Raw genomic sequence first — 57,671 nt, forward strand, 5'->3', positions numbered from 1 at the left:
TCATCGATTAAATGGTGAGTGGGAAATTCACCATCTCGTGTGATTGGCGTGTGCATAGTGATGACATCAGATTGCTCTAATAGTACATCTAGGTCGGTAAATTCACGGCTGTCGCCTTGTTGCTGCTTAAGAGGGTCGTTGAGCAGAACCTTAATACCAATACCTTGTAAACATTTTTGGAGATAGCTTCCGACTTGACCACAGCCAACAATGCCCACTGTTTTATCAAAAATAGAGAAGCCTTGTTGCTGAGCAATAACCATCAAGCTACTGATCACGTATTCCGCAACGCCAACCTTATTGCAACCTGGCGCAGCAGTGAAAAAGATACCACGCTGTTGCAACAATGCTTGATTAACATGATCCATGCCTGCTGTTGCTGTACCGACAAATTTCAATTTGTTCGCTTTTTCTAACAACGATTCATTCACTTTTGTGATCGAACGTATCATCAGCGCATCAACGTCAATAAGGTCGTCAGCAGTTAGCTCACGTCCTGGTTTCGCTATCACTTCACCTAGCTGCTCGAACAATTCGACAGCATAAGGCATTGCTTCATCAACAATAATCTTCATTGTTTTATCCAAAGGGTGTTGTCCTTACCTAGGCGTGAATTGTGCAAGATCTTCACCACAGTGTCGAGAGAACTCTTTTCAAATTCCCTAGATAGAAAAATGCCCAGCCAATAATGGCTGGGCAATATCCAGAACAAAAGGATTTTAACCCGCTCTCCAGGAGTTAAAACTTGCGTCTGCGACCAATTTTCACTGGTCAGCTCTGGAAATCATAATAACTGATTATCCAGTCTTAGCCTTGATACTTTTTCAATACTAGCGTTGCGTTAGTACCGCCAAAGCCAAAGCTGTTTGACATCACTGTATTCAGTTCTTGTTCACGAGTTTCAGTAACAATATCTAGGCCTTGGGCTGCTTCATCCAGTTCTTCAATGTTGATGCTTGGTGCAATAAAGCTGTGATGTAGCATTAGCGCAGAATAAATTGCTTCATGAACACCAGCTGCTCCCAATGCGTGACCTGTCATTGCTTTTGTCGCTGAGATTGCAGGGCTATTGCCGCCGAATACTTCTTGAATAGCGCCCAGTTCTTTTACGTCGCCAACAGGAGTTGATGTTCCGTGAGTGTTTACATAATCAATCACTTCTACATCTTGCATCGCCATCTTCATACAACGAACCGCACCTTCGCCAGATGGTGCTACCATGTCGTAGCCATCAGAAGTTGCACCGTAACCTACGATTTCACCGTAGATAGTCGCGCCACGAGCTAGAGCATGCTCGAGCTCCTCGACAACAACCATACCGCCACCACCAGAGATAACAAAACCGTCACGGTTTGCATCGTAAGTGCGAGAGGCTTTTTCTGGTGTTTCGTTATATTTAGTAGATAGTGCGCCCATAGCATCAAACATCATAGTTTGAGTCCAATCAAGCTCTTCACCACCACCAGCAAATACGATGTCCTGTTTACCAAGTTGAATCAGTTCCATCGCATGGCCGATACAGTGTGCCGACGTCGCACATGCAGAACTCATCGTGTAGTTCACACCACGGATTTTAAATGGAGTCGCCAAACATGCAGAAACAGTTGAAGACATAGTGCGAGGTACCATGTAAGGACCAACACGCTTCACGCCTTTCTCGCGAATAGTGTCTACCGCTAGTGTTTGGTTTAGTGCTGACGCACCACCAGAGCCAGCAACAATACCCGTGCGGTCATTTGATACTTGGTCTTCTGTTAGACCTGCATCAGCAATTGCCTGTTCCATAGACAGATAAGCGTACGCCGCAGCATCACCCATAAAGCGCATTTTTTTACGATCAATGTGCTCAGCTGGGTTGATTTTCAGGTCGCCCCACACTTGAGAACGAAGGCCCATCTCTTTGAACTGCTCAGAGGCGTTAATACCAGAACGGCCTGCTTTTAGAGACGCTAAAACTTCTTCTACGTTGTTACCGATGCTCGAAACAATACCCATACCGGTAATTACGACTCGTTTCATGTGACTTTCCTATAAATTCAAAAACTGCTAAATGATAACGAAGATACAGGATATAAGTGGTCAGCTTTCCCATAAATTCGTACAATCCGCACCAATAAATGCTATCGATGCCCTAATAACTGTAGTTGTGATAACTTTCTAGTAACGGGTATAACACAAGTTAAGTGTCAATATTATGACTTCCATCACTCACGCTCAACTCGACTGGAATGAGTCGGGTACTCCAGTTTCAGACCAATTTGACGATGTTTACTTCTCTAATGTCAATGGGTTAGAAGAAACACGTTACGTTTTTTTGAAACAAAATCGCCTTCCGGAGCGTTGGCAGGATTTCGAACAACGACGTTTTATCATTGCTGAAACCGGATTTGGTACCGGCCTCAATTTCCTTGCAGTATGGCAATGGTTCGAACAGTTCCGAATGAGCAATCCGGATTCGACACTTCAAGAACTGCATTTTATTAGCTTTGAGAAATACCCTCTCTCAAAAACCGATCTAGAAAAAGCGCATCAAGCATGGCCGGAGTTAGCTCCTTATGCCGAACAGTTGCAAGCACATTACCCTATGGCTGTACCGGAATGTCATCGCATTGTCTTAGCGGATGGCGCGATAACGCTAGATCTCTGGTTTGGCGATATAAAAGACTGCATGCCGCTAGTACCCACACCAAACGAAGGTATAGTAGATTGTTGGTTCTTAGATGGTTTTGCACCAAGTAAGAACCCAGAGATGTGGAATCAAGAGTTGTTTAACGGCATGGTTAAACTCGGTAAACAAGATTGTACTTGTGCAACGTTCACTGCAGCAGGTTTTGTCCGAAGAGGTCTAATCGAAGCGGGTTTTGATATGCGTAAAGCCAAAGGTTTTGGCACAAAGCGTGACATGATTGTCGGTCAAATCGCACAAAAAACGCCATTCACAAACTATCACTCACTGTATTATCGACCACATCTAAATACACCAGTACAAGTAGCCATCATTGGTGGCGGCATTGCCAGTGCTTGCCTGACAAAAGCGTTAGCAAATCGAGGAATTCACAGTCAACTATTTTGCAAAGACAGTGAACCTGCTCAAGGTGCATCCGGAAACAGGCAAGGTGCGGTTTACCCACTTCTTAACGGTGAGCACAAAGGCGTATCCAGAGTGTTTGCTCCAGCATTTATTTATGCCCGCCAGTTTGCGGAGCAAGCAGCAACCACAATCCCTTACGACCACGATTGGTGCGGTGTCACGCAACTTATGTGGGACGAGAAATCTACTACTAAGCTCGAACGTATGTTGTCAGGAGGCTTTCCGACAGCGCTTATCCATAAGTTGGATGCAGAACAAACCTCAGAGACCATCGGCCTCCCTTCGCCGCATGCGAGCATTCACTACCCTCTCGGAGGTTGGTTATGTCCATTCCAGCTCACTCAAGGTCTAATCCAAAGTAGTGTAAACGATGGAAAAAGTAGTGCTTACTTTAATTTAGAAGTAGCTGAGCTAAAACAAGCGCAGGACGGAAAGTGGCAAGTCATCCTCGTTGACGGCACTATCCATCAAACTCACTTCGACACAGTTATCGTTGCTAATGGCCATAAATTCAGTGCTATAAAACAAACAGAGAAACTGCATCTTACGGCGGTAAAAGGACAAGTCAGCCATATTCAGACGACAGATAAGCTCAAATCGCTAAAGTCGGTGCTATGTTATGACGGTTACATGACGCCAAACAATCCACAAACAGGCACCCATTGCATCGGCGCAAGCTACGATCGAAAACACATCGATAACCAATTTGATCAACAAGCTCAGTTCGAAAATGCAGAAAAACTCAGACACTGTATTCAAGACGTCGAATGGGTAAATGAGGTAGACACCTCAGATAACCAGTCACGACAGGGGATTCGCACCGTAAGTCGAGATCACTTACCCTTCGTTGGTCAAGTGTGTGATTTTGATAAGCTAGATGCCTCCTATTCGGAGGACGACAACACGTTAAGTGAACTTCCGAATTATGGCGGCTTATATTGTATGCTCGGTTTAGGCTCTAGAGGACTGAGTTCTGCGCCACTTTTGGCTGAGCTATTAGCCTCTGAGATTTGCGGTGATCCTCTTCCGCTACCCGTGGATGTTTTATCACAACTGCATCCCGCCAGGGCTTGGGCAAAACGAATCATAAAATCAAAACCTTTATCCCTATAAGCAAACCCACATCAGCCACGCCCTACCTCGTGGCTGATGTCTTTCATTTCTGCTATCTCAAAACCAAAAAAGCGTTCAAGAAATGAGAAACCCGAATAATCTGCAACAAATTCAAACCAATCCATTCGACTTAACGTGATCTAAATCCCATAATTTTCTCTAACACAGGGAGTGTTAGTATGATTTGGAGATCCATTTGGTTGATATGCTGCTTGCTTATCATTCATAGTCCGTTCGCGTTGAGAGCGAACCAGAACATGACGACAAGAGTTCTATTCGTGAACCCAGGCTTTGCCGATGAGAGCTTCTGGGGAGACGTTGACGGCTACGCTCAAGCAGCGGCATCCTCGCTAGGCTTAACCTTGGAGATACTTCACGGCAACAGAGACCACATTCTGACACAACAGTTGCTTGCAGAACGGATGCAAGTTTTACCCAAGCCCGACTATGTCGTTCTCGTTAACGAAAAAAGCAACGGCCTTGCATTATTGAACATGCTATCTGAATCAAATTGCTTTGTTTCCTTCGTACTTAACGACCTCTCCCCTTCAAACAAACAAACGCTGCGAACCGATCCAATATGGAATACGCGACTTATGCCTGGCGTATTTCCCAATAACTTTAATATCGGATATCTCACTGCCAAAGAACTGTATCAAAAAGGAAAAGATAAACAAGGCGCCTTCTTAATCCTGTCAGGAGATAAAAACACTCCAGCCTCAAACAATCGCGAAGCAGGTGCTATGGCGTTTGTGATGCAGCAAGAACACACTACGGTTGCGCAGCGAGTTTACGGAGACTGGCGAGAGGATCTGGCTTATGAACAAACCAAAGTCCTGCTTAAACGCCATTCAAAAGTCCGTTACATCTGGACCGCCAACGATCACATGGCATTTGGTGCTCAAAAAGCAATTAGCGAAGCGGGACGCAGTATCGGCAACGACATCTTTATTAGCACGATCAACACCTCACAGTCGGTATTATCGGAACTGAAAGACGGACACATTACTTCTTTGGGCGGTGGACACTTCACAGCAGTCGGCTTGCAAATGGTTAAGATTCATCATCACCAGAAAGACCAGCGTTGGCCACAAAGAACCAAATTCAATCTATTTCAAATCATTCGTTACCCCTCTGAGCTTTTCTCTACGCTTGAGGACAAAGCATGGAGCAACATAGACTTCGAAAATATCGACATTTTTGCCAACCCAATCGACCCTTTTGTTGTCAAAAGTGAGTGAACGATAGATGCAGCGCTTCAATGCTATGTCCATCCGCAACAAAATTATCACTATTTTGATTATCGTCACTGGTACGTTGACACTCTTCAACATCGCTATTCAAGCCTACATTGATTATCGACAAGAAATACACAAAGTGAACAAACATGCTCGAGCGCATGTACATTCGCTCACCTATCCAATTGCAGAATCATTGTGGGATCTAGACCTTTCTCAACTTCAGCAACTTATGCTGAGCATTAGTGAAGATGATTACATTCGTAATATTCGATTAACTGGTGTCGATGGCACCTATTTAGACGCCAATTTATCACCAAACATCAAAACCAGCCCCTCGATATTGGAACTGCGATATAACGGCCGCTACCTAGGCAACATCTCCTACATGATTGACGACAGCATTATCCAAGAAGAGGTGATATCTAAGCTTGCATTGGGGTTGCTACTTAATATTATCGAAGCTGTTATTATTCTTGTCGTTATTCTCTTTATTGTTCGTAAGCTGATCACGACGCCACTCTTAGAACTCTATCGTCTTTCGAAAGATATTAGTCCAAGAACTTCAAGCAAAGTTAAACTGCCCCACAGCTTAACTGAGCGTAAAGATGAGTTAACTTACGTTGCTCACGCCTTGCAAAACCTAAACAACACTTCTCGAAATGCGATTGCGGCACAGAAAAAAACTGAACGCCAGCTATTGCAGCATCAGAGTCAACTTAAACATTCTATTGAACAGCAAACGGAAGCGTACAAAACGCAAAGTAAGTTACATCGCATTTTGGCAGATATGTCATTAAACATTCTCACATGTAACGAAGATAATGTTACCGAAGTGATGTATAGCGCGTTTGAACCGATAGGACGAGTTTTAGAAATTGATCGTATTAGCATACTCTCAATCCAAGAACAGATGGCCACGTTCAGCTACTCATGGCGGGCTGATGGTTCAAAAAATCCTTTAGGTGAAGGTTTTAATATCGAAGCCATGACATTACTGCAAAGGCGTTTACTGTCTCTCGACCCCATCATTATTGATGACATCGAATCGATTAAAGACAGTGCACAAACTGAATACGCACTACTCAGAGCCCAGAATGTCAGCTCTATTGCTCTATTTCCTCTTATTGATGGTCAGTCTGTCTTCGGCATATTGAGTGCGTCTAACTTGCATCATCACCAGCAATGGACAGAAACACAGAAAACCATTTTAAGTCGATTATCAACCACCGTTAGTGAACTGCATATTCGCTTGAAAAATCATAACGAGATGACTGCCTTACAAGATGAGCTTATCGAAACAAATCGCAGGTTACATATCGCTGCCGAAACAGATGAACTAACTGGCCTACCCAACCGCCGTCCCTTTATGTCTGAGCTCGCCCACAACACCGAAAGCCTCTTTGTTAGTACCATTACGACTATGATGATAGATGTCGACCACTTTAAGCAATACAACGACACCTATGGTCATGTCCAAGGAGACTTTGCCCTTCGTTATGTGGCGCAAGCACTCAAGCAGGTGTTGTCGCCCTGTGGTCATATGGTGGCAAGAATTGGGGGAGAAGAGTTTTGTGCACTTCTCGTCAATACCTCACAAGAAGAGAGTGTCGTGCTGGCACAGCAAATGCGACAAGAAGTAGAGAAACTCAACATCACGCATTCCGGTAATGACCCTTATGACATTGTGACCATTTCCATTGGTGTCGCGTTTCAGCACTTAGGTGACCATCCAATTACTCCACAAAACATGCTTGAAAATGCGGATGAAGCCCTCTACGCCGCCAAAAAGCGAGGCAGAAACCACGTAGAAATCGCAGCTGGCACGAAATGGTAAACCTCATCAATTCATTGATTTATTATCGTCACCATAAATTCTTGCATTTTTTTGACAAAGCAAGGCTGTGTAAACTGCACACTTTGCCGTTTTTTTGTTCCACATACTGATTTTTGGTTGATTATGAGAAGAATATTATTACTACTTAGTTTAGCTTTTACGTTTGTTCAGCCTAGTTTTGCGGACGTAAACACTGTACCAGTAGGGATAAGACCATGCTGCGCCTTTGGAACAGGCCTAAAAGCAGAGCTAGGAAGCGTTCCCGTCCCTTTCTACTCCATTAAAAACGTACTTAATGTCGAAGACGTTGATGCTCATGTGTTTAATGATGGTTCTTCGAGTGTCATAGGCAGTCTTATCGGCACGTCAGACGAAGTTAACGGTCTGATATTCTCAAATAAAGGTGGCTTCATCGATACCGCGCATGTGAGAGATACTGCAGACTTCACCTTATACCTATATCACAGCATCAAAAATCGCGACAGTGACGAATTTGAATTGGCTCTGACGCCAGAACTTCGTGCTCGAAGAATCGTGTTCAATAATTTAGACCAGCTTGACTCAGCTAACAACGAACAGGCAAAGCTCGCAGGTTTACTGGCGTTTCGCCTTGCACAGTGGCATGAAATTGCTCAATGGTATGGGTTAGTGTCTGTCGGCGGGTTTAAAGAGTATCCTTCCGCCTTCTCTCCAGAAGATTTGTACTCAAATATGCTAGGTGCGCTAATCGCGATGGAGATCATTAAGATCAACCCTGACATCACTCAAGATGCCTTTGTAGTGTTATTTCCACAATACTTCAGAAAACACCTAAAGATGTTAGATGCCCAAGACGAAGACACCACCATCGCACAGCTTAAAAAGCTGGATGGTATCTGGTGGGATAGTAGCAAACGCTTACCAAATAAATGGGTAGTTAAGACTCGCGATTACCACTACAGCCTAGATTTGGTCCCAAATGGAGTCACTAAAGGTACACCACTTTCCTTGTCATCATTGAACGAGCTTGAACAGTTTGGTCAATTACAGCTCGTTGCTGCTGACAAGGTCGCTTCGTTTGATATACTGCCGTCCGCATTAAATGAGAAAGAGATCTGGACTCATGAAGAGTTCCAAATGATCGCCAATATTTCTAAATCGGTCGATGATCAAGATGCGAACAATCGCAACGATGCCCTAATAATGAAGTTGAATTAACACTATGAGTGAAATACAAAAAAACACCGGAATTAAACGTATTATCTATGCCGCCCGATATTCTTGGTCGGGGCTACTAGCAGCATGGAAGAACGAGGCAGCCTTTCGTCAAGAAGTGGTCGCACTGATTGCCGCTGTTATTATTGCTTTGCTCATCGATGTTTCTCTTTTTCAGAAAGTGGCTCTGGTCGGTAGTGTTGTATTTGTCATGATAGTCGAACTGATGAACTCAGCGGTTGAAGCCGTTGTTGATCGAATCGGTTTAGAACGTCATGAGCTTTCAGGCCGCGCAAAAGACCTCGGCTCTGCCGCTGTGTTTCTGGCAATTGGTTTAGCACTTATGATCTGGGCATCCATATTTTGGTCGCATTTCATCGGCTAATTCCGCCACAGCCGTCTAACTTCTAATTTCAACTCAAGGCTTGAACCTAACCTAGGTTCGAGCCTTTGTTTTATCTAGTCCTCATGTTTTGAGCCGCCTTTTGGCACCTCTGATATTGAATTGAACTTCAACAAATTCTTTGCGAAACAACTTATTACCCGATGAGCGAAACCTTGTTTCCCCGAGGTTGCCGAGGCAGCAGCGCAAGTTGCTCGCTTTAGCACACACTATGAGGTTCAGCCGAAACAAACTCTGTGTATTGGTGGAAAACTAAAAGCCGCCGACAGTGTGTCTGATCACGACCATTTCCACGGAGATTTTGACCAAAACAGGCAATAAGCCAACTTAGGCTTAATAAATAAGGGTTTCATCAGTTTTCTGATAGAGTCCTTATCGCGTCAAAATCGGTCATTCTCTTCAGGCGCAAGATCCATTACAGTTACAGCGAGCCAGTATGGGAATGGAGTCTTTGTGAACTTACGTCAACTAGAAGTGTTTTATGCGATTATGCAAACGGGAACCGTCTCTGGCGCGGCGAAAAACCTCCATGTATCGCAACCTAATGTGACCCGTGTACTCGCTCATACGGAGCTACAGCTTGGCTTTTCTCTGTTCGAGCGCGTCAAAGGTCGCCTGGTTCCCACTCAAGAAGCCAGAACCCTGTTACCAGAAGTAGAGAAAATCTATCTACAACTCGGCCAATTTAAAACCCTCACCAACAAGGTTAAAAAAGGGCATCAACATATTCGAATAGGTGCGCCACCAGTATTAGCTACAAAATTCCTGACACCGGTGATTGCACAGTTTCATCAAGCACATCAATGCTCAATAGAACTGGTCACCGGTAATCGCAGTGAACTGTGCGACGCATTACTCGACAATGCGCTCGATATTGCTGTGGCGTTTGGTGAAGACACTCCTGCCGGTATTTCTCACCAACTTCTGGCCAAGAAATCAATGCAAGTTCTAGTACCAACCTCTGGTTTCACTCGATTTAGCGAAGGCGAGAATAACCCCCCTGTAGTGACGTTAGAAGCTCTGTTGGACGATGAATTAAATATCATCGCCCTAGACAGGCGCGATCCTTTAGGGCAGAAACTCACGCTCGCCCTTGAGCAAATACAGCCTGATTTTGTTCCGTCCCTTACAGTTAGGAATTACAGTTCAGGTGCAGAACTGGCCGCTCTTGGAGCTGGTATTGCGATTGTTGACCCTTGGACTGCCAACCAATATGCGGCAAGTGAGAACTTACATAGCCTCCAGCTATCCGACGTTATTGACTGTTCCGTCTCACTACTTACCAGCGACTTACATCCTTTTTCGATTGCGACGAGATCTTTTCTTTCGATGTTGAAGAATCACGCAAGCGCTTAGTTACAACATATAGCCAACGTATAACCTAATGTTATAGGCGACCAACAAACGAGCATTCGCTATTAGAGTGTTCCCTCCCTATCTTAGATAGCATTAGCCTCGCTGCTAGGAATTTACCTAGCTGTAAAGCGGGCTACTTGTGATTCTCGCTACTTGTGAATAAAGGGACACTATGAACATTTCTCAGCCTTACTTGCTTTTCCTCGGTGACGTCACTGATCCTCTCTCAGCAAAAACCGCGCGCGGTATTGTCAAATGGCGCCCAGATGCCTGTTTAGGGCAACTCAGGCTAACCGAGGATACAGTCTCTTTAGGGCTTACTGAATTAACACTTGAGCAGGCTAAAAAACAAGGCGTAAAAACGCTGGTCATAGGCACCGCCAATGCGGGCGGCTTTATTCCTAGAAACTGGGTAGAGACACTCATTGCTGCAGCAAAGCTAGGGTTAGATATTGCATCGGGAATGCATCAAAGACTGACAGACATACCAGAGTTAGCCCAAATGGCAGATCAAGGCTTAATCCAGTTGTTTGATGTTAGACACTATGACGAACGCCTTGCAGTAGGTAATGGTAAAAAGCGCTCGGGGAAACGACTACTCACAGTTGGAACAGATTGCTCAGTGGGGAAGATGTTCAGTGCCCTTGCCATCGAACAAGCACTCAAGCAGCTCAATGTTGATGCTAGATTCAAAGCAACGGGGCAAACCGGCATATTAATCGACGGTCAAGGTATTTCAGTGGATGCGGTCGTAGCAGACTTCATTTCTGGTGCCGTAGAAGCCTTAAGTCCTGAGTTTAACGATCATGATTGGGATATCATTGAAGGACAAGGCTCTCTTTTCAACCCATCCTTTGCTGGCGTAAGCTTGGGACTATTGCACGGAGCTCAGCCAGATGCGCTTGTTCTTTGTCACGAAGTTGGACGTCAGCATATTCGCCACCTCCCCCACGCGCAATTGCCCACGATTGAGCAAACAATTAACGCTAACCTTTTGGCAGCACGTGTGACTAACCCCAAAGTCCAATTTGCAGGTATCTGTTTAAATACTTCCATATTGGATGAGTCTGATGCCAAAGAACTCTGTCAACAATGGAGTGAACAGTTTGACCTTCCCGTAACGGACCCTGTTCGTTTTGGGGTAGACTCAATCGCTAACAAGCTAAAAACGTTGTGAGAATCTTATGAAGATTGAAGCGCACCATCACTCAATTAAACTCGCGAAGCCCTTCACTATATCCAGAGGCACACGTACTCACTGTGAAGTAGTTCGTGTGTCCATCGAATACCAAGGACAACTTGGACAAGGGGAGTGTACGCCTTATCCGAGATATGGTGAGTCGGTGGAATCAGTCATGGCACAAATCAATGAGTTTAGTGCCGACCTAGTGACCCAAGACCCCTTTGAAGCGCGACTCGCCTTGCAAAACTATCCGGCTGGCGCTGCTCGAAATGCTATTGATTGCGCGTTATGGTCGCTTGAAAGTCAGCTCTCTGATAGCCAGTTCCCATCACCCTATTTTGCGATTGCACCCAGTATCGAAACTGCGATGACGGTGTCTGTTGCTGACCTCAACACCATGACAAGCCAAGCAAAGCAGTATATTGATGAAGGTGCAACGCTGCTGAAGGTCAAACTCGATAACGAGGATATCGTTGAGAAAATAGCCGCTATTCGAGCATTATCGTCTGAAGTGAAGATCGTCATTGACGCTAATGAAGCGTGGGCGTCACTTGATCTTGAGTCCTTGTTCGATCAATTAGCACCGCTAGACATCACCATGATTGAGCAACCCGTTCCTAGTAGCCAAGATGACTTACTCAAGGGTATTCCCCACCCTATCCCACTGTGCGCTGATGAGAGTTGCCATACCAGAGCCGAGCTAGATGAACTCGTCGATTGTTATGAGATGATTAACATTAAGCTTGATAAAACTGGCGGATTAACAGAAGCCTTAGCATTAGAGGGAAGAGCTCGTGAACTGGGACTTAAAATCATGAGCGGTTGTATGCTGGGAACGTCAATGGCAATGAAAGCAGCATTGCCTATAGCTACTAAAGCAGAAGTGGTGGATCTTGATGGTCCAGTGCTACTCGGCAGTGATGTCGAGAATGGCCTTGGCTATAAAAACGGACGATTACTGCTCTAGGAGCTAACGAATAATCAAAAAGCGCGTGACCCTTTCTCAGGTATCACGCGCTTTTACTATTAGCGAGTAGTCATTCCATCAGAAGCTCTATCAGAAGTAATAGGCGGACGCTTTTTAATTACGTGACGTAAACGCAGCAACATCAATATCGCAGCCACAGTCAGTCCCGTAAGAATGCCGATCCAAAAACCTTTTTCACCCATAGCTGGCACAATATGATCTGTCAGCCCTAGCACTATGCCAAGCGGCAATGCCAATCCCCAATAAGAAGCAATCGCCAACAACATCGGCACTTTTGTGTCTTTATACCCACGGAGCGCACCGTTCGAAGAGGTTTGCAGCGCATCACTAAACTGGTACATGGCTGTAAACACAAGTAGCGTTGCCGCTGTCGCACTCACTGCTGGGTCTGTAGTGTAAAGTCGAATAATCCAATCCGGGAACAACAAGAAAATTATCACCGATATTAACGACATCAATCCTGCAACCAAGATTCCGATTTTACTGCGTTCAATCGCGCCTATCTCGTCTTTAGCACCTAATGCGTGGCCCACACGAATAGTGATACCAAACGAAATGCTCATTGGAATCACGTAAGTCATGCTGGAGATATTCAAGGCGATCTGCGCAGCCGCAACATTTTCCGCTCCAATACGACCAATCAACAAGGCGATGACAGCAAAAATGCTGCCGCAAACCGCAATGTTCATACCGATCGGTAGACCTAACCTAAGCAAATGAATCATCTCTTTTGCTCTAGGTTTGATATCAGTAAACCGAATGATCGTTTTGTAGTGATGATGACCTTTAATGTAGGAATACAATAATCCTGACATTAACCAATACACCAAACTGGTTGCCCAACCACAACCTACCGCACCGAATTCAGGAAACCCAAACTTACCGTAAATTAAGATGTAGTTAACCGGAATGTTCACCAACAAGCCAATAACTGAAATGATCATTGGCGCTTTAGTGTTGTTCATCCCTTCGCAGAAACCATTTAAGGTATAGAACAAAGCAATACCCGGCACACCAAACGCCAAGGCAAACGCATAATCACTAGCAATAGGGATAATTTCTGATGCAACCCCTATCCACTCTAAGATAGGTTTCGCGCTGACCAAGTAAGCCACCAGCAGCGCGCTAGAAATCAATGCGAGCCAAACCATTTGAAAGAACTCGACAGAGATGCTCTCAAAGTCACGCGCACCACGGTGATATGCCACTACCGGAGTAAGCGCCATAATCACGCCGCGAAGCAGCAATAAAACTGGAATCCACAGACTAGCACCCAAGGCGATCGCCGCGAGATCGGCAGCACTCACTTGACCAGCCATTGTGGTATCCACAAAACCCATCGCTTGAGTGGCAAGCTGAGTCAGAATAATAGGTATCGACAGATGCATCAATGCACCCGATTCACGAGTAAAACGAGAAAAAGGACGAGTAGTCGTTTGCATGAAAGTTCTAAAACACCAATATAAATGCACCAGTGATGGCGGGATGGCGAATGTGCATTTTAGGGTGTGCCCGTTAGGCGGCGACAATATAAACACCTTACCTACAAATTTCAATAGCGCAAATCGACGAGAATTGTATTGAAGTTCGTCACAAAAGCACGCAGAATAGCGCGCCTTACCCTATCCTTGGGTTTACGGCCTTTTATAACGATAGATTTGCTCTATCCCATGACTGCCACTTTTCTCACTCCACCGACGAGTACCACTATGAGTTTTGAATCTTTAGGTCTTTCGACTCCTATTCTTCGTGCTATCCAAGATCTAGGTTACGAAAAGGCATCACCAATTCAAGAGCAAGCCATTCCTGCAATTATCGAAGGCAAGGATGTTATGGCTGCAGCACAAACCGGCACAGGTAAAACCGCTGGCTTTGCGCTACCGTTACTTGAAAGATTAAACTCAGGTCAGCGAGTGAAAGGCAATCATATTCGCGCGCTTATCCTTACCCCAACGCGTGAGCTTGCTGCACAGGTTCATGAGAGCGTGTTCAAATACAGCACTAACCTTCCACTAACCTCACAGTGCGTGTTCGGTGGCGTGAAGATCAACCCACAAATGCTGAAGCTGCGTAAGGGCTGTGACGTGATGGTTGCTACACCAGGTCGTCTACTTGATCTTTACCAGCAAAACGCCATTAAGTTCTCTCAACTTGAAGTGCTCGTACTTGATGAAGCCGACCGTATGTTAGATATGGGGTTCTTCCGCGATATTAAGAAAATCCTCGATTTATTGCCGAAAAACCGCCAAAACCTACTATTTTCAGCCACTTTCTCCAACGAGATTCGTGATCTGGCTAAAGGGTTGGTGAATAACCCTATTGAAGTATCAGTCACACCGCCAAACTCAACCACAAAACTCGTAGAGCAAAGCTTATACGTGGCAGATAAGAAGCAAAAACCAGCTATGCTGGCCAAGCTAATAGACGATGGTAGCTGGAAGCAAGTCTTAGTCTTTTGTAAGACTAAACACGGCGCAAACCGTCTCGCCCGTTTCCTTGAAGGTAAGAAAATCACAGCACTCGCGATTCATGGTAACAAGAGCCAAGGCGCGCGAACTAAAGCACTTGAGCACTTTAAAACCGGGCAAATTCGCGTACTAGTGGCAACTGACATCGCGGCTCGTGGACTCGATATCCCACAGCTACCTCAAGTGGTCAACTTCGATCTTCCTCATGTCTCTGAAGACTACGTCCACCGAATTGGTCGTACAGGCCGCGCTGGTGAAACTGGTAAAGCGTACTCTTTAGTATGTGCTGATGAAGCAAAAGAGCTATTCGGTATTGAAAGACTGATCGGTAAACTTATTGACCGATTCGAGTTAGAGGGATTCAAACCAGTAAACGCCGTTCCTGAGTCAAAGCTGGACACGCGCCCAATTAAACCGAAGAAGCCGAAGAAACCAAAAAAGCCTAAACAAGAAGGCCAAGAGAAATCGACTGCATCCGGACATGGTCGTGCAGATAAGCCTCGTTCTGAAAAGCCTCGTAAACCAAGAAAGTTCAATACTAAGCGTAAAAGCGACGGTGAGTCAGGTAACGCTAATCATCGTAACAGTACGAATAATGCAAACAACGGTGCGAACAAGAAGCGTAAGCCTAGACCAAGCAAACCTCGTGCTAGTAAACCAAAGCAAAACGCTTAGCTAGACAGCAAAAAGCCCACTATTCATAGTGGGCTTTTTAATTTAAAAATCAGATAATTATTCATTAAGAGCTAGCGTAAATAACACTGCCGCCTTTAATTGTATCAATAATTTCTTTAGACAGCTTTTCCGGCAAGGCTGGGCAACCCCAACTACGACCAAGATAGCCGTTTTTCTTCATGAAAGATTCGTTAGCGTAATCTGCTCCATGAACAACAATATATCGGTCACGAGCATTATCATTAACGCCTTTTGTTAGTCCATCCAATCTTAGTGAATAACCATTAGAGCCGTAATATGTTGTGTCCGTTAAAAATGTCCCCAGTGATGTCTTGCGAGAATTTATAATATTTGAAAACTTAGTCGCCGTCTTTTTGCCACTATTAACACCATGAGCTACATACGTATTAAAAACCAAAGACTTTTTCGCCATATCTATGACATAAAAGCGTTTTTCTGTAGAGGGCTTCGAATAATCAATAATAGTTAATAGTGATTTACTGCGATTGGTAGTACTTTCATATGCATTATAGGCATCTTTAAACAACTGAAAGTCGACGATCCCATACAGCTTAGCGCTGTTGTATATGCCTTTAGCCGATGTTGGACTAATCTCCGCTTCACTGCGAGCGCTGTGGGAAAACAGGAAAGCAACAGAAAGCGCTAACACCCACAACGGTGAAAAAATCTTTTTTACCATTATTACAACAAGTTATTCTAATCAGGTTGATAAATAAAAGACATCTCTGTCTTAATTAGTGGACAATATTATCCTAACCTAACTATTAATAAAATCCAGTTTACTAATTTTTACATGATTATTTGAACATGATCGGAAATTATTCACATTCATTTAAAATATAATTATAGATATCAGACAGTTAATATTTATGCCTTTAAATTTATTAATTGGCACTACTATAGATAATAATAAGACTACTCCTATATTACACTGTAGGCATATTAAAATAGACCATTGAATATTTATTTAAGTAGCATTTTTTAAAATCAAAGATACTAACTTGAACTGAACTAAATAAACCACATCTTTTTCAATAGGTTATAGCTAAACTAACCACATGTAATTCTGAAATTTTCTTTTTCTGAACATCACCTGATAAGGCTCACCGACCTCTCTTCTATCCCACCCTCTATAACCACATAAATTGTGTTGATTTTGTGAACATACGAGCAAAGTTGTCTTTGCAACTGGTGTAGTATTTAACGCATAAGCATCAGATGGTCATCTCGAGAGCGATCACTAGGTTTATGTGGTTCATCACCAAATGCTCTGAATGATAAGGTGCAAGCTGGCAATTAGCCATGAAGTATTTGGTGAGGAGTAAAGAATCGACGCATTAAGGAAGTCGAACTAATAATAAAACCATATACCAAGGAGCAACCTCTTATGTCTACGATGACCCAAGGGAGCAATGCGCACCGCAACACCCCATCCTATCCCGGCCTGACTACTGTAATCCACGGCAATGGCGCTGTCGCACATGTTATGGATTACGTTTGTGGTGGAGTGATAGGATACCCAATCACCCCTTCTACTGAGATTTCCGAACTGTATGAAGCCTTTAGAGCTCAAGGTGGTTGCAATGTTTGGGGGCAACACCCATTCTTCTTCGAACCTGAAGGTGAGCATTCTGCGCAAAGTGGCGCATTAGGCGCCGCGCTGACAGGGGGCAAGTACATTTCCAACGCTTCATCAAGCCAAGGGATTTTATACGGGCTTGAATCGCACTATGTGACCGTAGGTAAGAAGGCTGCAGGTTTTGTGCTTCATGTCGCGGCGCGTTCAGTTTCTCGTCATTCACTGAATGTAATGGCGGGACATGATGACGTCTACGCTCTGTTATCTGCTGGATACACCACTTTATTTGCAAGTAATGCCCAAGAAGCGGCCGACCTTGCTGCCATTTCGTATCGCGTCAGTGCCTTGTCACTAATTCCTGTCGCCAATACCATGGATGGCTTCGCAACGAGCCATATTCAAAGTGAAGTTCAACTACCTGAGCCAGAATTACTTAAACAATATCTCGGTGACCCAACCGATCGAATTCTCGCACCAACAGAAGCTCAGAGAATGCTATATGGTGCCAAAGGCCGCGTCTGGCAACTCAATCAATTTATCGACAAATACCAAGACCAGTTTTGGCCTGAAAAATTAGCCGACTTAAGAGGCTATATCACAGCTAATGAAGAAGCGATAGAAAAAGACGCTCAGGGCGAATGGATTGAATCCACCAACGCTTACCTACCCGAAGCACTATTGAAAAAATGGCAACGTGCTTGGCTTAATGCCTATGAAAAAGATACGCGTCAACGTGTACCAGCGCTGATGGATCCGCATAACCCAGGATTAACGGGAGGTGTCCAAAATCAGCCAGACTACCAAGCGGGTATCGTCGACCATCGCAGCCACTTCCTGAGTGATGTTCCACAGTTTATCGAGCAAGCCATGCGTGAATATGGTGAGCTAACGGGTCGCACCTATGAGCCTGTCATGGATTATCTATGTGATGACGCAGAATACGTCATTGTCGGTTTAGGCTCGGTCACGGATGATGCTGAAGCCGTTGCTTTACACCTCAGAGAACAAGGTCAAAAAGTCGGCGTCATCTCCATCAAACAATTGCATCCATTCCCTGAAGCGCAAATCGTCGAGAAACTTGCGGGAAAAACTGCGGTAACAGTGCTAGAGCGTTGCGACGAAACACGCTTAACTGCACGCATCTCTAGAGCGCTATTTAAAGCGCAAGAAAATGCCCACTACCCTCGCCACAATGGCATCAAAGCACTAACGCACATACCAATGATCAATACTGGTATCTTCGGACTTGGTGGTCACGACCTGCAACCTAAGCACTTGATCGCTGCTTTTGATAACATGCGCTCAGAGAACATTAAGCCATTCTTCTACCTAGGCAGCCAGTTCTTCGACAAACAGGCAACTGGCGAACTGAAACAGATTCAAGATCGATTACGCTCTGCTTATCCAGATACTGAGCTGATGGCTTTAGAAACAGGTGAAAACCCTAACCTGTTACCTGAATCGGCAATGCGTGTACGCTTCCACTCTGTCGGTGGATACGGCACCATCGCCACGGGTAAGCTACTGACGGACATTCTTTCTGGTGCATTAGGATTGCACTCGAAGTCCATGCCGAAATATGGTTCTGAGAAAAGTGGCGCACCAACCAACTTCTTTATTACTCTTTCTCCAGAACCTATCAAAATCACCAATGCCGAACTACAACAGGTCGAAGTCGTTCTTTCACCCGACCATAAAGTGTTTATGCACACCAATCCACTGGCGGGTCTTAGTAAAAACGGCACTTTCATTTTGCAAACTCATCACGAGCCAGAGCAAGTTTGGCAAGAGATCCCTGCGAGTGCTCGTCAGTTCATTCGTGACAACAACATCAACTTCTACATTGTTGATGCGTTCAAGGTAGCGCGTGAGCAAGCGCCATCAGCTGATTTAGAAATCCGTATGATGGGTATCGCCTTTATCGGAGCCTTGTGTGGACATGCAAAACAAGTTACCCAAGGTGCTGATGAGTCGGCGATGTTAGAGCGTATTACCCAACAAATCGCCAAGAAATTTGGTTCAAAAGGCGAGAAAGTCGTTGCCAGTAACATGGCAGTGATTCGTGAAGGCATGCACGCCACACAGCACGTCAATTACAGCGCATTTAACGACAATGTCGAAACCAGTGAAACGCTAGCACAAACCGAAACCCAAAAACCAGCGCAAGCCAGTTGCGGATTATTTGATCCTTCTTATTTCAATAATATCGCAGGCAAACGCTACGTTGATGGATCCATTGGCGAAGCTCCTGTTATCCCAGGTTCTGGCATGTTCCTGCCTCCTGCCAGTGCCATCACTAAAGATAAAGGACTCTTTAGGCTTAACGTGCCTAAATTTGATGCAGACAAGTGTACTGGCTGTATGGAATGTACTATTGCTTGCCCAGATGGCGCTATTCCTAACGCGGTGCATGAGCTGCACGATATTGCCTATGTAGCAATAGACAAACTGAATATTCCACCTGTACAACGCGACAGTTTGAAAGCGAAAATGCCGCCAATTCTGGACGCAGTACGCCACCACTACCGCAGCTCGGCAAAAGGGGAATCACAGCCACTGCATCAAGTCGTATCAAAAGTTGTGGATTCCATGACCTTTGAAGAGCCTATCGCCTTGCAAATGGCAGCGCTATGCGTGGCATTAGAATCCTTACCAGTAAGCCGCACCAAGCCATTCTTTGATGCGATGGAAAAAGCGGTACCAGGAAGTGGCGGTTTGTTCTCTGTGGCTATCGACCCAAGCAAATGTAGCGGCTGTATGGAATGTGTCGACGTTTGCGGCCCGAATGCGTTAGAAAAAGTTCGTCAAACCACCGAAATGAACCAGCAAATGCACGAACTGTTCAACACGCTTGCGAATATGCCAAATACGCCTACTCGTTTTGTTGAACAAGGTGTGAAAGATGCCTCAGAGTCAAAACGTTTGCTACTCGACCGCAGCAACTACTATGCAATGAGTTCTGGTCACGGCGCATGTCGCGGCTGTGGTGAGGTCACAGCCTTAAGACTCGTCACCTCCATCAACCGAGCACTGCAACAACAACGCTATCAAGCTCATATACAGACTCTTGAGTCTATGATTGAGCAACTTGAAGACAAGTTGGATATGATCGTTGGACAAGACAGTGAAAATACCAGAACCCAGCGGTTAGTTCGCACTATTGAAACGCTAGAAAAACGCTTGTTCCTATTCGAACATGGTCCAACAGGAAATGGCCCTTCTGATGCACTTATCGCTAACGCCACTGGCTGTAGTAGCGTCTATGCCTCTACCTTCCCTGCAAACCCATACAACGACCCTTGGGTAAACAGCTTGTTCCAAGACACCCCGGCGGTCGCGAAAGGCTTGTTTGAAGGTGAAGCAGCCAATCAGCTTGAACAGTTCAAAGCACTGCGCACTGCAAAACTCGAATTAGAAGATATGTACGATGAAGAGATTCACGATCGTCAGCTTCGTTACCTTGAGTGGAGTCAGTTGTCCGATCAAGAATTGGCACTGATGCCAACGGTATTCAGCATCGGTGGAGACGGCGCAACCTATGATATTGGTTTTGGTGCGCTTTCTAGACTGTTAACTACCAGTACACCGATTAAGATCTTTGTATTGAATACTGGGAGCTACTCTAATACTGGAGGACAAGCATCCACAGCAAGTTTCACCGCGCAAGATTCCGACCTCAGCCGTTTCGGCAGTGCTCATAGCGGTAAAGAAGAGGCACGTAAAGAGCTAGGAATTATTGCTACCTTCCATCCGAAAGTCATGGTGGTACAGACCTCAACGGCATTACAAGGTCACTTTATGTCGAACTTGATGGAGTACTTGAATTATCAAGATGCACCAGCACTGTTTGATGTTTATACCCCTTGTATGGGTGAGCACGGTATCGCCGATGATGCTAGCACGCGACACTCTCGCTTAGCCGTAGAGAGCCGCATGAGTCCGGTATTTGTTCACGACCCACGTAGAGGTGAGACTTTAGCAGAGCGTTTCTCTATTGAAGGTAACCCTGAACTGGATCAGGACTGGGCAACACATACCATCAGCTACCTAGATAACGATGGCATGACCCAACTTAAACAAGTGCCATTTACCGCCGCAGACTTCGCGTTGTATGAGGGTCGATTCAAGAAACACTTTGCGCTAGTCAGCGATAACGACAACACCGTAGAGCTCGCTGATTACCTCAAGCTAAGCGCTCAAGAACGCGCAAATAAAGTACCGTTTATCTGGTCCACCGATAAACAGCAACATTTGGTGCAGCTCTCTGTTTCACCGTCGTTAGTGGCACTGAGTGAAGAGCGTCTTCGCAACTGGCACATGCTACAAACATTAAGTGGACAGCATATAGCGCAGATCGAGCAAGGTTATCAGCAGCAAATCGAAGAGTGGAAACTGCGATATCAACAAGCCTTGGACAACAATGAACAAACTATTGAGTCCATCGCAAACGGACTAGCAGAACTTGCTATGGTTGCAACACCAACCAGTAGCATCCCTGTGACACAAATCGACACCACTGACGCACCTGCGAAAGCCGATGGACAATCGCAACCTCTTGTCGCGATCAATGAGGACGAAAAATGTCTGTGTACCGATTGCAAGACCTGCTACCAACAACTGAGTGAACTGTTTGAGAAAACAACCGTGGTTGAGAATGGTGAAGCGAAAGTGATTAGCCAAGTCATTCCGGGTTCATTGACCAAAGTGACACTCACTGATGAGTTAGTGAAACGTGCCGCACGAATCGCTGATGAGTGTGATGCTGAAATCATTCACTTTAACGCTCCTGCTTCGGTGGAGGTGTAGTTATGGTCGCTTTACTTACTCAATCTCAACGGGAGCTTATGCTAAAGCGCATGGATCAAAATCCACAGCGCTTCCAGCAAATGATCATCGAAGAGAGTCAACAGCTAATCCAGGACACGCTGAAACGCGGTAACCTATCGGCAGAGTTCACCACTAAACTATGGGATCTGTTGCTCGCGGGCAACGATCTTAGTACCGCACTACAGCGTTATCTATGGCGAATTCCACTGAAACAAAAACGGGCATTTGTTAAAGGCTTAGACCTGCACCTTTCAGAACGTTATCCCATGTTTAAAGGGTTATCTGAAGGTTGGCCGGGCAGCAATAATATTCCTCCTTACGTTCGTCCTGCGGAAGAACGCCGCAAAGACTTCGATCTAGTGAGCCAAGGCTACCTTGGCTACATGGGGTTGGGTTATTCGCTGCGCGAAGTAGAGCTGTTTGTGTGGCTTGAAGTGCTTCGCGATAAGCAATGCGAAGACAAACCTTGTGAAGTCGGTGTCCTAATGTGCGACCGCGATGGCAATCCCGCGGAAGAAGCCGATGGAGGATGTCCGGTTAAGATCCACATACCAGAAGTGTTGAACTTAATGGGCGAAGGCCGTTTTAAAGCGGCATTTGAGCTAATACGCGACGCCAATCCTCTGCCAAATGTTACGGGTCGAGTTTGCCCACAAGAGCTTCAATGCCAAGGTGTATGTACTCACAACGATAGACCGATTGAAATCGGTCAGTTGGAGTGGTTCTTACCACAACGGGAGCGCGAGCTTTCTAATGGTGAGCCGCCGAAACCTGTGGCGTGTAACCCTTGGGTTGCCGCTAGCAAACCGCCAGTGGCTATTGTAGGTTCAGGGCCTTCTGGGTTAATCAATGCTTACCTACTGGCCAAAGCTGGTTACCCCGTGACAGTATTTGAAGCATTCCATGTACTAGGTGGCGTGTTACGTTATGGTATCCCTGAGTTCCGTCTACCGAACCAATTGGTGGATGACGTGGTAGAAAAAATCAAAGCGCTCGGAGGCCGCTTTGTCACTAACTACATCGTTGGTAAAACTGCCACCCTAGCGGACCTCAAACGTGCAGGTTTTGTGAGAGTGTTTGTCGGCACTGGGGCAGGACTACCGCGCTTCATGAACGTTCCGGGTGAACATCTACTTAATATCATGTCAGCGAATGAGTTCTTAACTCGCGTCAACCTGATGCACGCCAACCTCCCTGACTATGAGACACCTATGCCAGAGATGGACAATAAAGAGGTGATGATCATCGGTGGTGGTAATACCGCAATGGACGCCGCGCGAACCGCTCGTCGCCTTGGCGCTAACGTGACTATTGTCTATCGTCGAACGCAACAAGAGATGCCTGCTCGTGTGGAAGAGCTACATCATGCGTTAGAAGAAGGCATTATGCTCAAAGAACTACGCTCTCCTTGTCAGTTTAATGGGGACAAAAACCATGTACTGGCGACTGCCGATTTAGACGTAATGGCACTAGGTGAGCCAGATGCCTCAGGCCGTCGCAGACCGCAGTCAACCGGGGAAACGGAGCTAATGAAGGTCGATTTCGCCATCATGGCTCTGGGTAATAGTTCTAACCCTATAATGAAAGACGCCAACCCAGATCTTAACACCTCGAAATGGGGTACCTTGCTGCTTAATAAAGGCTCGCAGGAAACCTCGCTTGCTGGTGTTTATAGTGGTGGTGATGCGACTCGTGGTGGCTCAACAGCCATTAAAGCGGCAGGTGATGGGCAAGCAGCCGCTCGTGAAATCATGAGTACGCTAGACTTCAATTTAAAAGAAGTCGAAGGGTTAGTCGCGCAGGCAAGCAATTACACTGAACTTGGGCAAATGCCAGCTAAAATCGTCAAACGTCGTCAACTTACCGATGAGATTGTCGAATTTACCATTACCGCCCCACTCATCGCCCGTTCCGCAAAACCCGGTCAGTTTGTGCGAGTTCTTGCCGATGAAAAAGGCGAGTTAATTCCACTGACACTCGCTGATTGGGATGCTGAAAAAGGGACGATTGAGTTAGTGATTCAGGGGCTAGGAAGCAGCTCTAAACTTATCAACCAGATGCAGGAAGGCGATATCTTTGAAGCGATTGCGGGGCCACTAGGTCAAGCAAGTAAAGTCGTTGTGCACCAAGATAATCACAGAGTCTACTTCACCGCAGGTGGTGTGGGTCTTCCGGCTGTTCATCCTATTATGCGCGCACATCTCGAAATTGGTAACAAAGTCACTTTGATTTCCGGTTTTAGAGGCGCACCTCAAGCATTCTGGACTGAGCAAGGCGATAAAGTCGAAACACTCAAAGCGCTCTACCCTGATTTACTGGAAGTCATCTATACCAGTAATGACGGAAGCTTTGGTGTAGAAGGGTTTGTCACTACCCCTCTAAAAGACCGCCTAGATGAGCATCAAGCCGGAAAAGGCGAACCTATCGCGGAAGTCATTACTATAGGTCCACCACTCATGATGAGAGCTGTAAGCGACTTAACTTTGGAGTACAAAGTGGAGTGCGTGGCGAGCCTTAACTCTATCATGGTAGACGCAACCGGGATGTGCGGTGCGTGTATGGTCCCAGTAATGGAAGATGGAAAATTGATTCGTAAACATGCTTGTATCGATGGCCCAGAGATCAACAGTCATGTGATTGATTGGGACAAGTTCTTACCTAGGTTTAATCAGTTCAAACCGCAGGAAAGAGAGAGTCAGATAAAGCACAAGTTTATTGAGGAGTAAACGACGCGGCGGCTATCAATGATAGCCGCCGTTTTTACTTTCGCTTACTTAAAGCCTTACTTCATTAAAACTCGTAACTCACCGATCCTGCCAGTTTATTATTGGTCCCGTAGTCGTCCTCCGAAAGCATTCCAAAGAAGTTAAACGATGCATTTTTGTTTATCTTATAACTAAGGCCAAGTCCGCCCCAGTAACCGCGGTAATTATCCGAACCTATCGAGCCACCAGCAAACCCGAGTACGCTCCAATCCGAGTCATCAATTGGACGAATACCAAACATTCCCAAATAACCGCCGTGACTTTGGCTTCGCATCAGTACATATTCGTTATCCACCTCTTCTGAAGGCATTGCCATTTTTCCATCGTTGTAGCTGTAGCCCGCCATGGGAAATAGCATCCATCCTGCCGGAGAGATGTCAAAGTAACTTAGAGGGATGTAGGTGCCAATACTGTAGTTGTTGCGATAGCTACCATTTTCATAATCAGTACGGCTAAAGTTGAAGTTTAAGATTCCTAAATCAAATAGCCATGAGCCACCCAAGCGCCACTCTCCAGTCTCATTGTATCGAGCGTTGATCATCCTCGCTTCATCAAGGCCAATCGAACCAGACACAAACGCAGAGTCTGAATAGCCAGCACCTACTTTGGTAACGATCTTGGTTGGATCTTCATGATGTTTCTCTTTGGCTGAGACTCCTGTCACTACCAATAATCCAACAACGGTAACAAAGCCAAAAGCTCTGACAACCGATGAAAACAGACCATTCTTTTTCATAACGCTTTATTTCTCATTAAAAACAAAAATGCCCCTCACAACTGTGAGAGGCCAATTTACGGTTAGCTCACTAAGTTAGTAGGCGTAGCTGATACTTAGAACATGAATACGGTTGGTATCCACACTGCCAGTAAAATAAGGAATTGTGTCTGTAGGGCCAGTGTAGGTGACGTCTTGAGTACCCATATTGCGGTATTGGTATGCGATACCGATTCGATGACCATTTGAACGCTCTTTTTCTGCGCCAAGACCTAACGACCAGTTTGCTCCAATAGGAAGCGCAGGGGTCATTTTGTCAGTGTCATACATTTTCGAGTCGTAACGGATACCACCTTGGTAGGTCCAATCATTTTGAGAATACGCGAGCGCTGTACCTAAGCTATAAACGTTGTTTGCAGCATCATCAAACTGTGACCAAAATTCAACACCCGTCATGGCTTTGAAAGTTAACTCATCTGAGATTTTGTGCTGAAGGCCAAAATCAAGTTGAGCTGGCCAAGAAGCATTTCGCTCAATTGACGTAAACTGGTTGCCATCAAACGACACATCGATATCACCAGAGTTATGCTTTACTTTGTGTCTATAGTTGGCAGATAGAAAAGTAGAGTCTGACACGTCATACATAGCTGATAGCATAAAGCTTGCCGCCGTAGAACTGCCATCTCCATCAAGCCTAGAATCACCACCAAGCTCAAACGACGTCATTAAATGCTGAACGATCAAAGCTCCGCCAAGAGACAGATTGTCGCTTGCCTGGAATCCAGCGGCTAACTGCAAATTTAACGCTTCATCAGACAGTGTTTTTGGAAGACCACCATTAGGTCCTACAAGACCACCGCTATAGTCCATACTCAAACCACCTTCACCATGTAAAGATGCCCCGATAACCCAGCTGTCATTGATTCTCTGTGCATAAGCAAGACTTGGAATAAAAGCATTCGACTCACCTGTCGTTGACTTGTCAACAGAAACCCCAGTACCACTGTGTTCAGTCTTTGCGTTTAAGTACTGAACGCCAATAGAAAAACTATTGTCATCTATCACCGTTAGACCAGCAGGGCTAGTAATCACGGCACTTGCATCAGTACGATTAGATGAGTTCCCTACACCAGCAGAAGAAACACTATCAAAGGTAGCTACTTCGTGAAGTAAGATACCGCCAGCAAATGTGGACGAAGAGAAGGTTACAGCCATTGCGACTGCTAAAAGGTTTTTGTTCATCGTTTGCAACTCACAGATTCGGATGGCGCAAATCATAGTCAAATCAGCAATCCAAAGGTGCACTATGAGTGCATGGTAATAGCTTGTAACGAAAAGCGACGCAGGCAATTGGTCAAACTTCTTCGTTATCGAAGAGATTGAACAATATAAACGGCGTTTATGTTTTATATAACCAGCGGCTTATTTATTCACCGTCTTGGCCCTCTTATAATCACAGACATACAACCCCCAAGAAGCTAAGGAATAGCGCTCATCCCTTTCTTGAGAGGCTTAAAATGTCAGTCCAGAAGATACTTAAAGAGATATACCGCGCTAGCGACGAACTTGCAGGTCAACTTATCCGACGTGGAGCAGTTGTCACCATTCCCAAGGGTAAATTTCTGTTCTTCCAATATCAAAGTGTGAGCGATATCGTTATCCCTTTACAGGGCGTATTAGGTTTTTACCCCACTATCGATGAAGGCACTAACTTGAAGTACGACCTGATTACTCCCGGCATCCTTATCAATGATGTACCATTGATTTTGGGTGAGGGTGCTCAGTCTGATATACAAGCCGTGACCGACAGTACCGTGCTGCTGTTACCCTTTGAGGATGTCAAAGAATTAATGGATTCTTGCTGTAGTTTTTCAAAAATGATCAACTTCTCTTTGGCAAAAAAACAGCGCTTTTGCTTGACATTATTTCGCCTACGCGGCGAAAAAAATACCGATTTGAAGATTCGTTTGGCGATGGAAGCAATCAGTGCAGCGACCTACGATGGGTCTATCCCATTAAATATTCTTACTCTTGCTTCATTACTTAATATGTCGCGAAACACCGTCGGAAGCTATATGAGTAAAGCAATCGCTGCCGGAGAAGTAGAAAGGAATGAGCTCGGTTTTCGTTTAATCGAAACGAGATCTATCGCAGCTTGACTATCTACTAGAGCATGAATCTACAAAACGTGAAATGAAGGAGCGCCAGTGCTTGTACATCAGAAGATATCTAACGCTCCTTCATACATTTACCCTGCTTCAGCACAAGAATAGTACTAAGGTCAATGTCGCCTCAGTATGCGCTAGTTTTTCTTCCTTAGGTGCACTAGCGGTGCATCTGCTTAAAAAACTCACCAACGAAATATAGGTATTGCCTATCAATAAAAGAGATTTAATTGATTTTAATTCTCATAACCAGTTCATCATAATGGGTTCATAAGATTTGAACTGAGTGATACATCCCATGATTAAGACGATTCGATTTGCCGCTATCCATTTTACTATTGCCTTTACGGTTGCATATGCGCTAACTGGCGAAATCTTAATCGCGAGTATGATTGCAATGCTTGAACCAGCGGTAAATACCGTTGCGTTTTACTTTCACGAACGTGTCTGGGACAAAAACCAACGCCTTCAAGCTTTGAGAAATAACGAAACCATTAAGACAGCTTCATTTGCGACCGTACACTTTAGTGTGGCGTTTGGTGTCGTTTATTTGTTAACGGGTGATGTGTTGGCAGGTGGTATCATGGCAACATTAGAGCCAACGATTAATACCATCGCGTACTTTTTCCACGAAAAGTCCTGGAATAGGAAGCACCAGCACACATGTTTCGCGCATTAATCACTTCAAAACTTTACCAGCACAATGAGAGGAAGTCGTTCATACATTTTGTACGCCATAACGAGATTTCTATCGTACCTGTTTGTATGACTTCCCACCCTATCTTCTAGTGACAAATAAGACATTACTGAAAGTTCAACGCCCCAATGCTATTCACTGAGGCACTGGCAAACCAACTCTTGGACTCCTACACACACGAAAGCCAACTACGTTTCATGACACCGCTAGTACATTCGGTTACAGATCGAAAATTACCCTAGGTGATAGAATAAGAGTTGGTGATATTGCTCGATATAAAAGTTGGAGTGACGGCAAGGATGCTAGGTAATGAACTGTAAAAAATATAGGTTAACTTTCATTCTATTTGGCTTGGCAAACCTCTGCTGAGCTATCTTTCTTATGAGCGATTCTTATGTCGATCAATCGGGCGTCCTTGTAGAGAATTTTGGATTTCTTGCCCTATTCTGGCTATTACTTTTTAGTTCGGCAATTAGCTGGTTCATTACTTTTAACCGTCGACGTCGTTAAAACAGACAGAACAAAATAAACCAATACCTTCACCCAATCTCTATGAATGTATAGTTACTTAATAAGCTTGACGAAGAGCATTGTTGACTAAGTAACTTTCGACGCTTTAGCACTATTTTTATTTTTCACTGTTTTGGATTTTATATGTATATCGGACTAAAAAGTTTAAATATCAAATGGCTTGTCGCTGCACTAGCTATCACGCTTTCTGGCTGTTCCAGTATGTCTATTGAAGAGTGTAACAACGCTGACTGGTATCAAGTTGGTTATAGCGATGGACTTAACGGTCATAGCCCTAAAATGATTGATAGCTATATCAGTGACTGTAGTGAAGCCGCTGTTTTTCCCGATAGAGAACAATGGTCAAAGGGATTCAAAGTAGGGACGGGGCTGTACTGTTCACCGGATAATGGTTACAAGGTGGGTTATGAGGGACAGCAGTACTACTATGTATGTCCGGGCGAGTCTTTTCTCAAAAACTATGAGTTGGGCAAACAAGCTAGACAACGCGACCAGCGCCTTAAACAGATTGAAACCGAGTTACGTACTATCGAAGATAAGTTAAGAACGACACCAAGCGAAAATCATGATGAGCGCAAACGTCTAGAAAATGAAAAGCGAGATTTAGTCTCAGAGCGTTCTCATCTACTCGGGTTAACCATACAACATAACTTCAATATCTCATTTTAAGCTAGCTGAGTTCTTGCTACCCAACGCCTTCCTCTTCAACAAAGAGGGAGGCTTACAATTTAACGATAAAAGTCCTTCCCAAATTCAGATTGATTACCGTCATATCGCATTAATTTTCAGATTGTTAGCCTAATAACTGTACAATTTCTACTCAAACAACCAAAATTAGTCACCACAGGCAGCAATTATTCTTCTATAATCACCGACCGTATTTTTGGTCAACAATCATTTTGTTGATTGGTTAACGAGAAACACCAAATACCGCCATCTGCTTTTAGGAACAACGAATGTCATTTTTATCACAAGGTTTTTCATCCGAGATCGTGCAAGCACTGACCGAGTGTGGTTATGAAAAACTCACTCCAGTTCAACAACAAGCGATTCCACATGCTCGTCGTGGACACGATATTCTGGCACACGCTCAAACCGGCACAGGTAAAACAGCCGCTTTCTCTTTGCCAATTATTCAACAGATTGTTGATACTCCAAAGGCTCGCACTCGTGGAGCGGTACGTGCACTTATTCTGGCGCCAACTCGTGAATTAGTGGATCAAATCGCTAATAACATCGAAAGCTACACTCAATACGTCGACGTGTCAGTTGCAGCCGTGTTTGGTGGTGCGAAAATGTCGTCTCAAGAACGCAAACTTGAAGCTGGTGTCGACATTCTGGTTGCAACTCCGGGTCGTCTTATCGAGCATTTGGAGCTTGGTAACGTTAAGCTTGCTAATCTTGAGTTCCTAGTCTTCGATGAAGCGGACCGTATGCTTGATATGGGCTTCATTAGTGCAATTCGCACTATCATGAGCAGCGTTAACAGCCAACCTCAAACCATGCTGTTTTCCGCGACATCATCACCTCAGATGAACGCCCTAGCACAAGATCTATTGCGTAAGCCTAAACGCGTTATTGTCAACGCAGAGAACTCAACCGCAGATACTGTTGCTCACGTAGTTTATCCCGTAGATGAAGATCGTAAGCTTGAACTACTGTCAGAGCTAATTGGTCGCAAAAACTGGCAACAGGTTTTGGTTTTCGTGAATTACAAAGAGACCGCCAATGAAGTGGTAAAAGAGCTCAAACTTGATGGTATTAAAGCGGTGCTTTGCCATGGAGATAAAGCACAAAGCTCTCGTCGTCGCGCTCTGGAAGAATTTAAAACAGGTAAGGCTCGTGTGATGGTGGCAACAGAAGTTGCGGCTCGTGGTTTAGACATTCAAGGTCTTCCGCACGTTGTAAACTATGACATGCCATTCCTAGCTGAAGACTACGTACACCGAATTGGTCGTACTGGCCGCGCAGGTCAGCAAGGTCATGCTGTCTCTTTCGTTAGCCGTGAAGAAGAACTTACTCTGGTTCAGATCGAGAACCTAATTCAACACCGCATTAAGCGTATCCAACTTGCAGGTTACGAGCCAGCAAACCGTGATGCTTTGCTACAGAAAATGCACACTAAACCAGCTTACAAAGACCGCCAAGGTCGTACTAATAATGCGAGCGAGCAAGGCTCTGCAGAGCGCAGATTACGTCTGATGCGAGCGATCAAAAACAAGTCGACTAAAACAACTCGCCTAAAAGGTTAATCGCCGTTTAACTAGCGAGCACCATTAAAAAACGCAGTCGTTAAACGCTGCGTTTTTTGTTTGTCTGTCGACCTATCTCTGTCACTATCGTTACTCAGTTATTTCGCAATCGACTCCAATGAAGCATCCAAGCAGTCCGATATCGTCACCAACTCATCCTTAGCACGCACAACATTGTCGGTACTTTTAGTGCAGTCGAGCGCCAACTTATTCACCACCTCTAAACTGTCGATAGACTGCTCACATAGGTGCAGTGTTTCTACCGAGTCGTTACAGATCTGTTCATTCAGTGCCAGAAGCTGATTATAAGCGACAGTTATATCGTCAAAGCTGGCCGTGGACCGCGTGGTCACTTGAGATATTTCACTCACACTGCTCTCACTTTTCGCAATAGCTGATACTAAAGTACTCGCCGTATCGATAAGTTGTTTGGTCATGGTTTGAATTTCCGACACAGCGTTTTGGGTGTTCTCCGATAAGGTTCTTACCTCTCCCGCTACGACTGCAAAACCCCGTCCAGCTTCGCCAGCCCTAGCGGCTTCTATGGCAGCATTCAGAGCAAGCAAATTCGTCTGCTCTGAGATCGAAGTAATCACATGCAAAACATCCCGAACCTTCATCGAAACATCGGTCAGTACATTACTTGATTGATTTGCTTCTGCCATTTCGTGTCTGAGTTGATCGACATCTTTAGTTAGTTGCTGGTTGTTCTCCTGAATCGCTAAGAACTGATTGGAGATAGATTGGCTTGCATCAAGACTGCGCTGTGCTTCTTGCTCACCACGGCTTATCGCCACTTGAATATTGTTGATGTCTGACGTGGTATCGGCTAGCTGAGTCACCTGGGTTTTGAACAAGTCATCTAAATCCGAAGAAGCACTTTCGATATGGTGAGTGCAACGCTGAAGCTGCTCAACTGAACCATTAACATCATTGATAAGAGAAACCAATTTATTGAGAGTACTATCGACAGCCGAACCAATCTGACCGAACTCGTCTTGTCCTGAAAAGCCAATTCGGTGGTCAAGCTGACCGCGCTGAACCTGCTGCATAGTATCAATGATGTGTTTGAGAAGCGGTAAGATATTCTGGGAGATGCCGGTGGATAAGAACAGCACCAACCCAACGACTACCAATGAAAAGACAATAATCGCAGCAGGCGATAGTAGTAATTGAACGCCATCGCCACCCGATAACACACCTAAAGCGTACAAATTTGATATACATAGAACAACAATACCCAAACAACCTACAATGCCCGGTAGCAGCATTTTTACTGGCATACTGATGTTCATAAACAGCCTATCTCGCCAGCCAATCTCAATATCACTCATTTCCATTCCCTTGATTTTCTGACCTTACGGTCAGGATATTGAGCAGTATTTAGCCGATAGTGTCAACTTATTCTGATATTGGAGTGTGAGTTTTATGATGCCTACGGTTTTATGAATCACATATAGATAGCACAAGAAAAAACGGCACAAAGAGTGCCGTTTTTCATTAGTATCGTATTCAGCTCATAAGACTATTAGCTGATGACCATTGCGATATAGCCAAGGATTAAAACGATAACGGAAGTTAGCGCATATGGCACTGGATAGCCAATCGCGGGCATGTCACTTTGAGTGGCATCTTGAGCTCCTTTCATTGCAGGTGTGCTATTCCTACCACCAGCGCAAGCACCAGCAAGAATGGCCGGATTCATCTTACGAACATACAGACCATACAACCAAGCTAATAACGGTGGAACAAGCGCTGCTGTCACGCCAAGTAACGCTATTTTAATCACAATAATGCCTTGAAATGAGGCTAGGATCTTAGGCCCCACAGTCGCAGCTAGCACCGCTACGAATAAATTAAGGCCAATATCTTGTAAGAAGCTTCGCGCCCCCTCACTCATTGGGCCGCCAAACGCCGGATTACGAGTTCGTAAGAACGAGAACACGATACCAGTAAGCATACAACCAGCAGATGTACCCAAGGCAAATGGGATTCCTGCAATGGTCACACTCAAGTGGCCAAACACATAACCTACCAGCAATGCTAACGCTAAGTAGAATGTTTCTGTGACTGTGCTCTCTACAATGGGCACACTATTCAACTGAGAAGCCGTTTGTTCTACACTCCACTGTGAGCCTGCAATACGAACAACATCACCCACTTCTACCGTTGTATTAGGTAATAGTGGTTGTTGATGACCTTGTCGAAATAGCGCTTTGAAGTACACGCCAAAACCCACCTCAGCATGCAACTGAGCAATAGTTTTACCTGCATGTTCTGATTTACCCACATGGATGTCAGCAACTTCAATATCGACATTGCGCGCTCGAGGTTCGTCAACTTCATTGCCAATATCTGCTTCACCTTCTTTGATAAGAGCACTGTATTCACCACGAACACCGATAACATCACCTAACTGTAACGTTGGGTTCGCCGAAGCATCCAACACTTCATCGCCCCGCACGACTTTTAGCACCACTGCATCGGGGAATTGTTTATAAAGATTTTGGACCGAGCGCCCTACCAACTCTTCATGGGTCACCTTATAGGCACGAACATCGATAGGCAAAGCACCAACGTCTGAAAACCCAAAGGTGCTGGGGAGTTTCTCATTGTCATCGCCGGTAGAAAACTCTTTCTCTGCGTCTTTACCTGCTTTTACTGGATCAATACCAAACATCGAAGGTAAGTATTTGATTAACAGAATAATGAGCACCGTCGACAATACATAACTGATGGCATAGCCCGCAGCGATATTAGCACTGACTTGATCAGCGCTCATCCCCGCCGGCGGCACAAAAGCCCCCGAAGTGATCGCCGATTGTGCGACACCCATTACTGCGGTAACGGTATAGCTTCCAGAGATGATACCTGCCGCATATCCAGGCTCTAATCCCATCAACTTGGCGCCAATCACGACGATGGCGAAGTTACTAAAAACAACGATTAGCCCAATTACGACAAAATCTAAGCCACCTCTCGCCAGTCCGGAAAAGAACTGAGGACCTACTTTCATGCCAATGGCGTACATAAACATCATTAAGAAGATGTCCGATACTAGCCCCGGTTCCTCAATTTTTAATCCAAAGACTGAAAATGAGGTCAACGCCAACGCAACACCAACAATCAATGTACCTGCCGTTGTACCAAGGCTCACACCTTTAACAGTAATACGTCCTAATGGGTACCCTATCGCGAGTGATAGAAATAGAAATACAAATGGGTTTTCAGATAAGTAATTAAAAAGAAAAGACATGATCTCACCTGCTACATTGTGATTGAAGCAGCAGAGCAATGCGACGCATCGCTCTACCGATTACCTAGAGCGGTGGCAACCTTAGCCGTGGTTAAAGTTGCTAGACTCGTCGGCATCACTGCCGTTAACCACTGGGTGCTTGTCAAAGAAATCAACACAATGTTGCAAGTCAGAAATCAGCAAGTCCGCCATGTCTCGACTAAAACCGTGACGTACGAGAATACGCATAATAACCAGATCTTGGCGATCCGCAGGCATTGCATACGCTGCAATCTGCCAACCACGAGATCGAATGCGATCCGATAAGTCATAAAGGTTGAAGCCTGGGTTTGCACCTTTCTTGATAGACCAACTTAGTGCTGGAATACCACCGTGGCCATCGTAAATGATTTCAAACATGCCCATCTTCTCAACTTCTTTGGCAATGTAGCGTGCCGTTTCGTAGCATGCATCATGAATCTTTTTATAGCCTTCTTTACCCAATCTTAAGAAGTTGTAGTACTGCGCAACGATTTGTCCCCCTGGGCGAGAGAAGTTCAATGCAAATGTTGGCATGTTACCGCCAAGATAGTTTACATTGAAGATCAAATCCTCATGCAACGCATCAGCATCACGCCACACGACCCAACCCACACCCAATGGCGAAAGCCCAAATTTGTGGCCGGAAGCATTAATCGATTTAACACGAGGCAAGCGGAAGTCCCATTCTAAATCAGGGTCACAGAAAGGCGCTAAAAACGCACCACTGGCGCCATCAACGTGAATAGGAATATCTAAGCCTGTTTCTTCTTGAAGCTTATCTAGCGCTTCATGAACCGCTTTTACTGGCTCATACTGGCATGTGAACGTCACACCAAGAGTCGGCACTACACCAATAGTGTTTTCGTCACAACGTTTGATCACTTCTTCAGGTGTCATGATGAGGCGATCACCTTCCATTGGAATCTCACGAAGTTCAATATCCCAATAGCGCGCAAACTTATGCCAACAAACCTGTACTGGGCCACAAATAAGATTTGGTTTGTCAGTAGGTTTGCCTTGCTTCTTCATTTTTTCGCGCCAAGCCCACTTCAATGCCATCCCGCCAAGCATCGCGGCCTCGCTCGACCCCGTCGTTGAACAACCCATTGGGTTCTCTGCATCTGGCGCATGCCAAAGATCCGCTAACATATGAACACAACGCGCTTCGATCTCCGCCGTTTGTGGGTACTCATCTTTATCAATCATGTTCTTATCGATGCATTCATCCATCAATTGATGAACTTCATCTTCTACCCATGTTTGACAAAATGTCGCTAAGTTCTGACGCGAATTACCGTCTAGCATAAGTTCATCGTGAACAACTTGATAGGCATGTTCAGGTGCGTGCTCATTCTCAGGGATTCGATACTTGGGCATAACCACTGACAAATCTTTGGAAGAGTAAACATCATCTAACATTGAACCACGAACAGCTGACTTTTTATGAAGAGGCATAATCAATCCTTTATATCATTGAAACTATTGCGTAAGTTGTCATTAAGCATTTGTTTTAAAAGGCACAACGACGTTGGATTAAAGTTAGTCGAGATTCCATTGGCGTGCTAGTTTCATATTCGGTTGATAAGATTCAAATCGTTATTAGTAGACTTTTCTGCAGATGAGAGTAGTGCGTCCTTCCAGTATTATCTGGGGGACTAAAGACCATCATTTTCTCAGCTCATGAGATTAAACCGTCAAGAATGCCTAGAAAATTGACAATAACCGTTACCTGAAACCTAACTAGACGCTTAACACAAACGCAATTCGACTTATACCACCCGCTCTCACTGTCAGATAAATCTTAGTGCCAGAAGCTAAGATAAACGCCTCACCATGCATTTAGTGCGACAGTAAATCCGCCCTACTTGAAGCTTTCATTTACCCTTTTGTTAGTTTGGCTCTCTTTTTGCTTATTATTTGTTCGTTTTATCCTAACTAATAACGAAAATTGGAGATACCACTACATGGATAACCGTATCATTAAGGTTTCAAGGAATACTGAAAAAGCGCCCGTAAGCCCAATATCTACACAGTCTGTTACCTTTTCTCACTACAATAATATTTCGGCTCAATTACCCATCGATCCTGCTACCAAGACTCTTATTTCGGGTGGTATAGAGCAGCAGGCAAAACAGTGTCTGAGAAATATCAAAATGATAGTAAACAGCATTGAGCATACGATGAGTGACGTGGTGAAGATCAACGTTTACCTGAAAAACATTACCGACCTCGACAAAGTCAATGAAGTCTATGCTTCCTTCTTTCCTCTACACCGCCCCACATATACGTCACTTGCAGTCGCTGACTTGCCAATGAAAGGGGCGTTGGTGCAAATGGACGCTGTCATTTCAAATGGCGAAGGTACCTACCCTCAAGACCCTTGTGATTTGGTGAAATTAACTCGAAATAGCGTCAACGCGCCGATAACACCACTCTCAAGCCAGACTGTTGCGTTTTCCCACTACAATCATATTTCAGCTCAGCTGCCTATCGAACCAAAGTCGGGGAATGTAGTGACAGGCGGGATAAAAGAACAGACACAACAATGTCTACGCAATATCAAAACGATACTCGAAAGCATTGACGTGCCGATGGATGATATCGTCAAAACAAATATTCATATCACAAAGTTGGAGGATCTTGAGGCCGTTGACGAAGTGTATAAAACCTTCTTCCCAGATTCTTCCATTGCTCGTGCCGTTAATTACTTACCTGCACGCTCCAGTGTGGTTGTGGAAGGCTTAGCGCTGGATGCACTCGTACAAATAGATGCGACCGTTTCTCACGGCGATGGTACACCGCCTCAATTAGTTGAAGACCGTCACGGCATCGTTATTAAGGCAACCAATACCGAAAAAGCACCGTTAAACGCCCTATCGACGCAAAGCGTGGCCTTCTCTCACTACAACAATATCTCAGCGCAACTGCCTATTGATCCTTCGATTGGTAAGATTGTTGCTTCAGGGACAAAAGAACAAGCGATGCAATGCTTCGAGAACATTAAAGCCATCGCAGAAAATATCGACCACGTGATGGATGATATTGTTAAACTCAACATTCAGCTAAAAGACATGAATGATTTGTGCGCACTAGAAGAAGTATTGAGAAGCTATTTCAGTGATTTGTTGCCAGCGTTGACCGTTATCGGCGTATCCAGTTTACCGTCTAATGCGGTAGTTCAAATAGATGCCATTATGTCGAACGCCGAAGGTACGCCACCGAACAAATAGGCTAATGGCAGCTCGGTGACAAGGTTTCCTGCTGACCTGAGTGCCCTTGAAGTTATCTTCTAGGGCACTTTTACTAACGAAACACCGATCTATTACAATGTGATGCTCTTAACCATCCCAGCTTCTGCATGGCCTGGAATGTTGCAAGCAAACTCGACTTGTTTCTCACCATGAAAATGCCATAGCAACTGTCCTGCTTTGCCTGGTTCAAGATAAACCACGTTGCCCATACCATGATGATCATGTCCCGCTGGCATCGATTTCATCATTTCACGGTGTTCCAATTGTTCTGCAATAGAACCGATAGAAAACTCATGGTCGATTTTGCCAGTGTTCATGACCACAAACTGAACGACGTCATTAGGTTCTATCTTAACATCACGCTTAAAAGTGATTTTCATGTCATCCGTTAAAATCACATGTACCACTTTATCGGGTTTCGCTCCCTTGGCAGGCATACCCACAGCAGACATCCCGTCCATGTTCATCATATTACTATGGTCCATCTTAGCGTCGTCCATATTAGAATGATTCATCATGCCATGGTCCATATTGGAGTGATCCATTTTCGAATGATCCATACCTTCTGCCATCACGGCGGTTGAAGCGATGGTAAGAGCTAATGTTATCAGTGTTTTTTTCATGATTGCTTCCTTTTTAAATAAGTGATTAGCGGCCTCTTCATTAGAGGCCGCCAACGGTTATTGGTTAATTTCTTTTGATTTCCATAACTTGTAGATAGCCGGAAGGACCAGCAATGTGAGCAGTAATGCGGACGCCATGCCGCCAATCATTGGAGCGGCGATCCGTTGCATCACTTCAGAGCCAGTACCTGACCCGTACATAATTGGAATAAGACCGATGATGACTGTTAACACCGTCATCATGACGGGTCGCACACGCAGCCCTGCGCCTTCTCGGATTGCCTCGGTTAACATATCGCGCGTTAGTGGTGCTTGATTTTCTTGTGCCGCTAGTTTGCGTGCATGCCATGCTTGATTTAGGTAAACCAGCATAATGACTCCAATCTCGACCGCTACCCCAGCAAGCGCGATAAAGCCCACTCCTACAGCAATCGAGAAGTTGTACCCAAGGTAATGCATAAGCCACAAGCCACCTACCATGGCGAGCGGCAGTGTCCCCATAATGACCAGCACTTCACCGACCCTTCTAAAACTCAGGTAGAGCAGCAACATAATGATGGAGAGAGTGACAGGCACAACAACGCTCAAACGCTCTTTGGCGCGCTCCATATACTCATATTGACCAGACCACGTTAGCGAGTACCCCGCGGGTAGGGACAACCGCTCCGCCACAGTGTTTTGAGCTTCGGTGACATAAGACCCAAGATCGCGCTCAGCAATATCAACAAACACCCAGCCGTTCGGGCGAGCGTTCTCAGTCTTAATCATTGGCGGGCCATCTTCATAACGAATTTCCGCCACATCTGCTAACGCTATTCGAGCACCATTTGGAGTGACAAGAGGCAGGTTCTGTAGCTTCACCACCGAATCACGATAATCTTGTGGATAGCGAACGTTAATTGGGTATCGCTCCAACCCTTCCACTGTCTCGCCCACATTCATACCACCCACTGCCGTTGACACAACTTGCTGAACATCACTGACGTTCAGACCATAACGCGCGGCGGCGAGTCGTTTGATATCAATCGTGACATATCGTCCACCCGCTACCCTTTCGGCATATACCGACACCGTACCTTGAATCGTATTGAGGATAGGTTCGATATTGGCACCTATCTCCTCGATGACTTTGAGATCAGGTCCAGCTATCTTGATACCAATAGGCGTCTTTATCCCTGTAGCCAACATATCGATACGAGTCTTAATTGGCATTACCCACGCGTTTGTTAGCCCTGGGAACTGAACCAAATCATCAAACTCCTTACGTAGTGATTCTGTGGTAACGCCATCTCGCCACTCTGAGCGAGGCTTCAAGTGGATAGTGGTCTCAATCATGGTTAAAGGGGCTGGGTCAGTGGCAGTTTCTGCACGACCAATCTTGCCCCACACAGTCTCGACTTCAGGAACGGTCTTGATCAACTTGTTGGTTTGTTGAAGCAGTTCACGTGCTTTACCAATCGAGATACCAGGATAAGTCGTTGGCATGTACATCAAATCCCCTTCATCCAAAGGCGGAATAAACTCACTACCTAACTTACTGGTCGGATAGAAAGCCGACCCCATCAAGACGATAGCCAGTACAATCATCGATTTAGGGTAACGAAGACTTAGGTTAAGCATGGGTCGATACAAGACAATCAACGCTTTGTTGACGGGATTTTTATGTTCGGGCAGCACTTTCCCACGAATAAAGTACCCCATCAGCACAGGCACCAAAGTAATGGCTAAACCCGCAGCTGCTGCCATGGCGTATGTTTTGGTATAAGCGAGAGGTGAGAACATTTTGCCTTCCTGCCCTTCAAGCGCGAACACAGGAACAAAGCTCAATGTGATAATAAGCAAGGAGAAAAACAGCGGAGCACCGACTTCTTCTGCTGCGCGTCCGATAACTTGCCAGCGGTTTTTATCGGTGAGTGGCGTTTTCTCGATATGTTTATGAACATTTTCGATCATCACTATCGCGCCATCGACCATAGCTCCAATGGCAATAGCGATCCCACCTAACGACATAATATTGGCGTTAATCCCTTGCCAGTGCATGACGATAAATGCGGACAAAATGCCGATAGGCAAACTAATAGCAATCACAAGTGAAGAACGAATGTGGAACAAGAACAGCGCACAGACTATGGCTACTACCACGAACTCTTCTGCCAACTTCTTCCATAGATTTTCAACCGCCGCATCGATGAGCGTTGAACGGTCATAAGTCGCAACAATCTCAACGCCATCAGGCAGACCGCGTTGCAGCTCTTCCAGCTTTGCTTTGACATCATGAATAACCTGACTGGCGTTCTCCCCAAAGCGCATAACGATAACGCCACCAACCGCTTCACCTTCACCATTAAACTCGGAAATACCACGACGCATTTGAGGCCCAAGATTGATGTCCGCGATATCCCCCAGCAATAGAGGAGTACCTTTGCTCGTCACCTTAAGAGGAAGCGCTTTGATATCCTCAATGCTACTCAAGTAACCCGTAGTGCGAACCATATGTTCAGCCTCACCGACCTCTATCACTGATGCACCAGTCTCTTGGTTACCATTTTTGATAGCCATGTTGACCTGCTGCAAGGTCAGGTCATAAGCACGTAACTTAGCAGGATCAATTTGGACCTGATACTGCTTGACCATACCGCCTACCGTCGCGACTTCCGAAACGCCAGCAACTGTCTGTAACTCATACTTTAAAAACCAGTCTTGTATACTGCGAAGTTCTGCTAGGTCATGCTGGCCTGTCTTGTCTTGTAGTACGTAGCTGTAAATCCAGCCCACCCCTGTCGCATCGGGACCCAAAGTCGGCTTTGCCTGTGCTGGTAAGTTAGGCGTAACTTGGCTTAAGTACTCTAAAACCCGCGAACGTGCCCAGTACATGTCGGTATCATCGTTGAAGATAATGTACACATACGAATCACCGAAGAAGGAGTATCCCCGCACCGTTTCTGCGCCCGGCACCGCTAACATGGCGGTCGTCAGAGGATAAGTAACCTGATCCTCAACAACCTGAGGAGCCTGTCCCGGATAACTGGTTTTGATAATCACCTGAACATCTGACAGATCAGGAATAGCGTCAACAGGTGTATTCTTCACACTGTACAAACCTGCTAACGTCAAAAAGCAGGTTGCGACCAAGACGAGAAAACGATTATTGATAGACCAACGAACAATGGCTCCAATCATGGCTGACCTCCTCCACGCTGCAGATCAATAAGCACATAGTCCGAACCCTGCTTCGTCACTAAGAAGCGCACCGTTTCGCCTTCAGCGAAGCCAGTTAAATCCACATCTCCTTGAGAAGTGAAGTTCATTTCTCCGGCTTCCCAGCCCCATTCAGCAACGGCGTTGTGACTGAGGGTTATCATGCCAAAATCAGCCATCAACATGGTGATATCCCCTTGAACCCAAACTTGCTCGACAACCCGTTTGTCACTCACTTTGAGATCGATAATGGCGTATTGCCCTGAATCGGTCTTTGCCATTTCAAACTCAACCTGTTGACCCGATTGCAAGGTGTTAAGGTTGACACCCTTGTCCACCGTGAAATCCATAGTCATCCCCGGCCAATCCCACTCTGGTACGGGTTGGTGATTAATGGTCAACATATTGTGCCCTGCCATCACACTCGTGATTTCACCTTGCGCCCACACAGCCTCCGCTGGCGGTTCTACACCGTTGATTCGTGACAAATCCGCACTTTGGCTTGACTCCGAATCCAACATAAATTGCGCAGAGGTCACCACCTTGTCACTTGTGGTCAATCCCGCTAACACCTCAACTCGGTCACGGGCCTCTCGTCCAATGTCGATACGTGCCGAGCGGTATTTACCGCCTCCTTCGGATAACACCACGCGAGTCATCCCTCCAGAGCGAATCACGCTTGAACGAGGTATAGTGAGCACCGCTTGCTCCGTCTTGGGTTGCAGCGCAATGTTGGCAAACATATTTGGCTTCAATTGATGATCTGGGTTAGCAAACTTGAGTCTTACTCTTAGCGTTCTCGTTGCTGGGTCGAGAATCGGATAAACATAGTCAATTTCTCCTTGCCATTCCCTGCCTGATAGCGCGTCTAATGTCATCGTTGTTTGGCTACCCGCTTTGATCCATTCCGCTTGGCGTTCGAACACTTCAGCATCGACCCAAACTTCATCAATTGGCCCCGCGCTGATAACCGATTGAGCTGGGGACAAATAGCCACCTTCTCGGATATTCAATGTAGCCACCACACCATTGCCCAATGCCTTGATATCAATGGTCTGGGACGCTTTGCCTTGCTTGACTATCTGGTTAATTTGAGCTCGGTCTACACCCAGGGAAATTAAACGCTCCGTGGCGCCTTTAACCAAACTACTGCGTCCTGTGCGATGGGCATTAAGTAACTCTTCCTGCGCTTTGACCAGCTCTGGTGAATAAAGCTTGAATAACACATCTCCTTTGTTAACACGCTCTCCCACAGCGTTGATATAGAGCTTTTGGACCCAGCCTGCAACGCGCACATTGGTTTGCCACAAACGACTTTCATCAAAAGCGATATAGCCGACTGTCTCGATACGCGGCGATAGCTTCGCTAGCTTTACCGGTTCTGTTTTTACCCCTAAATTGTTCTCCACCGCCGGGTTGATGTTGACCGTTCCTGGTTTTTCATTACCACCGTTAAGGTCATCGGCGTACACTGGGATAAGGTCCATTCCCATTGGGGATTTACCTGGTTGATCGCGTTGATAGTTTGGGTCCATCGGTGCTACCCAGTACAGCGGCTCTTTTGCTCCCTTTGTACTGGCATTTTCATCGGACGCCTCCGCCATGTTATGACCTCCGACATAAGGAGCGACTAGCACACCAATTCCAGCGCCAACCGCTAAGGCCAATAGCGCAACATTCAATGTCTTCATCTTTGTTTACCTTCTCAGAATTATTGTTGTTTTGATGGCACTGAAAGCACCGGAGTTGAGGCTTGATAATCAAAACCACCCAGAAAATAGGACAGGTCGCTATTGACCAAGCTAAGATCGGTTTCCAACCTCAGCGCCTCTAGCTCTATTGCCAGTTCGTCTCTAGAGGCGGAGATCACATCACTAAATTGCGCAGTGCTGTTTTCATAACCTCTTTCTACAGCTTTGGTGCGAGCTTTAGCCTGAGAAAGGAGACTTTGACGATAACGTTCAAGACGTTCGGTGAGGTTTTGCCTATCCATTGTCAGTGCACTGACTTTGGCGTACATCTGAGAAAGCAATGCATCCTTATTAGATTTGGAGGCGACCACTTGATACTCGGCAGCGGCATGATTTTTATCCTGACGATTACCAGTGAACAGAGGAATATCCATCGTGACATAAGCGCTCACTAAATCTGGCGCTGGCTCACCGCGCATATTGTTAGCTTGTCGATGGGCATACATCGCTTCAACGCCAAACTGCGGTTTGTACGCTTCCTCTGCAATGGCTACTTGGGTTTCACTTGCAGCTATTTCAATATCTGCCATGCGAGCCATTGGGTGCTGATTAAGAATGGCGTAGTAGTCCGAACGACTGTGCTCTAAAAGACGACCTTCCAACCTCAGCCAGTCTGAAGTCGTGGTCGCCTTAAGAGTCGGCTGATTAGACAACCATTGAGCACCTAACCATTCGGAGAGCTGAGCAATCAGGCGATTTTGCATTTGACGGTTGGCCTGCAACTTTTCATCCAGCTTACTGACCTGCAACTGAGACTGAATCAGATCTTGAGATTCACTGTTACCAATGGCGTAGTTAGTTTGGATAAAGCGAACCATTTCTCGCATTAGGCCCTGACTTTCCAGCAGCACACGCTCTGACTGTTGCTGAAATCCCAGCTCATACCACAGCTTTGAGATACTGTTTGCTATCTCAAGCTCACGTGTCTGTACTTGAAATTCAATACCATCAGCTTGCTTTTGCGTTTTTTGGTTTTGCAGGGCTAACGTCGACCCTCGTCCAAACTGTTGCATCAAACCCACTGACACGTTTGTCATGGGATCTTGGTCGAATTGAAAGCTGTCCGTTGGTAGACCGCCAACGCCAACTTTTATTACTGGATCTTTCAGCGTAGCGCTAGCAATCCCAGACTGCCTTAACGATTCTGATTGAGCGTAGAATCGAACTCTACTTGCATCATTGGCGATCGACAATTCGATCAGCTGTTGCAGCGTCACTGAACCAAGCTGTTCCTCGCTTGGGTTATTAACTTGCATCGTGGCGACATTGTCTGCCAAAGCAGACATCGGCATCCACAAGGCGGCGCTCACGGTAAGCGCAACCAAAGTAATAGATTTGTTCACGATAGTATCCAATCTGCGCGCTTAAATAATAAGCACGATTAAAAAGCTTCTTAGAGCTCTAAGAAGGGCTAAAAAATTAGATTGGATTACGCTCTAGGGGGTCGATCGAGGCCGTTTGCTCGATAAATAGGACTAAACGCAAGTTCGAGCGTTCTTTTGGAGAAGAGATAATGATGAATACCGTGCATTAAGTCTGCACTGATAACCCCAACACCGTTCGCACACGTTGCGCTACAGCAATTATGCTTTGATTCACCACCACACTCACTGACGGCGGTTTGCTTAGAAACATTATGATGGGAGTTTGTGGAAGAATCGACACTAGCAGTACAATCTACCATTGCACCATGTTGAGAAGACAAAACAATATCATTAGAAAAAGCCATCGTTGGTGCACTAACGGCTAACGTTGATGCTAACAGCGCAACAATCGTCAGTAACGACATCCAACGTTTTCTAATAACACTAAAGCGCATAACAAGCCTTCTACGAAAAATCTTTTTGAGTGTAGACCCTCCCCTAAGGGGAAGGTCAATAAAACTGTGAAGAAAATTTAGAAATATCGCTGTCTTTTCGCTAAGCCAAATTGAGCTCTAAATACGTTTTCGCTCATTGGGTTATTTTCATATTTTCCGAGCCCAGTCGTCCATAACTCTTCGTCCCGACCATCCATTTTAATACCTTGAAGACAATGTAAAGAATGAATCAGCTCGTGAGCTAGTACCACATAAGGCTCTGCCTTCTCACCTCTTCGGGTTACAACCTGAACGTTGGTAAAACGCATATGACATACGGAACCCGTGGCGTTGGTGGCAGATTTTTGATCTAAAGCGGAATTGTGGCTGCCTCCAGAGATCCAGAATGGACATCCTTGAGGTGCGTGTTTGGCGAGGTTTGAAGGTGTCATGCCTGTCAGCTTTTGGCTGTAATCTTGTGCGTATTCAATCTCAAGGTTGTAGCCACTTTGGGTAAAGTGAAGGTGTGTCGGAACACACATTACATTCACACCTCGAGGAAAAGAACCACGAAAAGCAGGTGTCGCCGCTTGAATCGATGAAAGTAATGATTTTCCTGCTGAAACCTGCTTTAGCTTGCGAAGGTTCTCTTCCATAATCACTCTGAAGTAAGGGTTCTTACTTGGGTCATATTGCACTGCGAATCCAGGAAAAGCGGGAAGGAGTTGAGTAATTTCTGCCATAATTCACCTCTCACTTTGCAGCTTGCGTCTAGTACCATAACGTCCGTGTCTAGAGTGTCATCTGCTCAGCTGATAAAGTTATGTGGTTGTAGCCACGATGAATTTTGAGTCTAGCCTTAATTTAAACAGGCATTGGCAAATAAAAATGAAGTTGGAGGGGGCTCACTATTTGGCGTGGTTTTATTGAAGATGTCATCAATGAAAAGGCAAACAAAATACCCAATATGCGCGAATACGTTCTTTTTGTAACGCTGGGTTAAAAACGCTTCCTGTGACTATTTAACCAAATAGAGCAGTGTCGAACTAACCTGAGGGATTTCTGAACTAGGGTCTTCCCTGCAAGATTGGTGGCAGGTATCACAAGCACTTCCATCAGCAGGGCACTTTTGTCTCATGACGATGTCATCTAACGCCCTGATACCCTGACGAGAGTTCAATTCAATGCTCCGAAAAATCTGGCATTGTGCTTCGTCAGCCGAATCAACTAACCCCAAAATAGAAACACCTTCCTGCTTTGCGATCACCAATAACTCTTCTATTTTACGTCTCAGCTCTGCACTCATCATCTACCTCATAATACTCTAGATAATTGGTTCACTCTCCTTGGACATAACGTATGCTTCCCTACCAGCGATCGAGTTCACTCTAACTGACAGTTATATAATCAAACTACTACGTTAATGAGTTGTTATACAATGGCAGTTTACAAAGCCATACATTATTGTCGCATTAGCGTAGAAGCTCTAAATAGAGCACCACAAAGAGGTTAACAATATGGATTTGATAGTAAAATGAGCGTCTAAATACAGCTATAAAGTAACCCCTGAATCGATTCAGTTTGTGGTTTTGTAATGTATTGTATTTGTGGGGTGTAAATCACTTAAACCTTAGCGATTTTAAGTTTATGAATAATGCGTATTTGAAAAAGTTTTGTTCTACAGGTAAAAATCTAGATGTGATTTGCATGCGCTAGATGGCGATGCTTGCAATAAAATTCAACATAGCCCAAGTAAAATTTCAAAAAGTTAAAAGGAGATTTGCAGTAATAAGTCCGCATAATTTTGCATCAGAAGTCAGCAAACTTTAACGAATCCTGGAAATACCTCGTAGTAAAACTACTATGTTGTCACTAGGTATCCTCCAAGAGTGCTGTAGCGTTTTGTAGAAATCTTTTGAACAAAGACAAGTTACGAGTTTTCGAACCACCCAACCTATTTGCATTATTTTATTGTTATCAGCTTACGCTTAAATATAACCTTACCCGTTCCGAAAGCGCTTACATTAGAATTATGCAGAGATTATTTAACAAAATGTCTCATTCGAACCTCTCTCGGTGTCTGGTCGAATACTTGTTTAAACTTAGTGGAGAAGTAATTGCTGTCCTGATAACCAACCCTGAATGCGATATCTGTAATAGATTGATCAGTATACAGAATGTCGGAAAACGCTTTGCTGGTGCGTATGTAGTGCAGATACTGATTAAAATTCATGCCCGTTAATTTCTTCATACTGTTTGTTAACTGACGCGAAGACAGTTTGACCGCCTCAGCAACATCATCAATTTCATTAACGCTAGCATAGTACTGCTGGATATGAGACAAAGCATAAATGACCTTATCGTTGCTATTAAGCAGATCAGCGTCTTTCATTTTACCCCGCCACAGCTCAACAATAATCTGCTGAAAAATGAACTGAGTAATCATGCGTGACTCTTCACTGTCGATATGTGACTCAACATGCAAGCGTTCGATCAGCTGACGCACACTTTGTGCGGTATTTTCACTAATAAACCAGCCCGTTTCTCTATCTGATTCACCTGGCATAAAACGCTTCAGATCCGAGCAAACTTGCAGCTTATCTTTTTCAAACAGAATATTACTTAAGTAGAGGCCATCTACAGCATCGAATAAATGACGGTCTTTCTTTTTGACAAAGCAAACGTAGTTTTTACTTAGATTCATTGGTACGTCATTCATGACATGTGTACCACTTCCTTCGGAAACAATAATAATCTCTTCAAATGAGTGCGCGTGCTCAGGATAAGGCTCCTGAGGAGCTCTGAGCTCAGTAGTGACAGGACTGTTGGAGTTCATAAAGAACTCTCTCGACTTTAGATAGATCATTGCATACCTCTGCTTCCATGAGCGTAAATTTAGATGGTTTAAACTCGTTTTTCCTCGTCGAACATCTCACTTTTGCTCGCTTTTTTACTGATATTTTTAAAAGTGTGAAGGCAAAGTTGCCCACCTTAAAAAACTCACCAAAATACTCGTTTTGGATGTTAATTTTCCAAGGTTTAAATTTCTCAGCTTTGTAAGCTAATCCTAATTCCCCTGTCCTCCACATGGATAATACGTGGTGTTCTAGAGGGAAACAAACGAGAACAAAATTCACACACTTGAATTTATAGACATAAGAAACAAGAGCTTACAAGTAGCAAGGAGACAATCATGTCTGAAGCGATTACCTCTACACAAACGCAAGAAACAGAAGAAACCCTCAATGAATATGAACAAGAGCAGGTGCCCAGACACAAACTACTTGGCTGGCGGCACTTTCTCGGCTCCTATTCCGGTGAACATGTAGCCGGTACTGAGTTTGTAATCGGTGCAGCTTTTGTCGCCTGGGGAGCCAGCACATTTGATATCCTGATGGGTCTGGTGGTTGGTAACCTGATGGCAGTGCTGACCTGGGCACTCATTACCGCACCTATCGCAACCCAATCCCGATTAACTGTCTACGAATACCTGCGCAGAGTCGCAGGTCCAGGCTTTAACAAAGTCTATAACGTGGTCAACGCCGTGCTCTTCTGTGCTCTGGGCGGGGCAATGATCACGGTATCGGCCTCTGCGGTACGTATCTTATTTGATATTCCGGCGCAGACACACTGGTATCCAACCAGTGCTGCGTTCGTTGCAGTGGCACTCGCTGTAGGTGCTATTGTAGTAGCCATTGCAGTATTGGGCTTTCAGAAATGCGCTCAGTTCGCAACCGTTTGTTCACCATGGCTGCTTGTTGTGTTTGTAACTGGCGGAATGGTTGCACTTCCAGCACTGAGCAATATTGGGAACGGTGAAACCTTTACCGGCTTCGGTCAGTTCTTGTCTCTGGCGGATCAGTACATCTGGACTGGACAAACGCCTGATGGTTCACCATCTATGACCTTCTGGCAGATTGCTGCTTTCGCTTGGGTATGTAACCTAGCAATGCACGGCTCTTTAGGAGACATGGCACTGCTACGTTTTGCTAAAAGCTCAAAATACGGTTACTTCTCAGCATTTGGTATGTTCTTCGGTCACTACATTGCATGGATCTGTGCCGGTATCATGGGTGCGGGAGCTATGCTTCTGATGCAAACTACAATGTCTAACTTGGACGCTGGCGGTATCGCTCACGCGGTTCTTGGCGCGACAGGTATCGTTGCGGTAATCATTGCAGGGTGGACAACGTCTAATCCAACTATCTACCGTGCAGGTCTGGCAATCCAAAGTATCTTCCCGAACAAATCGCGTGCATACATCACGACTATCGTTGGTGTTGTTACCGCTATTATTGCTTGTTTCCCATTCGTATTTACCCGCTTATTAGACTTTGTGGGCTACATGGGTCTTCTGCTGGCACCAGTTGGCGCAATCATCGTGTCTGAGCACTGGGTATTCAAGAAAATCGGCCTGACTCCACTTTGGTCTAAGTACCAAGGTAACGACCTGAACAAAGCGGCACTTATCACTTGGGCTATTGGTGTTGTTTTTGCGATAACGTGTGAACAGATGGGCATCCTGCATTTGTTCTTCCTTTTTGTTCCGACTTACCTACTGTCTATGGCCGTTTACATCACGTTAGCGAAATCTATGGGTGCCGGTCATAACTACGCTAAACAGGAAGCGGAATACCAACAAGAGCAGAATCAACGTGAAGAGTACCATGCTGAACTAGCGAAACGCGAAGCAGCACAACAGACTGAAGCTAAGCCAGCCAGTCTGCTGGAGAAAGCTTCCGGCGCGATTGCTCTGGCCTCTCTGGCTGCGTTGGTAGTTTCTGCATTGAAAGTCTGGGGCGCAGGTGCTGACTACCAAGTGGCATTCGAGTCCTTTAAAGCGTTCGCGATTTATCCGACTGTAATTTACTTTATCTCGGCGACCACCTGGATCACTCTGCGTGACAAAGCTTAAGAGAGTATATAAATGAATGACTTAATCAGAAAAGCCTTTGTTATGCAGCTCAATGAAAGCTGTAAGGCAGAATACAAAAAACGACATGATGAAATCTGGCCAGAGTTGGTGGACGTTCTGAAAAGTCACGGCGGTCACAACTACTCCATCTTTATCAATGAGGAGACTAATCAGCTATTTGGTTATGTCGAAATCGAGAGTGAGGAGCGTTGGGGTCGGGTTGCCAATACTGAGACTTGTCAGAAATGGTGGGCTTATATGCAAGACATTATGGCAACCAATCCGGATAACTCTCCGTTGTCTGTAACCCTAGATTCCGTCTTCTATCTGACTTAACGTTAAGACCAATCGCAGTAAATAACCAGTCACTAAGCCTCGCTATATTGCGAGGCTTATTATTTGACAGTGACGAATTTTTCCCATCTGCGCTTCCCCTTTTACCGTTCAACTGCTTCCTTCTTCAAAAGAACATAAAACCAAACATTTAGAGAAGCTCTGGCATAACTTTATCTATGCAGTATCACGTTGTTTATCAAAACTTTGAAACGCCGCATGAGCTTCTTGAAAAAAACGCACCAATTGCGTTTTTACGGGGGGATTTTTGAAGTTATTCGGTCGCAAAAAACGGTGTAATAGCTCTAAAGAACAAGAGGTGGTATTCATGATGAAGGCTGTGATTGCAATAGACCTTGGGGCGTCAAGCGGACGTGTCATGGTCGGTTATCTAAACAACGGAAAAATCGAACTCGAAGAGTTTCACCGTTTTCAAAACCAGCAAGTGATGCATGGTAATGAGTCGTGCTGGGATCTCTACTCAATTCTAGAAGAGATCAAAGTAGGCATCAATAAAGTAGTGGCGACAGGTATTGAGATTACTTCACTGGGCATAGACACCTGGGGGGTCGATTTTGTGCTGCTAAACAAGTTTGGTAAACACTTAGGTGAGTTTGTCAGCTACCGTGATGCACGTACAGAAGGTGTCCTAGATAAGCTGTTAGCGGATAATCAGCTAACCCTGCAAGATATCTACACTACAACGGGCATTCAGTTCCTGTCTTTTAACACCATTAACCAGTTAAAAGCGATCCACGATCAACAGCCTGAATGGTATGGCGAGATTGATACCTTGCTGTTTATTCCGGATTACCTTAACTACAAGCTATCCGGCGTTAAACACTGTGAGTATACCAATGCCTCCACCAGTCAGCTTCTGGACTGCAAAGAGAAAGTGTGGAGCAAGGAGCTTATTAACGCATGTGGTGCAAAAATAAACTGGTTCCTGCCACCTAAAATGCCAAACCGCATTATTGGTGAGTACCACTTAGGCGATGTACGAATCCCGGTATGCTCTGTGGCAAGTCATGATACCGCATCAGCAGTAGCAGCAACACCAATCACTCATGAGACTATGGCTTACCTGAGTTCCGGCACCTGGTCTCTAGTGGGGATTGAAAGCTTTGAACCTTACACCGACGAACTTGCTTACCAATACAACCTGACCAACGAAGGTAATGTGGATGGTCGCTATCGCGTACTGAAAAATATCATGGGCTTGTGGCTAATTCAGCGCATTAAAGCAGAAAACCCATCACTGACGTTCCCGGATATCGCTAGTCTGGCACGCCAGGCACAGCCGTTTAAGTATATCGTCAACCCTAATGACAATGATTTCTTAAATCCTGCGTCGATGACACATGCGATTAAAAACTGGTTCAACAAGCGTGACATGGAAGCGCCGGAAACTCTTTCCGAAGTCATTCGCTGTATCTACGACAGCTTAGTCCTAGCGTACGACAGGGTACTGACCGAGCTTGCGGAAGTCACCGGCAAATCCATAACTGAATTACGTATTGTCGGCGGCGGCACGCAAGATAAGTTCCTGAACCAACTTTGTGCCGATGTTTGTCAGATCAGGGTATCGACCGAACCGACAGAAGCCTCGGCACTGGGCAACGTGATTAACCAGTTTATCGCGTCCAACATTATTACCTCGCTGGAAGAAGGCCGCCAGATTATCGATGCCTCTTCCGATGTGAAGAGCTTCACTGCAAACCCTATTGAGGGATTGGAACAAATCAAATCCCAATTCCAACAAATAACTAAATAAGGTACATAACCATGAGCAAAGAGCAGATCATTTCAGCTTACAAACAAGCAAAAGCGGTTTTTGAAAAATACGGTGTGGACACAGATAAAGCAATGGAGCTACTGAGCCAGACAGCAATCTCTATGCACTGCTGGCAAGGCGACGATGTACGTGGTTTTGAATCGCCAGAAACAGCCCTGAGTGGTGGTATCCAAGCAACGGGTAACCACCCGGGCGCGGCAAAAACACCAGATCAACTGCGTGCGGACATGGAAAAAGCTTTCTCTCTTATTCCGGGTAAGAAGCGCGTTAACCTGCACGCGATTTACATCGATGCCGATGAATATGTTGAACGTGATCAAATCAAACCTGAGCACTTTTCTCGATGGGTTGAGTGGGCGAAAAAACAAGGGCTTGGTCTGGACTTCAACCCGACTCTGTTCTCTCACCCTAAAGCAGACGACGGTCTGACGCTGTCTCACCCGGACGAAGATATCCGTCAGTTTTGGATTGAACACGTAAAAGCAAGCCGTAAGATTTCTGAATACTTTGGCCGTGAACTTGGCACAGCATCATTTATGAACATCTGGATCCCGGACGGCATGAAAGATCAACCTGTTGACCGCCTTTCTCCACGCACACGTCTTGCAGACTCTCTGGACAAAGCTCTAGCTGAGAAGATTTCTCCTGAGTTCCACAAAGATGCTGTAGAGAGCAAACTGTTCGGTATAGGCGCAGAAGCATTCACCGTTGGCAGCAACGAGTTCTATCTAGCGTACGCTGCAACCCGCGGCACGGCACTATGCCTTGATGCAGGCCATTTCCACCCAACTGAAGTGATCAGCGACAAAATCAGTGCATGTTCACTGTACGTCAATGACCTACAGCTACATGTAACCCGTCCGGTTCGCTGGGACTCTGACCACGTGGTGTCGTTCGATGACGAAACGCAGGCAATCATGCGTGAAATCGTACGCAACAACCTGCTGGATCGCGTAGCAATTGGCTTGGACTTTTTTGATGCATCAATCAACCGCGTAGCGGCTTGGGTTATCGGTACCCGCAACGCACAAAAAGCACTACTTAAAGCCCTGCTTGAACCAGTAGAGCAACTAAAAGCGGCAGAAGCATCCTTCGATTACACCACACGCCTTGGACTGATTGAAGAGGCTCATTCTCTACCATGGGCAGCTGTATGGAATTACCACTGTTTGCAAAACGAAGTCCCGGTTGGCTTTGATTGGATCAACGATGTGAAGGATTACGAAGCAACCATTCTGGAAACACGTTAATTCAAACCGCTCAACAATCAAACAAGTCAGATTCTACGTCTGACTTGTTTGGCTAAGTTAACTAGATATAAAAGGCTAATACTATGATTCAATTAAACGATGCAGTGATATGTGAAATAGAGAAAGTCAGTGAAGTTTCTCAGTACCTTTGGCAACGTGAATGGGCAGAGCGCAACGGCGGTAACATCTCTGTGGACGTCACAGATCTATTCGATGAAATCCCGCAAGTTGACGTGCAAGAAAAAACACTGCCACTGCAACTGCCAATAGAAAGTGCTAACCGCATTTATTACGTAAAAGGTACTGGCCAACGAATCCGTGAACTGCGGGAGCCTGACTATGCGGGTTGTGTACTTAAAGTCAACGCTGCGGCAAACGGTTACCAAATCATCTGGGGCGGAAAAGCGAGTGAAGATTTCGCCCCAACCTCTGAATTTATCAGCCATATTAAGATTCTTGTAGAAAAAAGCAAAGCAGGCTCTGACCACAAATCCGTAGTTCACACTCACCCACTTGAACTGATTGCGCTTTCTCATCACTCAGACATTTCAAAGAGCAGCGAGCTGTTCACCCATACCTGCTGGAAGATGCTGCCGGAAGTCCGTGCATTCGTCCCACGCGGTATCGGCATGATCCCGTACTGTCTGCCTTCTTCAGAAGAGTTGGCGGATGGTACAACAGCAGCATTGCTTAAGCATGACGTTGCGATCTGGGAAAAACACGGTGCAACCGCTTCCGGTGCCGATGCGCTGCAAGCATTTGATTACGTAGATGTCGCCAACAAAGGCGCAAAATTATACCTGATGTGTATAGCTGCTGGTTATGAGCCTGAAGGTGTGACGAGAAAAAATATGGATATTTTGAAACGAGAATTCAATCTATAGAGGTATATATTATGAGTGTGTTCAAACTAGCTTTTCCGAAGATCAACTACTCCGGTGTTGGCTCAATTGAAGCATTAGTTGAACGTCTGACTGAAGAGCATGGCAGTGAAAAAGGTCTTCTGATCTGCGACCCGGCTCTGGTAGAGCTCGGCTTTGCTGACAAACTTCTCAGCAGTTCGCTTAACCTGATGCTTTTCAAAGATGTGCGTCCAAACCCGGACACCAATACCGTGAACAGCGCATACAAGATGTATTCTGAGTCTGAGGCGCAGTTTATTATTGGTTTCGGTGGTGGCAGCTCAATTGATACCGCGAAAGCCATCAAAATCCTTTCTGCTAATGATGGTCCGATTGCAGCGTATAACGGTATTGAGAAAGTAATAACGCTTGGCGTTCCTCTTTACGCAATCAATACCACTGCAGGTACAGCGGCAGAAGTGACGAGTAACGCAGTGATCACTGATACAGAGACACACGTTAAACACGTAATTATCTCGGACAAGATCATTCCAGAAATTTCAGTGAACGATCCTAGTGTTATGCTTGGTGTTCCAAGCGGTACAACGGCAGCAACCGGTATTGATGCATTAACACACGCGGTTGAATCTTTTGTATCTGTTGGGGCACACAAACTAACCGATTATATTTCTCTGGAAGCAATCAAAACCATCGCGCAAAACTTACCAAAAGCGGTTGATGACGGCACAAGTATCGAAGCACGTGAAATGATGGCATACGGTCAGTTTATCGCCGGCTTGTCATTTAACAGTGCAGGTCTGGGTATGGTTCACGCAATGGCTCACCCTGCCGGTGCTCACAAAGACTTACCACACGGGGTATGCAATGCAATTCTATTGCCTGTCGTGTGTGAGTTTAACCGCCCGTACTGCGTTGAAAAATTTGCCCGGGTTGCCAAGGCGCTTGACGCAGACACCTCTGGTATGACCGTAGAAGAAGCAAGTCTGGCAGCGATAGATGAACTTCATGCTCTTAACCGCCGAGTAGGCATCCCTGAAGGCTTTGCTCAACTAGGCGTAACGGAAGAAGATATTCAGAGCTGGGCAGATGATGCTCTGGCAGACCCTTGTGCAGGCGGTAACCCGCATCCAATGACTCGTGATCAAGTAATCGCACTGTATAGAAAAGCACTGTAGCTCCGGAAGATTCAGTATTTACTCTTTGTTCCGCAACACAAATGCCAACAAAACCATGTTGGCATTTCCCTATTTCCCCTATATCCAGTTGAAATTTATCAACACTGTTTGTTGCGTATGCATTATCAACCAAGTCTTGGTACTTATGTAAGCACCAAGACTTTCTGTTTATGTATCTTGTCCGTAATTACGGCTGCATTCTAGATCTCTCCTAATCCTGTTTCTAATTATTCTCTGGTATGCAGGCTCCTTTGCGCGTCTGATGAATAAAGTCTGCTATCAGAAAAAATAGGTAAATCTGCAGAAATAGAAGATTACACTAAGCACTCGGCTATCAAACTTTGGGGCATGAGTAAGCCAACCTCGTAAGATAGCTAGTTGAGATAGTTCATGTGATTCAGTGGACGGTATGGATAGATTCCTGTTATCACAGGAAAGACGGTAATTAGCGAAGATCTGATGAGATTTAGATAGCAAAACGCCGCTTATAAAAGCGGCGTTTTCAATGGGTGGAAGCCCCAGCCACATGACTAAATGACAATTTTAGTCTTTTATTTTCAGTCAGTTAGAAAATCGACATGGATATATAAATGTTGCTTCAGTACCCCATCCTAGTACCTTTATTTATTGGATTCAAGAGTTAAAAAATGCCTCATCCGAGGCACCTGTTTTTTCTAACATTCACTCACTTCAACTTTTAATGAAGAGTCGATCCCACGGCCAAAGCTCTCGAAGGTGTTCTTCTTTAAGCACTAAACCTCTGTGACCATCAGAGTCTAGAGAATCTTCCATTTCATAGTCTTCTACCATGATGTGTGTACGGAACACACTCAAAGCGAATGAAAAAAGAACAAGATCATTCAACGCAAGTTTGGTTTCTCCACACGAAGAAAACACTATTGCGTTGACGATTTCCTCTGCTTGTCCCGGCGTTAGTAGTCTTAAATCAAACTGAGCTCCATGAGCATCTTTTCCGATAACCCAGAACTTAGTCGCTATCCGCTCGATAGCTTCTCTAGCTCGGTAGTCTGCATCACGACCATTGTCGATAATCCAATCGAACAGACCATATGCCTCATCCATTTGCTCAATTATCAATGAGTAACGATTGTTTTCTGAGCCGATATTTTCATACATAACTTTACCTCCACGTTTTAGTTATGCATGTCGTATGGTCAACTATCGAATTGCGTAAGTGTGTTGAGCCATTTTTCTGCTTTACTTACGAATCCATCTTAGGGAATGGCACTCTCCCCCTAAAGTGTGCTTGCTCAAAGAAGAGCTTCAAAATCGCATACTTTTCTTTGCGGGTTTGGTTCGATTCATGTTTAGTCCTCTCCCAGTACCCAATTATTTGACGCCTCCCAACTTTGTGGAGTTGCTCGCCTAAGTATTTCTCGTGCTGAAAAATATCCTCCAGTATCGAAATTAATCGTCGGATTTGTTTCTGGCGGAAAGGAATGCCTTTTTTACGATACGGTGCCATGATCGTCATTACTTGTGAAAAAGTGTTTTTGTTCACGGCATTATCCTAGGTAGGCGTTTGTAATCTCAACGCGATGATGTCCAAGTCTCTTAGACAGCTCTGTGCGAACACTTAGGTCTAAAGCCTTTGCTTGTTGCAAAGTCATCGACAGTTTATTTGCTATAAATTGATAGTGCGCCTTACCATGGGAAATCCCTGACTGAACGGGACAAGGAACACCGACCCTGTCTAAATAGAAGGCACAAGCATAATATTTTCGCTCACCATGAGTCTTGTAATGCGCATCTATCGTCGTGGACACTCGCCATGCATGACTTTGGAAAGCCTTAAAACTGAACCGCTCGGGAATCAGCGTTCTAAAACCGCTTTGCTTCTGATAGTTAGCAACCTCTTGAATAAGCTGGTATTGCTTTGCAGTTTCAATTGGAATTAGTCGCCGTTGCCCCCCTTTAGTACCACGGACTATGGAAGGTATTTCATCGTTTTCTATTGCCCTAAGACACTGCTGTGCATCAAATAGGCTTGCTTCTCGAAATCGCATTCCAAAAAAGCGTTGTAGCTGCATCACCAATTGAAGTTCGACCGTTACGCCAGCTAAAACTTTTTGGTGTAATACATCGGGCACTGACCCATCAACCAAGGCTATCCCTGATTTCGGCGCAAAGCCAAGATCAAGAGTCGCTCTCACAACGCATTGGTCGTCTCCTCTGGCCTGTGCTAAAGAACGATTAACATGGCTTAGGTAATCTCTTGCTGTGACAGCACTAAACGCTCCCTCTTCATATAAAGCCTTTAAGTGCTCTCCATACAAAAGAACCACGGATTTATCGATATGATTTAGCCGCCTAATCTCTGTTT

The 57,671-nt window shown here is 45.2% G+C and carries 41 protein-coding genes (2 of these 41 running past the window's edge); 22 read left to right on the forward strand and 19 right to left on the reverse strand.

The annotated features are described in order from the left end of the window. Positions 1 to 575, reverse strand: the 5' portion of a protein-coding gene (locus MMA19_RS20050) for a 4-phosphoerythronate dehydrogenase (RefSeq protein ID WP_062460407.1). The gene continues 571 nt to the left of window position 1, outside the view; the window shows 575 of its 1,146 coding nt (coding positions 1-575); its start codon is at positions 573 to 575; its stop codon lies beyond the left edge, outside the window. A 232-nt stretch (positions 576 to 807) separates the two neighbouring features. Continuing rightward, on the reverse strand, positions 808 to 2,019 hold the full coding sequence (fabB, locus tag MMA19_RS20055; protein ID WP_240207051.1) for a beta-ketoacyl-ACP synthase I: 1,212 nt from the start codon (positions 2,017 to 2,019) through the stop codon (positions 808 to 810). 175 nt (positions 2,020 to 2,194) lie between these two features. Here fabB and mnmC point away from each other — a divergent pair, with 175 nt between their 5' ends. The 8 genes from mnmC (at position 2,195) to MMA19_RS20095 (ending at position 12,382) form a co-directional block, all read left to right on the forward strand. Beyond that, entirely contained in the window at positions 2,195 to 4,204 is a 2,010-nt protein-coding gene (mnmC, locus tag MMA19_RS20060) for a bifunctional tRNA (5-methylaminomethyl-2-thiouridine)(34)-methyltransferase MnmD/FAD-dependent 5-carboxymethylaminomethyl-2-thiouridine(34) oxidoreductase MnmC (RefSeq protein WP_240207052.1), read from the forward strand. Between the two features lie 179 nt (positions 4,205 to 4,383). Further along, positions 4,384 to 5,445: an ABC transporter substrate-binding protein gene (locus MMA19_RS20065; RefSeq protein ID WP_240207053.1), complete on the forward strand. Its 1,062-nt coding sequence runs from the start codon at positions 4,384 to 4,386 to the stop codon at positions 5,443 to 5,445. Between the two features lie 7 nt (positions 5,446 to 5,452). Then, complete coding sequence (locus MMA19_RS20070) at positions 5,453 to 7,279, forward strand: sensor domain-containing diguanylate cyclase (RefSeq protein WP_198557534.1); 1,827 nt, start codon at positions 5,453 to 5,455, stop codon at positions 7,277 to 7,279. Between the two features lie 123 nt (positions 7,280 to 7,402). After that, the gene (locus tag MMA19_RS20075) at positions 7,403 to 8,476 is read left to right on the forward strand and encodes a DUF4056 domain-containing protein (protein ID WP_240207054.1); all 1,074 of its coding nucleotides are present in this window, start codon (positions 7,403 to 7,405) and stop codon (positions 8,474 to 8,476) included. A gap of 4 nt (positions 8,477 to 8,480) precedes the next feature. Beyond that, positions 8,481 to 8,858 carry a diacylglycerol kinase gene (locus MMA19_RS20080; RefSeq protein ID WP_240207055.1) on the forward strand — a complete coding sequence of 126 codons (378 nt, stop codon included), beginning with the start codon at positions 8,481 to 8,483 and terminating at the stop codon, positions 8,856 to 8,858. Between the two features lie 471 nt (positions 8,859 to 9,329). After that, positions 9,330 to 10,232: a LysR family transcriptional regulator gene (locus MMA19_RS20085; protein ID WP_240207056.1), complete on the forward strand. Its 903-nt coding sequence runs from the start codon at positions 9,330 to 9,332 to the stop codon at positions 10,230 to 10,232. 172 nt (positions 10,233 to 10,404) lie between these two features. After that, positions 10,405 to 11,409, forward strand: a complete 1,005-nt coding sequence (gene dgcN, locus MMA19_RS20090) for an N-acetyltransferase DgcN (RefSeq protein WP_236110544.1) — start codon at positions 10,405 to 10,407, stop codon at positions 11,407 to 11,409. A 7-nt stretch (positions 11,410 to 11,416) separates the two neighbouring features. Next, entirely contained in the window at positions 11,417 to 12,382 is a 966-nt protein-coding gene (locus MMA19_RS20095) for an enolase C-terminal domain-like protein (protein ID WP_240207057.1), read from the forward strand. Positions 12,383 to 12,441: 59 nt separating this feature from the next. Here MMA19_RS20095 and MMA19_RS20100 read toward each other — a convergent pair whose 3' ends face one another. Then, the gene (locus MMA19_RS20100; protein WP_240207058.1) at positions 12,442 to 13,845 is read right to left on the reverse strand and encodes an MATE family efflux transporter; all 1,404 of its coding nucleotides are present in this window, start codon (positions 13,843 to 13,845) and stop codon (positions 12,442 to 12,444) included. Positions 13,846 to 14,112: 267 nt separating this feature from the next. On the opposite strand from MMA19_RS20100, the gene MMA19_RS20105 reads away from it, so the two are divergent. Continuing rightward, positions 14,113 to 15,546: a DEAD/DEAH box helicase gene (locus tag MMA19_RS20105; RefSeq protein WP_240207059.1), complete on the forward strand. Its 1,434-nt coding sequence runs from the start codon at positions 14,113 to 14,115 to the stop codon at positions 15,544 to 15,546. Between the two features lie 64 nt (positions 15,547 to 15,610). Here the strand turns inward: MMA19_RS20105 and MMA19_RS20110 are convergent, their stop codons facing one another. Next, positions 15,611 to 16,246, reverse strand: a complete 636-nt coding sequence (locus MMA19_RS20110; protein ID WP_038229911.1) for a murein L,D-transpeptidase catalytic domain family protein — start codon at positions 16,244 to 16,246, stop codon at positions 15,611 to 15,613. A gap of 708 nt (positions 16,247 to 16,954) precedes the next feature. Between MMA19_RS20110 and MMA19_RS20115 the strand changes: the two genes are divergently transcribed. Both MMA19_RS20115 and MMA19_RS20120 read left to right on the forward strand, forming a co-directional pair. Next, positions 16,955 to 21,952: a 2-oxoacid:acceptor oxidoreductase family protein gene (locus tag MMA19_RS20115; RefSeq protein ID WP_240207060.1), complete on the forward strand. Its 4,998-nt coding sequence runs from the start codon at positions 16,955 to 16,957 to the stop codon at positions 21,950 to 21,952. 2 nt (positions 21,953 to 21,954) lie between these two features. Further along, on the forward strand, positions 21,955 to 24,699 hold the full coding sequence (locus MMA19_RS20120; RefSeq protein ID WP_240207061.1) for a sulfide/dihydroorotate dehydrogenase-like FAD/NAD-binding protein: 2,745 nt from the start codon (positions 21,955 to 21,957) through the stop codon (positions 24,697 to 24,699). 64 nt (positions 24,700 to 24,763) lie between these two features. Here MMA19_RS20120 and MMA19_RS20125 read toward each other — a convergent pair whose 3' ends face one another. Together MMA19_RS20125 and MMA19_RS20130 are read right to left on the reverse strand one after the other, a co-directional pair. After that, positions 24,764 to 25,474, reverse strand: coding sequence for a hypothetical protein (locus MMA19_RS20125; RefSeq protein WP_240207062.1), 711 nt, complete (start codon positions 25,472 to 25,474; stop codon positions 24,764 to 24,766). 75 nt (positions 25,475 to 25,549) lie between these two features. Further along, a complete protein-coding gene (locus tag MMA19_RS20130; protein ID WP_240207063.1) occupies positions 25,550 to 26,695 on the reverse strand; it encodes an outer membrane protein transport protein in 1,146 nt (381 codons plus the stop codon). Positions 26,696 to 26,970: 275 nt separating this feature from the next. Here MMA19_RS20130 and MMA19_RS20135 point away from each other — a divergent pair, with 275 nt between their 5' ends. From MMA19_RS20135 to MMA19_RS20150, 4 genes are all read left to right on the forward strand, one after another. Continuing rightward, positions 26,971 to 27,612 carry a Crp/Fnr family transcriptional regulator gene (locus MMA19_RS20135; RefSeq protein WP_240207064.1) on the forward strand — a complete coding sequence of 214 codons (642 nt, stop codon included), beginning with the start codon at positions 26,971 to 26,973 and terminating at the stop codon, positions 27,610 to 27,612. Positions 27,613 to 27,916: 304 nt separating this feature from the next. Beyond that, a complete protein-coding gene (locus tag MMA19_RS20140; RefSeq protein WP_063605719.1) occupies positions 27,917 to 28,297 on the forward strand; it encodes a DUF2061 domain-containing protein in 381 nt (126 codons plus the stop codon). Between the two features lie 672 nt (positions 28,298 to 28,969). Further along, a complete protein-coding gene (locus tag MMA19_RS20145; protein ID WP_240207065.1) occupies positions 28,970 to 29,515 on the forward strand; it encodes a DUF2799 domain-containing protein in 546 nt (181 codons plus the stop codon). A gap of 287 nt (positions 29,516 to 29,802) precedes the next feature. Continuing rightward, a complete protein-coding gene (locus MMA19_RS20150) occupies positions 29,803 to 31,098 on the forward strand; it encodes a DEAD/DEAH box helicase (protein WP_240207066.1) in 1,296 nt (431 codons plus the stop codon). Positions 31,099 to 31,196: 98 nt separating this feature from the next. Here MMA19_RS20150 and MMA19_RS20155 read toward each other — a convergent pair whose 3' ends face one another. The 3 genes from MMA19_RS20155 to MMA19_RS20165 form a co-directional block, all read right to left on the reverse strand. After that, complete coding sequence (locus MMA19_RS20155) at positions 31,197 to 32,432, reverse strand: methyl-accepting chemotaxis protein (protein WP_198557522.1); 1,236 nt, start codon at positions 32,430 to 32,432, stop codon at positions 31,197 to 31,199. Between the two features lie 194 nt (positions 32,433 to 32,626). Next, positions 32,627 to 34,354 carry a transporter gene (locus tag MMA19_RS20160; RefSeq protein ID WP_240207067.1) on the reverse strand — a complete coding sequence of 576 codons (1,728 nt, stop codon included), beginning with the start codon at positions 34,352 to 34,354 and terminating at the stop codon, positions 32,627 to 32,629. A gap of 81 nt (positions 34,355 to 34,435) precedes the next feature. Further along, positions 34,436 to 35,830 (reverse strand): glutamate decarboxylase, encoded by a 1,395-nt coding sequence (locus MMA19_RS20165; protein ID WP_198557519.1) that lies wholly within the window; start codon positions 35,828 to 35,830, stop codon positions 34,436 to 34,438. Positions 35,831 to 36,339: 509 nt separating this feature from the next. Here MMA19_RS20165 and MMA19_RS20170 point away from each other — a divergent pair. Further along, complete coding sequence (locus MMA19_RS20170) at positions 36,340 to 37,605, forward strand: RidA family protein (RefSeq protein ID WP_240207068.1); 1,266 nt, start codon at positions 36,340 to 36,342, stop codon at positions 37,603 to 37,605. A 92-nt stretch (positions 37,606 to 37,697) separates the two neighbouring features. Here MMA19_RS20170 and MMA19_RS20175 read toward each other — a convergent pair whose 3' ends face one another. The 8 genes from MMA19_RS20175 to MMA19_RS20210 form a co-directional block, all read right to left on the reverse strand. Further along, positions 37,698 to 38,249, reverse strand: a complete 552-nt coding sequence (locus tag MMA19_RS20175; RefSeq protein WP_124940803.1) for a cupredoxin family protein — start codon at positions 38,247 to 38,249, stop codon at positions 37,698 to 37,700. A 57-nt stretch (positions 38,250 to 38,306) separates the two neighbouring features. Continuing rightward, positions 38,307 to 41,429 carry an efflux RND transporter permease subunit gene (locus tag MMA19_RS20180; protein WP_240207069.1) on the reverse strand — a complete coding sequence of 1,041 codons (3,123 nt, stop codon included), beginning with the start codon at positions 41,427 to 41,429 and terminating at the stop codon, positions 38,307 to 38,309. Then, positions 41,426 to 43,138, reverse strand: coding sequence for an efflux RND transporter periplasmic adaptor subunit (locus MMA19_RS20185; RefSeq protein ID WP_240207070.1), 1,713 nt, complete (start codon positions 43,136 to 43,138; stop codon positions 41,426 to 41,428). The genes MMA19_RS20180 and MMA19_RS20185 overlap by 4 nt, the downstream gene beginning before the upstream one ends. A gap of 20 nt (positions 43,139 to 43,158) precedes the next feature. Then, positions 43,159 to 44,541: a TolC family protein gene (locus MMA19_RS20190; protein WP_240207071.1), complete on the reverse strand. Its 1,383-nt coding sequence runs from the start codon at positions 44,539 to 44,541 to the stop codon at positions 43,159 to 43,161. 86 nt (positions 44,542 to 44,627) lie between these two features. Continuing rightward, entirely contained in the window at positions 44,628 to 45,017 is a 390-nt protein-coding gene (locus tag MMA19_RS20195; RefSeq protein WP_096441575.1) for a hypothetical protein, read from the reverse strand. Between the two features lie 77 nt (positions 45,018 to 45,094). Then, positions 45,095 to 45,739 (reverse strand): M91 family zinc metallopeptidase, encoded by a 645-nt coding sequence (locus MMA19_RS20200; protein WP_006071363.1) that lies wholly within the window; start codon positions 45,737 to 45,739, stop codon positions 45,095 to 45,097. Positions 45,740 to 46,014: 275 nt separating this feature from the next. Then, positions 46,015 to 46,302: a hypothetical protein gene (locus tag MMA19_RS20205; RefSeq protein ID WP_160171230.1), complete on the reverse strand. Its 288-nt coding sequence runs from the start codon at positions 46,300 to 46,302 to the stop codon at positions 46,015 to 46,017. A gap of 735 nt (positions 46,303 to 47,037) precedes the next feature. Further along, positions 47,038 to 47,832: a helix-turn-helix domain-containing protein gene (locus MMA19_RS20210; RefSeq protein ID WP_236111888.1), complete on the reverse strand. Its 795-nt coding sequence runs from the start codon at positions 47,830 to 47,832 to the stop codon at positions 47,038 to 47,040. Between the two features lie 357 nt (positions 47,833 to 48,189). On the opposite strand from MMA19_RS20210, the gene MMA19_RS20215 reads away from it, so the two are divergent. From MMA19_RS20215 to MMA19_RS20240, 6 genes are all read left to right on the forward strand, one after another. Continuing rightward, positions 48,190 to 49,911 carry a nucleoside transporter gene (locus MMA19_RS20215; protein WP_240207072.1) on the forward strand — a complete coding sequence of 574 codons (1,722 nt, stop codon included), beginning with the start codon at positions 48,190 to 48,192 and terminating at the stop codon, positions 49,909 to 49,911. Positions 49,912 to 49,923: 12 nt separating this feature from the next. After that, complete coding sequence (gene rhaM, locus MMA19_RS20220) at positions 49,924 to 50,247, forward strand: L-rhamnose mutarotase (protein WP_240207073.1); 324 nt, start codon at positions 49,924 to 49,926, stop codon at positions 50,245 to 50,247. Positions 50,248 to 50,572: 325 nt separating this feature from the next. After that, on the forward strand, positions 50,573 to 52,018 hold the full coding sequence (rhaB, locus tag MMA19_RS20225) for a rhamnulokinase (protein WP_038225018.1): 1,446 nt from the start codon (positions 50,573 to 50,575) through the stop codon (positions 52,016 to 52,018). Positions 52,019 to 52,029: 11 nt separating this feature from the next. Then, the gene (locus MMA19_RS20230; protein ID WP_006071370.1) at positions 52,030 to 53,289 is read left to right on the forward strand and encodes an L-rhamnose isomerase; all 1,260 of its coding nucleotides are present in this window, start codon (positions 52,030 to 52,032) and stop codon (positions 53,287 to 53,289) included. A gap of 83 nt (positions 53,290 to 53,372) precedes the next feature. Beyond that, positions 53,373 to 54,173, forward strand: a complete 801-nt coding sequence (gene rhaD / locus MMA19_RS20235) for a rhamnulose-1-phosphate aldolase (RefSeq protein WP_006071371.1) — start codon at positions 53,373 to 53,375, stop codon at positions 54,171 to 54,173. 11 nt (positions 54,174 to 54,184) lie between these two features. Continuing rightward, positions 54,185 to 55,327: an iron-containing alcohol dehydrogenase gene (locus MMA19_RS20240; RefSeq protein WP_240207074.1), complete on the forward strand. Its 1,143-nt coding sequence runs from the start codon at positions 54,185 to 54,187 to the stop codon at positions 55,325 to 55,327. Between the two features lie 690 nt (positions 55,328 to 56,017). Here the strand turns inward: MMA19_RS20240 and MMA19_RS20245 are convergent. Both MMA19_RS20245 and MMA19_RS20250 read right to left on the reverse strand, forming a co-directional pair. Beyond that, positions 56,018 to 56,464, reverse strand: coding sequence for a hypothetical protein (locus MMA19_RS20245; protein ID WP_240207075.1), 447 nt, complete (start codon positions 56,462 to 56,464; stop codon positions 56,018 to 56,020). 389 nt (positions 56,465 to 56,853) lie between these two features. Beyond that, positions 56,854 to 57,671, reverse strand: partial view of an integrase domain-containing protein gene (locus MMA19_RS20250; protein ID WP_346657543.1) — the 3' portion only. It continues 310 nt past the right edge of the window; the window shows 818 of its 1,128 coding nt (coding positions 311-1,128); its start codon lies beyond the right edge, outside the window — the gene reads right to left on this strand; the stop codon is at positions 56,854 to 56,856.

The organism is Vibrio sp. CyArs1, assembly GCF_022432925.1.
Taxonomy (GTDB): domain Bacteria; phylum Pseudomonadota; class Gammaproteobacteria; order Enterobacterales; family Vibrionaceae; genus Vibrio; species Vibrio mediterranei.

What these genes read in the sequence shown, in the direction of transcription:
- MMA19_RS20105 (WP_240207059.1), top strand. Translation starts at nt 14,113, where the DNA reads ATGAGTTTTGAATCTTTAGGTCTTTCGACTCCTATTCTTCGTGCTATC.
- MMA19_RS20140 (WP_063605719.1), top strand. Translation starts at nt 27,917, where the DNA reads ATGATTAAGACGATTCGATTTGCCGCTATCCATTTTACTATTGCCTTT.
- MMA19_RS20155 (WP_198557522.1), bottom strand. Translation starts at nt 32,432, where the DNA reads ATGAGTGATATTGAGATTGGCTGGCGAGATAGGCTGTTTATGAACATC.
- MMA19_RS20120 (WP_240207061.1), top strand. Translation starts at nt 21,955, where the DNA reads ATGGTCGCTTTACTTACTCAATCTCAACGGGAGCTTATGCTAAAGCGC.
- MMA19_RS20095 (WP_240207057.1), top strand. Translation starts at nt 11,417, where the DNA reads ATGAAGATTGAAGCGCACCATCACTCAATTAAACTCGCGAAGCCCTTC.
- MMA19_RS20230 (WP_006071370.1), top strand. Translation starts at nt 52,030, where the DNA reads ATGAGCAAAGAGCAGATCATTTCAGCTTACAAACAAGCAAAAGCGGTT.
- MMA19_RS20170 (WP_240207068.1), top strand. Translation starts at nt 36,340, where the DNA reads ATGGATAACCGTATCATTAAGGTTTCAAGGAATACTGAAAAAGCGCCC.
- MMA19_RS20125 (WP_240207062.1), bottom strand. Translation starts at nt 25,474, where the DNA reads ATGAAAAAGAATGGTCTGTTTTCATCGGTTGTCAGAGCTTTTGGCTTT.
- MMA19_RS20185 (WP_240207070.1), bottom strand. Translation starts at nt 43,138, where the DNA reads ATGAAGACATTGAATGTTGCGCTATTGGCCTTAGCGGTTGGCGCTGGA.
- MMA19_RS20205 (WP_160171230.1), bottom strand. Translation starts at nt 46,302, where the DNA reads ATGAGTGCAGAGCTGAGACGTAAAATAGAAGAGTTATTGGTGATCGCA.
- MMA19_RS20160 (WP_240207067.1), bottom strand. Translation starts at nt 34,354, where the DNA reads ATGTCTTTTCTTTTTAATTACTTATCTGAAAACCCATTTGTATTTCTA.
- mnmC (WP_240207052.1), top strand. Translation starts at nt 2,195, where the DNA reads ATGACTTCCATCACTCACGCTCAACTCGACTGGAATGAGTCGGGTACT.
- MMA19_RS20215 (WP_240207072.1), top strand. Translation starts at nt 48,190, where the DNA reads ATGTCTGAAGCGATTACCTCTACACAAACGCAAGAAACAGAAGAAACC.
- MMA19_RS20135 (WP_240207064.1), top strand. Translation starts at nt 26,971, where the DNA reads ATGTCAGTCCAGAAGATACTTAAAGAGATATACCGCGCTAGCGACGAA.
- MMA19_RS20240 (WP_240207074.1), top strand. Translation starts at nt 54,185, where the DNA reads ATGAGTGTGTTCAAACTAGCTTTTCCGAAGATCAACTACTCCGGTGTT.
- dgcN (WP_236110544.1), top strand. Translation starts at nt 10,405, where the DNA reads ATGAACATTTCTCAGCCTTACTTGCTTTTCCTCGGTGACGTCACTGAT.
- MMA19_RS20150 (WP_240207066.1), top strand. Translation starts at nt 29,803, where the DNA reads ATGTCATTTTTATCACAAGGTTTTTCATCCGAGATCGTGCAAGCACTG.
- fabB (WP_240207051.1), bottom strand. Translation starts at nt 2,019, where the DNA reads ATGAAACGAGTCGTAATTACCGGTATGGGTATTGTTTCGAGCATCGGT.
- MMA19_RS20175 (WP_124940803.1), bottom strand. Translation starts at nt 38,249, where the DNA reads ATGAAAAAAACACTGATAACATTAGCTCTTACCATCGCTTCAACCGCC.
- MMA19_RS20070 (WP_198557534.1), top strand. Translation starts at nt 5,453, where the DNA reads ATGCAGCGCTTCAATGCTATGTCCATCCGCAACAAAATTATCACTATT.
- MMA19_RS20100 (WP_240207058.1), bottom strand. Translation starts at nt 13,845, where the DNA reads ATGCAAACGACTACTCGTCCTTTTTCTCGTTTTACTCGTGAATCGGGT.
- MMA19_RS20075 (WP_240207054.1), top strand. Translation starts at nt 7,403, where the DNA reads ATGAGAAGAATATTATTACTACTTAGTTTAGCTTTTACGTTTGTTCAG.
- MMA19_RS20065 (WP_240207053.1), top strand. Translation starts at nt 4,384, where the DNA reads ATGATTTGGAGATCCATTTGGTTGATATGCTGCTTGCTTATCATTCAT.
- MMA19_RS20210 (WP_236111888.1), bottom strand. Translation starts at nt 47,832, where the DNA reads ATGAACTCCAACAGTCCTGTCACTACTGAGCTCAGAGCTCCTCAGGAG.
- MMA19_RS20195 (WP_096441575.1), bottom strand. Translation starts at nt 45,017, where the DNA reads ATGCGCTTTAGTGTTATTAGAAAACGTTGGATGTCGTTACTGACGATT.
- rhaB (WP_038225018.1), top strand. Translation starts at nt 50,573, where the DNA reads ATGATGAAGGCTGTGATTGCAATAGACCTTGGGGCGTCAAGCGGACGT.
- MMA19_RS20245 (WP_240207075.1), bottom strand. Translation starts at nt 56,464, where the DNA reads ATGTATGAAAATATCGGCTCAGAAAACAATCGTTACTCATTGATAATT.
- MMA19_RS20110 (WP_038229911.1), bottom strand. Translation starts at nt 16,246, where the DNA reads ATGGTAAAAAAGATTTTTTCACCGTTGTGGGTGTTAGCGCTTTCTGTT.
- rhaD (WP_006071371.1), top strand. Translation starts at nt 53,373, where the DNA reads ATGATTCAATTAAACGATGCAGTGATATGTGAAATAGAGAAAGTCAGT.
- MMA19_RS20115 (WP_240207060.1), top strand. Translation starts at nt 16,955, where the DNA reads ATGTCTACGATGACCCAAGGGAGCAATGCGCACCGCAACACCCCATCC.
- MMA19_RS20080 (WP_240207055.1), top strand. Translation starts at nt 8,481, where the DNA reads ATGAGTGAAATACAAAAAAACACCGGAATTAAACGTATTATCTATGCC.
- MMA19_RS20180 (WP_240207069.1), bottom strand. Translation starts at nt 41,429, where the DNA reads ATGATTGGAGCCATTGTTCGTTGGTCTATCAATAATCGTTTTCTCGTC.
- MMA19_RS20165 (WP_198557519.1), bottom strand. Translation starts at nt 35,830, where the DNA reads ATGCCTCTTCATAAAAAGTCAGCTGTTCGTGGTTCAATGTTAGATGAT.
- MMA19_RS20130 (WP_240207063.1), bottom strand. Translation starts at nt 26,695, where the DNA reads ATGAACAAAAACCTTTTAGCAGTCGCAATGGCTGTAACCTTCTCTTCG.
- MMA19_RS20145 (WP_240207065.1), top strand. Translation starts at nt 28,970, where the DNA reads ATGTATATCGGACTAAAAAGTTTAAATATCAAATGGCTTGTCGCTGCA.
- MMA19_RS20200 (WP_006071363.1), bottom strand. Translation starts at nt 45,739, where the DNA reads ATGGCAGAAATTACTCAACTCCTTCCCGCTTTTCCTGGATTCGCAGTG.
- rhaM (WP_240207073.1), top strand. Translation starts at nt 49,924, where the DNA reads ATGAATGACTTAATCAGAAAAGCCTTTGTTATGCAGCTCAATGAAAGC.